Here is a 56,151-nt window from a genome sequence, read left to right on the forward strand (position 1 = left end):
GCGGCGCTGGAGAAGATCACGAACGCGGCCGAGCAGGGCGCCGGGCCGGGCCTGGAGGGCAACCTCCTGGGCCTGGCGGTCGACGCCGCGCGGGCCAAGGCGACCGTCGGGGAGATCTCGGACGCGCTGGAGAAGGTCTACGGGCGCCACCAGGCCGTCATCCGTACGATCTCCGGCGTGTACCGCGACACGGCTGCCGAGGGCGAGGGCGGGTCCGCCGTCACCCAGGTGCTGGCCGAGACCGAGGAGTTCGCCGAGGCCGAGGGCCGCCGCCCGCGCATCCTCGTGGCCAAGATGGGCCAGGACGGCCACGACCGCGGCCAGAAGGTGATCGTCTCGGCCTTCGCCGACATGGGCTTCGACGTCGACGTCGGGCCGCTGTTCTCCACCCCCGAGGAGGTCGCGCAGCAGGCCGTCGACAACGACGTGCACATCGTCGGCGTCTCCTCGCTCGCCGCCGGCCACCTCGCGCTGCTCCCCGCGCTGCGGCAGGCGCTGGCGGACCAGGGGCGTGAGGACATCATGGTCGTCATCGGCGGCGTCATCCCGCCCGACGACGTGCCCACGCTCAAGCAGATGGGCGCGGCCGAGGTGTTCCTGCCGGGCACGGTGATCGCCGAGTCCGCGCTGTCGCTGCTCGCCGGCCTGCGCGAGCAGCTCGGGCACTGATGCCGGGCTCGCCCGACCTGCCGGACCTCGACGAGCGCTCGGCCACCCGCGTGGCGGCGCTCGTCGAGGGCGTCCGGGCCGGTCGCCGTGCCCAGGTCGCGCAGGCCATCACGCTGGTCGAGTCGAGCCGACCGCAGCACCGGGCGATGGCCCGCGCGCTGCTCACCGGCATCGCCGACCTGGCCGCCGGGCCCGGCGTCGTGCGCGTCGGCGTCTCCGGGGTGCCCGGCGTCGGCAAGTCCACGTTCATCGAGGGCCTCGGGGTGCGGCTGACGCAGGCCGGCCACCGCGTCGGGGTGCTGGCCGTGGACCCCTCGTCCGTGCGCACCGGCGGCTCCGTGCTCGGTGACAAGACACGGATGGGCCGCCTCTCCTCCGAGCCGGCCGCGTTCATCCGCCCCTCCCCGTCGGCGGGCACGCTGGGCGGCGTCGCGCGCGCCACGGTGCAGGCGATGACCGTGCTGGAGGCCGCCGGCTTCGATGTGGTGCTCGTGGAGACCGTCGGCGTGGGCCAGAGCGAGGTGACGGTGGCCGGGATGGTCGACACGTTCCTCTTCCTCACCCTGGCCCGCACCGGCGACCAGCTCCAGGGGATCAAGAAGGGCATCCTCGAGATCGCCGACGTCATCGCGGTCAACAAGGCCGACGGCGACCGGGCGGTCGAGGCCCGCGCCGCCGCCCGCGACCTGGCCGGCGCGCTGCGCATGGTGCGCGGTCACGACGAGTGGGCGCCTCCGGTGGTCACCTGCTCCGGGCTGCACGGGGACGGCGTCGAGGACCTCTGGCAGCGGGTGCAGGCGCACCGCGAGCACCTCGGCGAGGCCGGCCTGGGTGCCAAGCGCGCCGAGCAGCAGCTGGACTTCACCTGGGCCCTGGTGCGCGACGAGCTGGACCAGCGCCTGCGGCTCTCGCCCGGCGTCCGGGCGGTGCGGGACGAGGTGCGCGCCGCCGTCCTCGCCGGAGAGCTGCCCGCGACCGTGGCCGCCGACCGGCTGCTGGCGGCCTTCGACGCGGCCCCGACCGGGACGTCTTAACTTTCTCCGGCCCGTGCGGTTTGGGGTGGTGACAAGTGGGGCACGACACGGGGGACCCCGACCCGCCCCGGGTCACCACCTACTCGGAGGGCCACTCCATGAGCAACGGTTCCATCTCCGTCGTCCACGGCGACATCGAGACCCAGGCCAAGCACCTGGCCAGCATCAAGAACGAGCTCGAGTCGATCCTCGACAAGGCCAAGCGCCAGGTCGACAACCTGCGGGAGTCCGGTGGCTTCGCCTCCGCCGCGGGTGACTCCTTCAACATCACCTACTCCGAGTGGAACGACGCCAGCGTGAAGAGCGTCGGCCTGCTCGAGGAGATGTCCACCTACCTCACCAAGGCCTCCACCGCGTTCGCGGACATCGACTCCGCCTACACCCTGAAGTGACCCCCGCGTCGGGGGGGGGGGGGGGGGGGCGCCGCCCCCCCCCCCCCCCGGGCGGGGGGGGCGACGAACGCCAAGGGACCCCACAGCCACTCCCCCTACACCCTGACTTGACCCCGGGTTCGGCGGCCCGGGACCCGTGCCCGGGCCGCCGACGTGCTCCGGAGGAGCGAGCATGATCGACCTGGCCGACCCCGAGGCCATCGAGGCCGTCGCCGCCCGGCTCGACGCGCGCGCCGAGGAGGTGCGCGAGGGGCGCCGCGGCTTCGACGCGAAGGTCGCAGGCGTGGCCTGGTCCTCCGACGGCGCCGACGACTACCGCGGCCGGTGCGAGGAGATGTCCCGCGCGATCCAGCGCAACGTGACCGACCTCGAGCAGGCTGCCGACGACCTCCGGGCGCACGCCGAGGCGGTGCGTCGCCGCCTCGCGTGGATGGAGGACATGGTGGACCAGCTGAGACGGCAGGCGGAGGCGGCCTGGGAGGCGGGCCGGGACACGGTCGAGGAGGGCGTGGACGCCGCCCGGGACCTCACCGAGGCCACGTTCGAGTGGGGCGAGGACCAGGTGGAGAGCGCCTGGAAGAAGGTGCTCTCGTGGTGACCGTCGCCGTGGGACCGTCCGACCGGCGGGCCGCGAGCCGGCACGTCGAGCTGGGGCTCGCGGGCCTGGTGGCCCTGTCCCGGGCCTGTGCGGACGCAAGCCTGCCACCCCTCCCGGACCTCGGCGCCGCGCTCGAGCGCGACCCCGACCTCTCCCTGGTCGACCTCGCCCCCGAGCTCGAGGCGGCCCGTACGGCCCTCGTCGCCCGCGACGTCCTGGACGTGGACGCTGCCCCCACCGACGCGCTGCGCACCCAGGCGGCTGGCTTCGCCGCCGCGAGGACCCGGCTCTCGGTCTCCCTGGCGGGCGGCGGTCACCACCTGCGGCTGAGCACCTGGGCCGCCGACGGCGTGGGCGGGATGCTCGTGCGCTCCGGCGAGCGCTGCGCCCTGCGGGCCTTCGACGCCCGCTCGTGGGGCGAGGAGCTCCTCGCGGTCCTCCCACGGCACTCGGCGGACACCGGTCGCTGGCCGGGCACCGAGGACGACACCCCTGCACCTCGCGCAGGCGCCGAGCGGTCCGAGCGGCTGGTCGTCCCGCTGCGGCTGCTGACCTCCGTCGCCGGTGACGAGACCTTCGTCGAGACCCTCGATCCCGCGGTCGAGGCCGCGGCGCGCGCACTGGCGGCCGAGCTCACGGGCGCCGCGACGGTGGAGGCGGAGCGCGCCACCCGCTGGCGCGAGGGCGTCGTCGCCGTCCTGCACGCCCGCGCCCCGGTGCTGCCGCCGCGGACGCAGGGCAGCGTGCACGTCGCGGCGGCCGACCTGGTCTGGTTCCTCGTCGAGGACGGGTGGTGGTCGGCCCGTCGTTCCCGGCACGCGGGCGAGCCGGTCGTCGTGCTCGAGCCCGCCGACCGACGGGGCCTGGTCTCCGCGCTCGCCGCGCTCGTGATCGAGGCGCGCAGGTGAGCGGCGACGGCGACGGCCTGAGCGTGGTCGGCGGGTCCGGCGGCATCACCGCGGACCTGGAGGACATGACCAGCACCGGTGACCTGCTGGCCGGGCTCGGCCGGGACGTCGACGGCCTGGCCGTCTCGACCCACTCCTTCCTCGCCGAGGCGGAGGTGCTGCGCGGGGCGCTGCTCTCGCCGTCCACCTTCGCGACCTTCGAGACCACGCTGCTGGCCGCCCTCGACGGTCCGGGTGGCCTCGCGGCCAACGCCCTGGACGTGGTCGCGGCCGGCGTCCACCTGCGCACCGTGGCCGGCGCCTACCGCGCCAAGGACGAGGCGCTGGCCCGGCTCGGTCAGGAGTGGGACGAGGCCCTGGGCACGTGGATGGCGATGGCCCCCGGCCCCTGGCTGCTGCTCGGCGGGTACGCCGTCGACACCGGCGTGCTCGAGGACCCCGAGGAGCGGCTGGCGCAGCACCCGTGGCTGCTGGAGCAGCTGGTGGCGTCCTCGCCGTCCCTGATCGAGTTCTACCTGGTCGACGCCGAGCACCCGCTGACCCTCGAGGACGCCGCGGGCCTCCTGGCGGCCATGTACGACCAGAGCGGGACCTCCACCCGGCAGGACGACGGCCGGCCGACCGAGGTGCCCGAGGACCTGGTCGGGGCGCTGCACCGGCTGGCACAGGTCAAGGCGACGGAAGGGCCCGACACCTTCCAGGTCGAGCAGCAGGGCCGCGGGGAGGACGCGACCTACACCGTCTACCTGCCCGGCACCGACACCTTCGACGGTCCGCTCGACGGGCCGGACGCCCCCGACGTCCTGCGGGAGAGCGACGTCGTGCAGAACATGGGCACCAACCTGGCGGCCGTGGCAGGTGACGACAACGCCTACGTGCGCGGTGTCCTCGACGCGCTGGCGGACCTCGACGTGCCGCCGGGCGCGCCCGTGACCGTCGTCGGCCACAGCCAGGGCGGGATCGTCGCCGCCCGCGTGGCCGAGGCCGCCACCCGCGAGGGCACCGACACCCCGTTCAACGTCACCCAGGTCGTGACGGCCGGGTCGCCCGTGGACCACATCGACCTGCCCGACCAGGTGCGCATGCTGTCGCTGGTCAACGACCGCGACATCGTCCCGGTGCTCGACGGCGAGGGGCCCGTGGACCGGGTCAACCACACCTCGATCGTCGGCAGCATCGACGGGACCGGCGTCGAGGGCAACCACCTCGTCGAGGACGCGTACGTCCCGCTCGCCCAGCAGGTGCAGGCATCCGACGACCCCCGCGTGCGGGAGGCGCTGGAGGACCTGGCCGAGCCGTTCGGCGGCGGCGCCTCACTGACCTACACCTACGCGATGGAGAGGGACGAGCCGTGAGCCGACCCACCACCAGCAGGATGGGGGGCCGGGCCCTCGGGTCGGTGCTCGGCGCCACCGTGCTCGCCGCGCTCGGCGCCGGCTGCAACGGCGACGTCAGCACGACCGAGCAGCAGGGGCTGGGGACGCAGGTGCAGGCCGTGGCCGACCAGGTCGCCTCCGGCCTGCCGGGCGGCACCGTCGTCGAGGCCGTGTACGAGGACGGCGCGACCAGCCCCGCCGTCGTGCGGGTGCGCCTGGCCTGCGACGGCTGCGAGCGCCGCGCGGCGGCCGACGACCTCGCCCGCGCCCTGTGGGAGTCCACGGTCACGCCCGTGCGCTCCCTCGTCGTCAGCGTCGAGGAGGCCGACGGCGGACGCCGGGTCGAGCACGTGTGGTCCACGGTCACCCCCGAGGACAGGGCCGACCTCGTCGAGCGCTACGGCGAGCGGGACACCCCGATCGGGACGACGCCCGCGCCGTCCTGACGGTCCGGGGCGGTCAGCCCCGCGGCACCTGCACGGGGACGACGTCCCCGTCGCCGTCCAGGAGCAGGCCCCGTCCCGGGGTGAGGCGAGCCTGGAGCGAGGTGCGGGGCACCCGGAGCCCGAACAGGTCGCCGTGCCCGGTCTCCCGAGGGGAGAGCAGCAGGCCCTTGCGACCCTTGCGGGCCTCCACCAGCCAGCCGGAGAACCCCGCGCCGATCTCGTGCCCACCGGCGACGACCACCCGGAAGTCGCGCTCCCGGCTCTGCCGCACGACGGCCTGCAGCATCCCCGCCAGCGGCCCCTCGCGCAGGGTCTCGGCGTCGTCCACGAGCAGCACGGAGCCGTCGGGCAGGCCCCGCAGGTGCCCGATGACGTCCTCGGGCGCCGCGCCCGCGGCGACGACGGCGTCCTCGCCGAGCAGCGCGGTGAGCTCGTTGGCCGTCGGGGTGAGCGCCCAGGCGCGGCGACCCGTGCGGCGGGCGTGCTCGGCGGCCAGGCACAGCGCCGTGGTGCGTCCGCTGCGGGGCTGCCCCACCACCAGGGCGGGGGAGGTGACGGCCTCGACGCCGAGCAGCGCGAGCCGGTCGCCGCCCACGGCGAGCGCGACGTGGCCCGGCGGCAGTGCGGGGGCGTTGCCGGTGTCGCCGAGGACGTCCCCGAGGGCCAGCTGCGCGGGCAGCGCCGCCAGGCCCACCGGGCGCTGGTGGGCCGGAGCCGGGGGCAGGTCGGCCTCCGCCGTGCTCAGCGCGGCGCCCAGCGTGCGCACCGCCTCGCTCTGGGCGGCGCCGGAGGCGTCCTGGGTGAGCACGGCCACCTGTGCCTCGGTGCCGTGCTCGGCCCAGAACCCGCGGCCCTCGCCGATCTCGTCCGGCAGGTCCTTCACCTTCAGCCCGCCCTGCCCGTAGTCGCCCCGGTCGGGCAGGCGCAGCAGCAGCTTCTGCTCGATGGTGGTGGAGATGCGGCCCGTGAGCAGCGACCGGTCGCCGGTGAGCACCAGCTGCACGCCCACGCTCGCGCCCTCGCGCAGCAGCTGGAGGACCGCGTCGTTGAGCCGCCCCAGGTCGATCTCGCCGAGGTCGGCGGTGAAGCCCTCCCACCGGTCCAGCAGCAGGACGAGGTAGGGCAGCCGGTCCTCCGGCGCGGCCGCCCGTCGCTGCTCGTCGACGTCGGCGAAGCCCGAGCGGCCCAGCAGGTCCTGGCGGGCCCGCACCTCCTCGACCAGCCGGTCCAGCAGGCGGCCCGCGCGCTCGGTCTCGGTCCGCTGCACCACCGCGCCCGTGTGCGGCAGGGCGGTCAACGGGAGCAGGGCGCCGTTGCCGCAGTCGAGGCCGTAGAGGTGGACGTCGCGGGAGGAGCCGGCCCGGGCCAGGCCGGTGGCGATCGTGCGCAGCGCCGTGGAGCGACCCGAGCGCGGGCCGCCCACGACGGCGAGGTGACCGCTGCCGCCCAGCGTGAACGAGCGCGCGGCCTGCTGCTGCGTGGCCGGGTGGTCCTCGAGCAGCCACGGGGTGCCGAGCCCGGTGGACCTGTCGGCCCCCGTGGCGGCGGGGGCAGCGGCGGCGGCCAGGTCGTCGGCGGCCAGGTCGTCGGCGGCCAGGTCGTCGGCCAGGACCAGCCCGGGCAGCGCCGGGAGCCACGGTGCGTGCGGGGCCGCGATCTCGCGCAGCGCCCCGGCGCCGCGCGCCGCGTCGACCAGCACGGACAGGTCGGTCTCGCCCTCGTCGGTGCTCGGCCCGCCGGCGGCCGGGCGCTGGGGCGCGGTGTCGCCCACGCGGCGCCAGTCCACGGACCAGGCGGTGGGCTCGACCCCGGCGCGCGCGGCGTCCGCGGCCGCGTCCGGGCGCGCACCGCCGACCCGGCCGGCCTGGAAGGGCAGCAGCGAGGAGTGCCCCAGCCGGGCGTAGCCCCGGCCGGGCTGGTCGGCGCCGATGGTGGCGGCGTCCGAGGCGTCGATGACGTCGCGGGACTCCGCCTCGTCCGTCATCCGCAACGAGATCCGCAGGTTGGTGTTGGCGCGGATGTCGTTGGAGACCACGCCGGTGGGCCGCTGGGTGGCGAGCACCAGGTGGATGCCGAGCGAGCGGCCGCGCTGGGCGATGGTGACCAGGCCGTCGACGAAGTCGGGCAGCTCGGACTTCAGCGAGGCGAACTCGTCGATGACGATCGCCAGCCGCGGCAGCACGGGCAGGGAGGGGTCGCGGGCCTGGAGCGCCCAGTAGTCCTCGAGGTCCTTGGCGCCCGGGCCGGCCAGCAGGTGCTCGCGGCGCCGCAGCTCGGCACCGAGCGAGGTCAGGGCCCGCCCGACCAGGTGCGTGTCGAGGTCGGTGACCATGCCGACCGTGTGCGGCAGGCGCGCGCAGTCCTTGAAGGCCGAGCCGCCCTTGTAGTCGACCAGCACGAAGGTCATCTGCTCGGGGCTGTTGGCCAGCGCCAGGGAGGCGACCAGGGTCTGCAGCAGCTCGGACTTGCCCGAACCGGTCGTACCCGCCACCAGGGCGTGCGGGCCGTCGGTGCGCAGGTCGAGCCGGAACGGGCCGTCGAAGCCCGCGCCCAGCACCACCTCGGTGCGGGCGTGCGGGCCCCAGCCGGCGGCCACCGCGCGGTCGGTGGGCTCCGGCATCCCGACCAGCTCCAGCAGGCGGGCGGACGACGGCAGGGTCGACGCGGCCTGGTCGGGGGTCGTGTCGCGCACCGGCGCCAGCGCCCGGCCCACGCGCTCGGCCCAGGCGGGCTCGACGAGGTCGGGCCGGATGCGCGAGACGGCGCCGGCGGTCGTGCGGCGCAGCTCCAGCGCCCCGTCCAGCACCTCCAGCACCGCGCCGCACTCCTCGGGGAGCGAGCGCTCGTCCTCGTCGAGGCAGAGCGTGTGCACCCCGACGGCGGGGCCCTCGCGCAGCAGCGTCACGACACCCGGCAGCGAGCGCAGGGCACGGGCGCCGTCCAGCACCACCAGCACGTCCGGGCCCGGCGGGACGCCGCCCTGGGCCCGCCGCGCGACGCTGCCGGGGGAGTCGTCGCCCCGCCGGTCCTCGACGAGCTGCACCAGCTCGGCCACCCGCCGCCCGACCGAGGACTGGTCGGTGCCCAGCAGCGCGGCCACGGGCTCGCCCTCGGCGCGGCAGTGGGGCAGCCAACGGGTCCAGCCCCACTGGGGCTCCCGCTCCGCTCCGGTGAGCACGACGACCCGCAGGTCCCGTGGGGTGTGCAGCACGGCGGCCTGCCCCACGAGCCACCGGGCCAGGGCGTCGGCCTCGGCGGGGTCGCCGCACACGCCGACCACCGGCACCTGGCGCAGCGAGACCCCCACCGGTGCGTCGCCCAGCACGTCGGGCTCGCGTTCCTCCTCGTGGTCGCTGCGCGAGCGGTCGCGCACCTCGATCGTGGACGGCAGGTCAGCCACCCCCAGACGCAGCAGCAGGGCGTCGTCGTCCTCGCGCCGCCGGCGCCACAGCAGCCGGCCGGGGCCGGCCGCGGCCAGCAGGACGGCGGCCGGGTCGGGCAGGTCCTCGCGGCGGTCGTCGCGCTCGCGGCGCACCTGGGTCGCCAGGCGCCCGAGCACCGAGGACAGGTCCCGCCGGAACGCGACCACGGCCTCACGGTGGTCGCGGACCGACCCACGCCGCTGGGCCACCCAGTTGAACAGCGCCATCACCGGCGAGAGCGCGGCGAGGACGAGGTAGCGGGGGCTGCCGAACAGCAGCGCCATCGGCGCGGCCATCACCGCGGGCGCCAGCACCATCTGCCAGGGAAGCGAGACCCGGCGTGGCGGTCGCGGTGCCGCGGGCAGCACGAACGAGCGCTCGCGGACGGGGCGGCGCAGCCGCGGCGGTCGGTTGAAGTCGGTGCCCAGCCGGTCGGGGGAGGGCGTCGCGTCCGCGTCGGGCTGCCAGACCGGGTGCCACTGGAGCACGGTGCCGCCCAGGCGCAGGTCGGCGCCCGCCGGCCAGGGCAGCGGGTCCTCGGGGCGCGGCTCGCGCACCGCCGCGGCGCGGGCCCGCTCGCGCAGCGCGTCTCGGCGACGACGCTCGCGGCGGGAGAGCGCCGAGTCCGGCAGCGCCTCCAGCACGGCGGGGGAGAGGCCCTGGTCGTCGCCGACCTCGGCGTCCCCCTCCTCCGGGTCCTGCCCGTCGGGGCGCACGTCGGGGCGCACGTCGGGCTCGTCGCTGCCGTCGTCCTCGGCGGCGGCGAGCGGCGCCCCGTCGAGCCGCGCCCCGGCGCGCAGCGCGGGGTCGCAGGTGAGCACGCTCAGGGTCGCGTCGGGCGAGACCCGGACGGTGAGGGCGTCCGGCGGCAGCAGCAGGTCGGGCAGGGACATGCCCTCCGCGCCGTTGCCGACGGCGTGGTCGCCCAGCCCGAGCCGGTGCACCCGCCCGGCGCCGGGGCCGGCCACCACCCGCAGCTCGACGACGCCGCGGGGGAGGAGGACGTCCCAGCCGTCCGTCTCGTGCAGGGCGAGTACGGAGCCGGGGCGCACCCCGGCGGTGCGCAGGGTGTCCTCGGCCCCGGCCCTGGCGCCGTCGACCCAGAGGCTGGCGCGCCGGGCGAACTCGGGGTGCACCTCGCTGCCGGTGGCCCGCAGCAGCACCGGCAGCACGTCGGCGACGGCGGTGTCCGGCTCGGCGTCGAGCAGCACGTCGCGGCGGGTGCGGGTGCTGCCGTCGACGACGCTGACGCTGAGTCTCACGGGGGCTCCTGATCGTGCTGCTGGTGCTGCTGCTGGTGGTGCTGCTGGGGTGCCGGGGGCCCACAGCCTGTCTGGTCCACCCTGTCGCGTGCTGCGCGTCGGGGCGGGCCCGGGGTGCGCCGTGCGCTCCCGGCTGGTCCGTTCGTGCAGGTCACGCGTGTGCGTGGGCCGTGACCTGCACCCTTCCCCGTCCGGGCCCGGGACGAACGTGCACCCGCCCGCCGGCAGGTCGTGGCCGGGCGGACGTGTAAAGCCTCCCGGGACGGGAACAACGGCACCCGTGAGCGTCGACACCTCCCCCTCCTCCACCGCCGGCCCCACCCGGACCCGGCGCGCCCGCGCAGGCTCCGATCGGCCGCCGCGCCGCCCGGACGGCCGCCCGGCCCTCGAGGCGCCGCGCCAGCGCCGACCCGCGCTGGCCGCCCTCGCCCTGCTCCTGGTCGTGGGTGGCGCCCTCGTCGCCGGTCTCGTCGCGGTGCGGATGGACAGCCGCACCCCCGTCCTGGCCGCGGCCACCGACCTGGCGCCCGGCACGCTGCTCACGGCCGCCGACGTCACCGAGGTCTCCGTCTCCGCCGACGGGGTCGCCCTCATCCCCGCCGACCTGGCCGGCCAGGTCCTGGACGGGACCGCCTACGTCGAGGTGCCCGTCACCGCCGGCACGCTGATCGACCAGAGCATGCTCACCCGGACCCCGCCGATCGGCGAGGGCCGCGCGATCGTCTCCGTGCCGCTCTCCGCGGCCATCACCCCCGGCGCTGCGCTGCGCAGCGGCGACCTGGTGCAGGTGGTGCGCACCAGCGGCGCCGCGCAGGGTGGGGCCGCCGGTCCCGTCCCCCTCACCGAGGGCCTGGTCGTGGAGATCACCGGTGGGGGCTCCGAGGACGACCTCACCGCCGCCGCGACGGCCTCGGTGACCCTCGTGGTGCCGGAGTCGGTGGCCGCGGAGGTCGTCGACGCCGCCGGCTCGGACCGGGCGGGCCTGGTGCTCCTGGACCGCGGCCAGTCCACGGACGTGGACCTGCGGGTGCTGGAGGGGGACGGCTCGTGAGCCTGATCGCCCTCGCCTCCGCCAAGGGCTCGCCCGGCGTCACGGTCACCGCGGTGGCCCTCGCCCAGGCCTGGCCCGACCCGGTCGTGCTCGCCGACGTCGACCCGGCCGCCGGCGACGTCGCGTGGCGCCTGGCCGACGCCACCGGCGAGCCGGCCGACCCCGAGCGTGGCCTGCTCTCGCTCGGCGCGGCCGCCCGCCGCGGCGCCGCCGAGACCACCCTGGGCGACCACCTCCAGGACCTGGCACCCGGCTTCCCCGCCCTCGTCGGGGTCCCGGGCCCCGAGCAGCTCGGCGGCATCGGCGCGGTGTGGACCCAGCTGTCATCCCTGCTGCGCGAGCACACCGAGGCCCACGGCGGCGACGTGCTGGTCGACGCCGGCCGGGTCGTGCCCGGCTCACCGGCGATGCCGCTGCTGGCCGCCGCCGACGCCGTCGTCCTGGTCGTCCGGCCTGACCTCGAGGGGGTCGCGCACCTGCGCACCCGGCTGCACGCCCTGCGGGCGGCCCTGCGGCTGGACGAGCCGGGCGCCTCGCCGGTCGGGGTGCTGGTCGTCTCCGGCTACCGCGACACCGGGGTGCTCGACGACCTCCAGCGGGTCCTGGACATGGACGGCCTGCCCGCCCGCGTCCTCGGCCTCGTCGCCCACGACCCCAAGGGGGTGCGGGTGCTCCACGCCGGACGCTCCGGCGACCCCCGCCGCACCCTGCTCGGCCGGTCGGTGCGCGGGCTCCTGGAGCCCGTGCGCGACCTGGCCGGCGCACGCACCCCGGAGGTGGTCTGAGATGGACCAGCAGCTGGTCAGGCGGCTCCGTGAGGAGGTCGCCGAGGTCCTGGCCCGGCAGCGTCGTGAGGACGCCGCCTCCCACGTGGCCCCCATGTCGGCCGAGGACGAGCGGCAGTTCGCCCGCGCGGTCGTCAGCCGCGTCCTGGACTCCTACGCCCGCGAGGAGGTGCGCGCGGGACGCACCCCACCCTCCTCCGAGGACGAGGCGCAGCTGGCAGAGGGCGTGCACGCGGCGCTCTTCGGCGTCGGGCGGCTCCAGCCCCTGCTGGACGACCCCGACATCGAGAACATCGACATCAACGGCTGCGACGACGTCTTCATCGGCTACGCCGACGGGCGCGAGGTCCGGGGCGACCCGGTGGCGGAGTCCGACGACGAGCTCGTCGAGCTGGTGCAGACCCTCGGCGCCTACTCGGGCCTCACCAGCCGCCCGTTCGACACGGCCAACCCCCAGCTCGACATCCGGCTGCCCGACGGCTCGCGGCTCTCGGCCGTCATGGGTGTGTGCCGGCGTCCGTCCCTCTCGATCCGCCGGGCCCGGCTCTCCCGCGTCGGCCTGGACACCCTCGTCGGCTACGGCACCATGTCGCCGGAGCTGGCGGCGTTCCTCTCCGCGGCCGTGCGGGCCCGCAAGAACGTGATGATCGCCGGCGCCACCAACGCCGGCAAGACCACGATGCTGCGGGCCCTGGCCAACGAGATCGAGCCGGCCGAGCGGCTCATCACCGTCGAGCGCGCCCTCGAGCTGGGCCTGGGGGAGTTCTCCGACCTGCACCCGAACGTCGTCGCGTTCGAGGAGCGGCTGCCGAACTCCGAGGGCACCGGCGCCATCGCCATGTCGGAGCTGGTGCGCCGCTCCCTGCGCATGAACCCCAGCCGGGTGATCGTGGGCGAGGTGCTCGGCGACGAGATCGTCACCATGCTCAACGCCATGAGCCAGGGCAACGACGGCTCGCTGTCGACCATCCACGCCAACTCCTCGGCCGAGGTGTTCAACCGCATCTGCACCTACGCCATCCAGAGCCAGGAGCGCCTGCCGTCGGAGGCGACGATGATGCTCATCGGCGGCGCCATCGACTTCGTCGTGTTCGTGCAACGCGTCAACGACTTCTCCTCCGGCGGCCGGCTGCGCCGCATGGTGACCTCGGTGCGCGAGGTCAACGGCGTGGACGGTCGGGTGCTCTCCAGCGAGGTCTTCGCCCAGGGCGCGGACGGGGTGGCCGTGCCGGCCGCGGCCCTGTCCTGCCTCGAGGACCTCGAGGCCGTCGGCTACGTGCCCGGCGCCGCACCGACCTGGCTGGAGCCCGCCTCGTGAGCGGCGCGCTGGGGCCCGAGGTCGCGCTCGTCGTGCTCCTGGGCGGGGTCGCGGCGGCCGGGCTGGTGCTGCTGGTCGTCGCGCTCGTCCCGCGACCCGTGAGCGAGACGGCCCGTGAGCCGTCCCGGTTGCTCCCCGCCGTCCGCTCCCTCGGCGCGCGGCTGCCCGTGGCCATCGGCGTCGGGCTGCTCGTGCTGCTGCTGACCCGCTGGGTCGTCGCGGCCGTGGCCGCCGGGGCGCTCGTGGTGCTGTGGCGGCGCGTGGCCGGCCGCGAGGGCAGCCTCGGCGTCGAGAAGGTGGAGGCCCTGGCGGCCTGGACCGAGTCGCTGCGCGACACCGTGGCCGGGGCGGTCGGCCTGGAGCAGGCCATCCCCTCGACCGTGCACGCCGCCTCGCCGGTGATCCGCGACGACCTCCAGACGCTCGCGGACCGGCTGCGCGTCCGCGTCCCCCTGCCCGAGGCGCTCCAGCGCCTCGCCGACGACCTCGACGACGCCACCGCCGACCTGGTGGTCGGCGCCCTCATGCTCAACGCCCGGCTGCGCGGGCCCGGCCTGCGCGACGTGCTCGGCTCCCTGGCCGACTCCGCCCGCGCCGACCTGGAGATGCGGCAGCGGGTCAACGCCGACCGGCGCAGCATCCAGCGCAGCGTGCAGATCATCCTGGGTGTCACCGTGCTCTTCGTCGGTGGCCTCTCGATCTTCAACCCCGGCTACGTCGAGCCGTACACGAGCCCGCTGGGCCAGCTCGTGCTGGCCGGCATCCTCGGCCTGTTCGCCGCCGGCATCACCTGGCTGCGGCGCCTGGCCCGGTTCGAGACCCCCGGCCGCTTCCTGCGCTCGCGCGTCGACCGGGCGGGGGCGAGCGCATGAGCCTCGTCCTCGGCGTCCTCGGTGGCGCCCTCGCCGGTGCCGGCCTGCTGCTCGCGGGCTGGCTGGTCGCGCAGCCCAGCACCTCCGGGCCCGTCGCGCTCGCCCGGCTCGACGCCCGCCGCCGGCGGGGCCAGCGGCACGCCGGCCTCACCGCCGACCGTCGGCACGCCGACGAGTCCCCCCGCATGCGGCGCCTCGGCTCCGGCCTCCTGGACGCCGTGGAGGCCCGTGGCGTCCGGCTGCCCGGCCGGCTGGCGCCCGCGCTGGGCATGACCGGCATGTCGATGGAGATGTTCCTGGCCCGCACCGTCGTCGGTGGGCTGCTGGGCCTGCTCCTGCCCGTCGTCGTGCTCGGGCCGGGCTCGCTCACCGGGCTGCTGCCGGTGACCGCGCCCCTGTGGCTGGTGCTCGTCGGCGGCCTCGTGGGCCTCGTCGTGCCCTACCTCGACGTCCTCCAGAAGGCGGGGGAGCGGCGCCGCGACTTCCGGCACATGGTCTCCGCCTTCCTCGACCTGGTGGCGATGAACCTCGCCGGCGGACGCGGCGTGCCCGAGGCGCTCTCCTCGGCCACCTCGGTCTCCGACGGCTGGGCGATGGTCCGCATCCGCGACACGCTCGAGGCCGCCCGGCTCCAGGGCAGCACGCCGTGGGCGGCCCTCGGGCAGCTCGGCGTCGAGGTGGACGTGGACGAGCTCCGCGACCTCGCGGCGGCCCTCGCCCTGGTCGCCGAGGACGGGGCGAAGGTGCGCGACTCGCTCAGCGCCCGCGCCGCCAGCATGCGTCGCCGCGAGCTGGCCGAGGCGGAGGGGCGGGCCGCCGCCCGCTCCCAGTCGATGCTCGTCGCCCAGGTGCTCATCGCCCTCGGCTTCCTCCTCTTCCTCATGTTCCCGGCGGTCATCCGCATCCTCTGAGGCCGCGCACGATTGGCCCGCCCCGTCCGGGGAAGGCTGACGCTCGACCCGGCCCCCGTCCCGCGCTCGTCCCACCCGTCCCACACGCTCCTCGGAAGGACCACTCCATGCTCGCCCCTCTCCACCTCCTCCTGCTCCTGCTGACCGTCCGCCTGCACGACGTGCGCGACCGGGACCGCGACGACCGCGGTGCCAGCGTCGTGGAGTGGGTCATCATCACCGCCCTCCTCGTGGGCCTGGCGGTGCTGGTCGCCGGCGTCATCACGCAGCTGGTGACCAGCCAGAGCCAGAAGATCCAGGTCGACTGAGCCCGACCGTGCCGCGCCTGCCCGTCCCGCGCACCGACGACGTCCGCCCCCGTGGCCGGCGTCGCACCGTGGCGACCCTGCCCGCGCGCAGGTGTCGCGACGAGCGCGGCACCTCGGCGGTGGAGCTGGCCTTCTACGGGCCGGTGCTGATGCTGCTGACGTTCCTCATCGTGCAGACGGCTTTGCTCTACCTGGGCAACCAGACCGCCGGCTCCGTCGCGCGCGAGGCCGCGCGGGTGGCCCGGACGACGGGCAGCGCCTCGCAGGCCGAGGCCGCCGGCCGCGCCTACGCCGAGCGCGTGGGCGGCGGCGTGTTCACGCTCTCGGACGTGCAGGTCAGCCTCGTGGCCGCCGACCGCGTCCGCGTCACCGTGAGCGGCCGCTCCCAGGAGATCGTCCCCGTCCTGGTGCCCGAGGTCTCCGAGACCGTCGAGGGTCCGATCGAGCGCTTCGTGGGCGGTGAGTGAGGTGCCGGGCACCACGTGCAGGAGTCGGCGAGCCGGCCGCCGAGTCGCCCGTCGGCGCGACGACCGCGGCACGATGGCCGTGGAGCTGGTGCTGCTGGCTCCCGCGGTCGTCGCGATCCTGCTGCTCGTCGTGGCCTTCGGCCGCTACGTCGCCGTGCGCGGCGACATCGAGGCGACCGCTCGCGACGCGGCCCGCGAGGCCTCGCTCCAGGCCAGCGCGGACCAGGCCCGCGCCGCCGCCCTCGACGTCGTCGACGCCTCCCTCGAGACCTCCAGCCGCTGCGCGCCCGCCCAGGTGCTCGGCGACTGGGCGCCCGACGGCGAGGTCCGCGTGGTGCTGACCTGCCGCGTCGACTACAGCGACCTCGGCCTCGTGGGCCTGCCCGGCAGCCTGTCGGTCGACGCCGACAGCGCCGTGCCGCTCGACCCGTACCGGAGCTACCGATGAGCGCACCCACCCGAGCCCTCCGCGGGGCCCCCGACCGCGACGACCGGGGCACCGCCACCGTCTTCGTCATCGGCCTCGCGCTCGCGCTCATGGCCGTCGCGGGCCTCGTCCTGGACGGGGGCCTGGCCCTCAACGCCCGGATGAAGGTCGCCGACGACGCCGAGCAGGCCGCCCGCGCCGGCGCCCAGCAGATCGACCTGGCGACGCTGCGGTCGAGCTCCGGCGTCCTGCGCATCGACGGCGGCCTCGCCCGCGCCCGGGCCCAGGAGTACCTCGTGGGGCGCGGCTACACCGTCGGCAGCGTGGACGTGGCGGGCGACTCCGTCACCGTCAGCGCCACCGAGACCGTGCCGACCCGGGTGCTCAGCCTGCTCGGCATCGACTCTCTCACGGTCTCCGCGACCGCCACCGCCGAGGCGGTCACCCGGTGACGCCCGCACCCTTCCCCGCGCCCTTCCCGGCACCTGCCGCCCCGGCCACCCCGCCCACCGACCCGAGCGAGTGATCGAGTGAACCCCCCAGCGACCACCAGCGCGCACGACGAGCAGACCCCCGAGCAGGAGCTGCGCCGCGGCCCCGAGCGGTTTGCCGCCCCGCCGCCCCCGCCGCAGCGACCCGGCGCCCTGCGCACGGTCGGGGCCGGGCTCGCGCTGCTGGTGCTCGTCGTCGGCGTCCCGCTGGGGCTGCTGGCCCTCACCGGGCCGCCGCCGGTGCCCACCTCGCTGCCCGACCGGGCCACGCTCACGCAGCCGCTCTCCACCGGCCTCGTGCTGGGCGTCCTGGCCGTCGTCGTCTGGCTGGCCTGGCTCCAGTTCACCGTCTGCGTGGTGGTCGAGGGGGTCAGCCTCCTGCGGGAGGGCGGGCTGCCGCGCCCCGTGCCGTTCTCGGGCCGCTCCCAGGCCCTGGCGCGCGCGCTCGTCGGGACGCTGCTGGTCGGCTCCACCCTGCTCGGCTCGACCGGCGCCGCCCAGGCGGCGACCGCCGTCGCACCGACCGGCCCCGCCGGGCCGGCCGCCGTGCAGGTCGTCGGCGCCTCCTCGGAGGATCGACAGGCCATGCAGGACCGGGCGCAGGACGGGGCGCAGGACGGGTCACGCGCCACCGACGTCGTCGAGGGCGTGACCCTCGAGCGCGACGCCGCCCCGCGGATGCAGCACGTGCCGGGGGTGCCTTCGGACATGACGGACGTGATCGGCAAGAAGGTCGTGGTCGTCGCGCCGCCCGACGGGCACTACCACGACAACCTCTGGGACATCGCCGAGCGGCACCTGGGTGACGGGCGCCGCTGGAAGGAGATCTTCGACCTCAACCAGGGCCGGGTGCAGCCGGACGGCGAGCAGCTGGTGCTGGGCCGGCTCATCCAGCCCGGCTGGGTGCTGGTGGTGCCGAACGACGCGACCGGTGCCGAGCGTGTGCACGCCGCCGCGCCGGCCTCGCGGGGCACGGGCGGCCCCGCGTCCGGCGACCGGTCCACGACCGGCGGTGCGGACGTGTCCGCCACCGACGGGGCCGGCACCGGTGTGGACGGCGGGGTGAGGACGGGCGCTGACAGCGGCGCCGTGACCGCCTCGACCGGCCCCTCGGGCGCCCTGCTGGCGGGCGGCCTGCTCGCCGCGTCCCTGATGACGGCGCTGGCAGCGCGGCGTCGACGGGGAGCCGGCACCGAGCCCGACGACGACGCCCTCGAGGCCGAGGTCGCCCTGCGGGCCGGCGCCGACCACGACCGGGTCACGCGCCTCGACCTCGCGCTGCGCTCGCTCAGCGCCGCCTGCCGCGCCGAGCGGGTCGCGCTGCCGCCGGTCTTCGCCGCCACCGTCGACGACGAGGCGGTGGAGCTGCGGGTCGCGCCGGCCACCACCGCCGCCCCGGCCGGCTGGTCCGTCCACGACGAGGGCCGCCGGTGGCGGCACGAGGGCGCCGTCGACACCGAGCCGGCAGCCCTGGGCCACGCCCCCTACCCGGGGCTGGTGTGCCTGGGCCGCGACGACCGCGACGCCGACGTCCTCGTGGACCTGGAGTCCGTGGGCGGCCCGCTCTCCCTCGACGGCGACCCCGGCGTGGCGCGCGAGGTGCTGACGGCCCTGGCCGCCCAGCTCGCGACCGCGCCCTGGGCCGACGAGCAGCAGGTGCTCGGCCGCGACCTCGTGCCGGCCCTGGGCGGGGCGGCCGGTGACCGGCTGCGGCTGCTCCCCGACGAGCAGGCGGTCGCCGACCTGCTGGACACCTGGGACCGGGATCGCCCCGCCCGCCCCGCCGCCGACGTGCTCGCAGGGCGGCTCGGGCGCCACCGCGGCTCCGCGCCGCAGTACCTCGTGCTCGGCGGGCGCACCGAGCCCGCGCTGGCCGAGCGCCTCGCGCCGGTGGCCGCCGCCGATGCCCGCGGCGTGGCGGTGCTGGGCCTCGCGCCGCTGGCCGGCGCACGCTGGCAGGCCTCCGTGGACGCGGCGGGGTGGCTGAGCCTGCCCCTGCTCGACCTGGAGGTCGACGCGGTGCGCGTCACCGACGAGACCGCCGGCCAGCTGGCCGCCCTCTTCGCCGCCGCCACCGCCCCCGCGCCCGTCGGCGCGGCCGCGCCCGCACGGGTGAGCGTGGACGAGCCGCCCCACCCGGCCGACGACGCGCACCTGCACGCCGCCGCGGTGCGGGTGGCCGTGCTCGGTCCGCTCGAGGTCGGCGCACAGGGCGGCATCGACCCCTCGCGCCTCGAGCTCGCCCAGGAGCTGGTGGTCCTGCTCGCGCTCGCCGACCAGCCGGTGCACCCCTCCGTCGTGGCGGCCTCCGTCTGGCCGCGCGGCGTGACGCCCGAGGTCCGCGACGCCACCGTGGCCCGCACCCGCGACTGGCTCGGCGAGGACGCCGACGGCAACCCGCTCCTGCGGCAGACCTCCGACGGCCGGCTCACGCTCTCGCCGGACGTGGCCGTCGACTGGGTCGCGCTGCGCACCCTGGTGCTGCGCGCCCGGGCCGCGTCCGCGGCCGACGAGCCCGAGCTGCTGCGGCGCGCGCTGCGGCTGGTCCGTGGCCCGCTGCTGGCCCGCCGCCCCGCCCGCCGCTACTCGTGGCTGCCGCGCACCCGGATGGAGCGGGCCGCCGCCGCGGTCGTGGCCGACGCCGCGCTCCGGGTGGCCGCGCTCACCACCGACCACGACCCGGCGGGTGTGGCCGCGGGCTGCCGCGCCGCGCTCCGGCTCGCCCCGCACGACCAGGCCGTGTGGCGGGCCCTGCTCCTGGCCGAGCACCGCGGGCCCGAGGGACCGCAGGCCGCCGACGTCGTCGACGAGCTGGTCCGCGTGCTCGAGCTCGGTGGCGTGCCGATGGACGCCGAGACCGAGGCGCTCGTCGTCGACCTGCTGCCCCAGCGGCCCGAGGGCGCCGAGGGCGCCTGACCCCTGTGCCTGACCCCTGTGCCTGACCCCTGTGCCTGACCCCTGTGCCTGACCTGGCTCAGCCGCGAGCGGCGGACTGGACCTGGTCGGCCAGGGTGAGCACCGTGTCGATGAGCTGCTGGTCGGAGCCGTCGTCGAGGTAGGCGTTGACGACGTCCCGCGCGTCACGCAGGTCCTCCGACCTCGTCCGCCAGTCCTCCCAGTCCTCGGGCAGGCCCGTGTCGGCGACCGTCGTCCAGAAGGCCAGGCGCTCGGAGGCACCGGTCACGCCCGCCGAGGCGGTGTCCTCGGTCCCCGCCAGGGCCGGGCTCAGGGCGCCGGCCAGCGCGACATACTCCTCGGTCGGCAGCGCGGCCGCCTGCGTCGCCCACGCCTGCTCCGCCTCGCTCTGCGCGACCGAGTCGGCGGCGGGGAGGTCGCCGTCGGCCACGGGGGAGAGGAGCGCGACCCGCCCCTCGGCGTCCAGGTCCTCGGCGGCGCACGTCCAGGTGCCGGGCAGCCGGAGCGCGTCCGGGCTGCCGTCGACGACCGCCGAGGCGTCCACGCCGGCGTCCTGGAGGCAGGCGGTGAACGCCTCGTCCTGGGCGGGTTCCTCGGCCGAGCAGCCCACCAGCGACGCGGTCGCCAGCGCACCGGTCACCAGGCCCGCGGCCAGCGCGCGCCGGGGTCGGTCCGCCCGGCGATGCGTCCCGGGCCTCACGGGGTCGACCCCGACGTCGTGTCCCACGAGCCCTCGATGGCGTCGCGCAGGGCGATGATGTCGGCGACGTCCTGCTCGGAGGAGTAGGCGTCCAGGTAGCCGTTGACGAGGTCGCGCGGGTCCCGGGTGTCGGGGTTGCGCGCGACCCACTCCTCGAAGTCGGAGGGGTCGTCGGCGTGGTAGCTGGCCCAGATGGTGAACGCGATGCGCTCGGCCTCACCACGGTCGTCGGAGGCGTTCTCGGAGGCGGCGTCCAGGGCGCGCAGGCGCGAGGCCTCCTTGTCGATCTCCTCCAGGAACCCCAGGGTGAACGTGGCCGCTGCCCCCGTGACCGGGTTGGTGCCGGCGCCCACGGAGACCGAGCTCTTGAGCAGCGACTCGAGCACCCCGCCCCACTCGAAGTCCTCCCCGGCGATGTCGCGCAGGCGCAGGACGATGCCGGCGTTCTCCGCCGCCTGGCGCGGAGCGTCCTGGTCGGCGGCGTTCTGCGCGATGAGCCGGCCCATCAGCTCCTCGACGTCCACGCCCGAGTCCTCGACCAGGCGCCGCAGCTGGGTGGGCCCGGCCTCGGCCATCTGCGTGCCCGAGTCGGCGGCCGTCACGAGCGCCGCCATCAGCTCGGTGTCGTCCACGATGGCGCCCAGGTCCACGTGCAGGTCGTCGCTCCAGGGGTAGGGCACGGCCTGGTCGCGCGCGTCGAGCGCGGCGAGCAGGCCGGTGAAGTCGTAGGCGCGGTCCTCGCGGCGCGCGTCGTGGAAGTGGTCGACCATCGCGTCGACGCCGTCGCGCCACAGGTCGGTGAGGCGGGCGTAGTCCTCCTGCCGGGTGCCGGGGGAGGTGTTCATGAACGGGGAGTGCATCAGCTGCATGAGCTCGGTCGCGGTCTCGTCCCCGACGTGCTCCATGACGTCGGCCAGGGCCTCCCCGTCGGCGCGGTCGAGCCACTGGTCGAGCGGTGAGGTGTCGTCGTAGGCGTAGGCCAGCGCGATCGGGAACAGCCCGGGGCGGGTGCCGTCGTAGTAGCCGTCGAGGCCACCACCGTCCAGCGTGGCGCTGTGGGTCGCCGCGGCCACCGCGTTCATCCGGGCGTCCGCCGCGTCGCTGCTGGTGAGCAGGGCCCAGATCCGTCGTCCGGCGGGGTCCTCGTGCACCATCGCGTCGACCAGGGCCGCGAAGTCCGCGTCGTCCTGCGCGCTGATGCCGCCGGCCACGACGTCGCCGAACCCCTCCAGCTCGGTGCGCACGTCCTCGTAGGTGTACTCGGAGAAGCCGAGGTCCTCGTCGATCAGTCGGTAGACCTCCTCGATGCCGTCGGCGCCGAGGGCGTCCACCAGGACCTCGGCCCAGCCGGGGTCGTCGGCGTGCGCGGCGATGGTGGCGAGGGCGTCGCGGACGGCGTCGGGGTCCGACCCGTAGGTGTCCTGCCGCAGCGCGTCCTGGAGCGCCGCGACCGCCTCGTCCACCTCTCGTCGGTCGACCGACCGCTCCCACGCCTCGGTGCTGGCCGCGCCCAGGACGAGGCGGTCGTCGAGGGGCCCCAGGTCGACGGTCGGCCCCTGGCCGGAGGTCCACTGCCGGACGGCCTCGTCGGGGACGTCGACGGGGGACGCCTCCGCCAGGGCGTCGCCCAGCGCGCGGGTCTGCTGGCCCAACCACTGGCGCAGGTACCCGAAGGAGGTCTCCAGGTCGTGCTGCGTGCGGCGGCGCTCGTCCCCGGCCGTGTCGACGGCCGCGGTCCGACGCCGGTCCACCTGGTCGTACTCGAAGCGGTTCGGCCGCTCCTCGGCCGCGTCGAGGTCGGCGCGGCCCTGCGTGCGTGCCCGGTCGGCCGCGGCGACGGCGTCGACGTAGGTCTGCTCGGAGTCCTCCCAGCGGCGGTTGAGCCCCGGCAGCTGCGCGAGCGCGTCGTCGTAGTCCTTCGCGAGGGAGCGCAGGGCCCCGGGCACGCCGTCCAGCCCGTCGCCCATCGTGGCCAGGACGCCGCCGAGCGCCGACATCTCGGCCTTCAGGTCGGTCGCGGCCGTGCCCGTCCAGCCACCCCCGATGTCGTCGGGCGCCGTGGCGCTGCGCCGCCCGGTGCGGGCCACGTCCTCGCGCAGGTCGCCGACGGACGTGGCCACGCGCCGCAGACCGTCGGGGTCGACGTCGAGGGTGAAGTGCTTGTCGCTCACGAGCCGGACTCCGGCGAGAGGGAGAACCCGTCGGCGAGGTCCTGGTCGAGCCTGGTCACGTCGATGACCTCCACGTTGATGTTGCCCGCGACCACGCCGGCCGAGGTCGCCGTCAGGTCCAGCGCCGCCCGCCAGCCGATCTGGTACTTCTCGGCGCCGTCGGCGACGGCACCGGAGAACTCCCCGCAGGCACGCTGGACGGCGCCGCAGTGGCCGACCACGCCCGGCTGGGCGTTCTGCAGGGTCTGGCGCAGGGTGCGGAACCGCTCGACCAGCGGCGTCACCGCCGCCGGGTCCAGGTACAGGTCGTCGGCCACGTCCACCTCCGGGGTCTGCCCGCGCCGCCGGGTCGGCGGGGCTCACGTGCGGCCTGCCCCCGCCGGGCCGCCGTCAAACCTCTCCTGCGCCCCGGGTTCGCCCGTCCCGCGCCCGGCCGCGCCCGCAGGCAGCGACCACAGTCACCGACCACAGGCACCGACCAGGGGTCGACCGTGCCGGTGGCCACGGCCGGGCCCCGCCTAGGATGAGACCGCCATGCCGAGTCTTCCCGCCCTGCCGTCCCCGACCGCTGCGATCCTCACCGAGGTCGTCGACCAGCGGACGACGGACCTGGTGGCGCTGCGCCGCGAGCTGCACGCGCACCCGGAGGTCTCCTGGGCCGAGGAGCAGACCACCGAGCGGCTCGTGGCCGCGGTGACCTCCCTGGGCTGGCGCACGCAGCGCCTGGCCCGGTCCGGCTTCGTGGCCGACCTCGGGGACGCCGGGCCGCTCGTCGCGCTGCGCACGGACATCGACGCGCTGCCGGTGCAGGAGGTCTCCGACGTCCCCTTCGCCAGCACCGTGCCCGGCGTCGCCCACGCCTGCGGGCACGACGTGCACATGACGGCGGTCGTCGGGGCCGCGGCCGCACTGACCGAGGTGCACCGCGCCGGCCTGCTGCCGGGGCGGGTGCGGCTGGTCTTCCAGCCGGCCGAGGAGGTCATGCCCGGGGGCGCCCTCGAGGTGCTCTCGGAGAGGCACCTCGACGAGGTCGAGCGGATCTTCGCGCTGCACTGCGACCCGGTGGTCGAGGTGGGTCGGGTCGCGCTGCGCTCGGGCGCGCTGACCAGCGCGGCCGACAAGATCGAGATCCGGCTGGAGGGCACCGGCGGTCACACCTCCCGCCCGCACCTCACCGGGGACCTGACCTTCGCGCTGGCCAAGCTCGTCACCGAGCTGCCGGCCGTGCTCTCGCGGCGGCTGGACCCGCGCGCGGGGGTCTCGGTGGTGTGGGGCGTGGTCCGCTCCGGCTCCGCGGTCAACGTCATCCCGCGCGACGGCCTGCTCGCCGGCACCATCCGCATCCTCGACCGCGAGACCTGGCACTCCTGCGAGGACATGGTCCGCGAGCTCGTCCCGCAGATCGTGCGGCCCTACGGCGTCACCGCCCACCTGGACTACCAGCGGGGCGTGGCGCCCGTGGTCAACGACCCCGCCGCCCACGCCGCGCTCGCCGCGACCGCCGCCGCCCTGCTCGGCCCCGGCCACGCGGACCAGGCCGTGCAGAGCCTCGGCGGCGAGGACTTCGGCTGGTACACCGACACGGTGCCCGGAGCGATGTTCCGGCTCGGCACGCGGACCCCCGGAGGCCGGGTCTACGACCTGCACCAGGGCGACCTCGTCGTCGACGAGGCCGCCATCGGCGTGGGCGCGCGGATGCTCGCGGGCGCAGCGCTGACCTCGCTGACCTCGCTCGCGGCGCCCGGTGGGGCAACGGGTGTTTAGTCCTTCCTGACGCGGGCATGGTGGCTGCGTCACCTCACTCCTCGGGAAGGACGACCTGTGCGACGCCACTCCCAGCGGCGCCCCCGCGCGCGCGTCGCGGCACCGGCCCTGGTGCTCGCCGCGCTCCTGGCCACCGCGGGCTGCGCGGACGACGGCGGGGCCACCGAGCAGATCGAGCTCGACGCATCCCCCAGCACGGCCGCGCCCGAGGAGCCGGACGCCTCGGCCGGCGCCGACGCCGGCGCGACGGACGGCTCGACGGACGGCGCGGACCGGACCGTGCCGCGTGACCCCCGCGACGGTGAGCTGATCGCCGGGCGGGAGCCGCGGCGCCTCGACGCCGAGCAGCGCGCCGTCCTCGACGTGCACCTGGCGTACTGGGACGAGCGGCTGCGGTCGTTCCGCACCCAGCGCGTCGACCAGGACCGCGTCTACGAGCTGGCCACGGGTGCGGCCGCCGAGTTCGTCGTCTCCTACAGCCGCGAGCTGGCCCGCCAGGGTCACGACCAGGTGGGCGGGGCGATCCTGGGCGTGCGCCGGGTCAGCGTCACCGGCGACCGGGCCCGCGTCCTGACCTGCTTCCGCAACAGCGCGGTCGACGTGGACGCGCGCACGCGCAAGCCGGTCGAGCCCGCCGTCGCGTTCGCCCAGACCACCGACCTCCTGGTCCGCGAGGGCCCGGACTGGCGCGTCACCTCCACCACCCTGACGAGCAACGACCCCTGCGAGTACCGATGAGCACCCACGGCCCCGTGCGCAGCCCTGTCACCCGCCCCGCCACCCGCCGCGCGCCGCGCCGCGCCACCGGCCTGGCCGCCGCGTCGGTCCTGGCCGGTGTGGGTCTCGCCCTCGTGAGCACGCCGCCGGCGTCCGCGGACCCCTACGGCGGCGGCAGCGCCCCCGGGGAGGGCTCCTACGCCGCCGAGGTGAGCGTCCGCGTCACCGGTGACGTCGACCCCGGCCTGCGCGCCACCGTGGCCGGCCCGCCGCCGCTGTGCTGGTGGGAGCGGCTCTCGTGGGGCGACGGCTCCGGTGACCCGCAGGTCGTCGCCGACGCGCTGGACGCGATGGTGGCCGAGACCCCCACGCTGCTCCAGTCGAGCACCAACCTCGGCTTCTCCCTGTCGTTCGCCAACCGCGACCCGCGCGGGGCCGTGAAGGACGCGGTGGAGCGGGACGAGGCGAACCCCGACCAGGACCTCACCTGGTACAACCTGCGCTACGCGGAGGGCCCCTCCAGCGTCGCCGACACCGAGGCCCTGATCGATGCCGGTTGCGGCCTCGGCGCCAACGAGATCCCGCCGCAGCTGGGCGGCGGCCGGGTGCCCGTCAGCTACGCGGTCTTCCCCCAGGGGCAGGAGCCGGAGCCGGTCGTGGACCCCGAGCAGCTCGCCGCCTACGCGTACCGGGTGATGCGCCTGGTCGAGCCCGCGCTGGACTGGAACCCCCGGGCGCGCAGCGTCGGGGGAGCCACCCTGGTCAACCTGCCCACGTGGCTGTGGACCTCGGACTCCGACGCGGTCGCCGAGCGCGAGGTCATCGCCAGCGCCGCGAGGGTCTCCGCCACCGTGCGGGCCGAGACGGACGGCGTCCTGGTGACCTCGCCGGCGGGCACGGTGCGCTGCGACGCGCGGGAGGCCGCCACGTCCTACTCCCCGTCCACGGACGAGGCGGACGCCTGCACCCTGGCGTTCACCCGCGCCTCGTGGGGCTACGCCGACGGCTTCCCCGTGGAGGCCTCGACGGTGTGGGACGCCCGCTGGACCTCCTCCACCGGCGAGTCCGGCACGCTGGAGCAGCGGACGCAGGGCGCGGTCACCGACATCCCGGTCGCCGAGAGCCAGACCGTGGTCACCGGGGCGCGCTGAGCAGACGCCCACCACGAGCACCCGGCCACACCCGGCCGACAGCACGAGGGCCGGTCCTCCCCGCGGGGAGGACCGGCCCTCGTGCTGCGTGGGACGGCCGTGCGGCCGCCCGAGGAGTGCTAGCCGAGCTTGTACGGCTGCCCGGACGCCGCGGGCGGCCGGGAGTGCCCGACCAGGCCGGCGACGGCGAACAGCGTCACCACGTAGGGCAGCATCAGCATGAACTGGCTGGGCACCGGCGAGCCGATGACCGACAGGGTGCCCTGGAGCTGGGAGGCGAAGCCGAACAGCAGGGCGGCCAGCGTGGCCCGGATGGGGTCCCACTTGCCGAAGATGACCGCCGCCAGGGCGATGTAGCCCGCGCCGCCGGTCATCTCGCGGTTGAACTGCGAGACGGCCACCAGCGTGTACGAGGCGCCGCCCAGGCCGGCGATGGCGCCCGCGAGCAGCACGGTGCGGAACCGGGTGCGGTTCACCTTGATGCCCACGGTGTCGGCGGCCTTCGGGTGCTCGCCGACGGCCCGCAGCCGCAGGCCCCACCGGGTGCGCCACAGCGCGAAGGTCACCAGTGCCACGGCCACGTAGAGCGCGTAGACGAGCAGGGTCTGCCGGAACAGCACCGGACCGATGAGCGGGATGTCGCCCAGGATCGGGATGTCGATGGCGCGGAACCGCGGCGGCGAGTTCAGCGTGGCCGCGTTGGGCGCGAGCACCTGGCTGAACATGAAGCTCGTGACCCCGATGACCAGCACGTTGAGCACGACGCCGACGATCACCTGCTCGACGAAGTAGCGGACCGCGAAGACGGCGAGCAGCACCGCGACGAGCATGCCCGCGAACGCGGCACCCGCCGAGGCGACGATCGCGCCGGTGAAGTCACCGGCGCTCTCGCCCAGCGCGGAGACCAGCGGGGGAGCGGCCAGGGAGCCGACGATCGCCGCGGCGAACGCGCCGAAGAGCAGCTGCCCCTCGATGGCGATGTTCACGACGCCCGCCCGCTCGCCGAGCACGCCGCCCAGGGCGCCGAAGACGAGCGGGACGGCCAGGGCCAGCGAGCCGGACAGCAGGCCGACCATGGGGATGGTGCCGTCCGCGGCGGCCCAGGCCAGGAACGCCAGGAGACCGACCACGGCGTACAGCGCCGTCTCCCACATCGGGGTGCGGTGCCCGGTGAGCTGCCGGCGCCAGGAGTCGACGGAGACCAGGGCCATCACGACGATCCCGATCCACGCGGTCAGCTCCGCGGGGACGACCACGTCGGGCAGCTGGAAGAGGTCCTTGCCGGTGGCCAGGCGGAACGTGGTGTCGCCGTCCTGGGCGCCCAGGGCCACGGCCAGCGCGAGGGCCACCGTGATCACCGTGAGGATCACCGGGACCTTGCGCGGGACGATCTCGACCCGGTCCGGCGACGCGACCGGCGCGGAGGCGGGGGCGGTGGTGCTCATGCGGCCTCCTTCGTGGGCAGGCGGAAGACGGCCCGCACGAGGGGCGGGGCCGCGAGGAACAGGACGATGAGGGACTGCACGACCAGCACGATGTCGACCGGGATGCCCTCCGAGGCCTGCATCAGGAAGCCGCCGGACTTGAAGGCGCCGAAGAGCAGGCCCGCGAAGAAGATGCCGATCGGCCGCGAGCGCCCGAGGAGGGCCACGGTGATGGCGTCGAAGCCGATCCCGGAGTCCAGGTCGAGGGCGACGCCACTGGTGACGGTGCCCAGCACCTGGTTCACGCCGGCCAGGCCCACGAGGGCACCGGCGATCAGCATCGCGGCCACGTAGGTGCGGCCGACGTCGATGCCGGCGGTGCGGGCGGCGTGCGGGTTCTCGCCCACCGCGCGGAACCGGTAGCCCAGCGCCGAGCGGTTCAGCAGCCACCAGCAGAAGGCGACGGCGGCGACGGCGAGCAGGAAGCCGGCGTGCAGGTTGAAGCGGTCCCCGAGCAGGTCGGGGAGGATCGCGGTGTCCTGCGCGGGCGCCGACTTCGGGTTCGACGAGCCGGGCTGCTGGAGCAGGCCCTGCCGCGAGAGCGCGAAGAACAGCAGGTAGTAGCCGACGTAGTTGAGCATGATCGTGACGATCACCTCGTGCGCGCCGGTGCGGGCCTTGAGCAGGCCCGCGAGCCCGGCCCACAGGGCACCGGCCAGGGCGCCCACGATGATCGCCAGCGGCAGGTGGATCCAGATGGTCAGCGAGGAGAGCGACTCCGAGAGCGCGATCCAGCCGGCGGCGCCGCCGGCCAGCAGCATCTGGCCCTGGCCACCGATGTTGAACATGCCGGCCCGGAAGGCCAGGCCGACGCCGAGGCCCGCGAGGATCAGCGGTGCCGCGTACTTCAGGGTCTCGGTCAGGGGTCGGATGCCGGAGAGGAAGTCGTCCGCGTTGGTGTTGTAGACCGACCCGCGGAACAGCGCCGAGTACGCCCCCTCGATCGCGTTCCAGGACGCGGCGAAGAAGTCGCTGGGGCGCGCACCGATGTAGCCGAAGGTCGTGCGGACCTCCTCGTCGGTGAACAGGATCATCAGCGAGCCGACCAGGACGGCCAGGATGATCGCGCCCACCGCGACCAGCGCGTTGCCCTGGGTGATGGAGCGCAGCACGGTGTGCCAGTAGTTGTGCTGCTCCGGCGGCGTCGGCTGCTCGCTCTCCGGGGGAGGGGAGGCCTGGGCGGTGGCGGCGTTGTCGTCGCTCATCAGGCCACCCCCGCCGGACGCTCACCGGTCATCATCAGCCCGAGCACGTCGCGCGGGGTGTCCGCGGGGACGATGCCGACGATCTGACCTCGGTACACGACCATGATCCTGTCTGCGAGGGCCACGACCTCGTCGAGCTCGGTCGAGACGACCACGACGGGTACGCCGGCGTCTCGCGTGGCGATGATCTGCTTGTGGATGAACTCGATCGAGCCGACGTCCACGCCGCGGGTGGGCTGCGCGGCCACGAGGAGCCGCAGGTCCTTCGACAGCTCGCGGGCCACGACGACCTTCTGCTGGTTGCCGCCCGAGAGGTTGCCCGCCTGCGTGGTGATGCCGGGGGCGCGGACGTCGTACTCCTCGAGCTTGGCCTGGGCGAAGGCGTCCAGGTCGGCCCGGCGCACGGTGCCGGCGCTCACGAACGGGCCGGAGAAGCTGCGGTCGAGCATGAGGTTCTCGGCGATGGTGAAGGAGCTGACCAGGCCGTCGACCTGGCGGTCCTCGGGCACGAAGCCCACGCCGGAGTCGAGCACCTGGCGGACGTTGCGGCCGACGAGCTCCTTGCCGTCCAGCGTGATGGAGCCGGCGACGTGCTCCTGGAGGCCCATGAGCGCCTCGGTGAGCTCGGTCTGCCCGTTGCCCTGCACGCCGGCCACGCACAGCACCTCGCCGGCGCGCACGGTGAAGGTCATGCCGTTGACGTGGGCGAGGCCGGTGTCGTCGCGGACCACGAGGTCGGAGACCACGAGCGCGTCGTCCCCGAGGGTCGGGGCGTCCTTCTGGACGGTCAGCTCGACGGCGCGACCCACCATGAGCGAGGCCAGCTCGGTGTTGCTGGCGGTCGGCTCGGCCTCGCCGACGACCTTGCCGAGGCGGATGACCGTGATCCGGTCCGCCACCTCGCGCACCTCGCGGAGCTTGTGGGTGATGAAGACGATCCCGACCCCGGAGGACTTGAGCTGGCGCATGATGCCCATCAGCTCGTCGGTCTCCTGCGGGGTGAGCACCGCGGTCGGCTCGTCGAAGACGAGGACCTTCGCGTCGCGGGAGAGCGCCTTGATGATCTCGACGCGCTGCTGGACGCCGACGGGGAGGTCCTCGACGACGGCGTCGGGGTCGACGTGGAAGCCGAACCGTGCCGAGATCTCGCGGACCTTCTCGCGGGCGGCCTCCAGGTCGAGCTTCCCGGCGAAGCCGGTCTGCTCGTTGCCCAGCACGACGTTCTCCGCGACGGTGAAGACCGGCACCAGCATGAAGTGCTGGTGGACCATGCCGATGCCCGAGGCGATCGCGTCGCCGGGGCCGGCGAAGCTCTGCACCTCCCCGTCCAGGACGATCTCGCCCTCGTCGGCCTGGTAGAGGCCGTAGAGGACGTTCATCAGCGTCGACTTGCCGGCGCCGTTCTCGCCGAGGAGGCAGTGCACCTCCCCGGGCTCGACGGTCAGGGAGATGTGGTCGTTGGCGACGAGCGCTCCGAAGCGCTTGGTGATGTTGCGCAGTGCCAGCTGCATGCTCGCGATCCTAGGGAACGAGGCGGGAGCGCACGAGACCAGCACGCGCCCGAGGGGGGCCGACCACGTGGTCGACCCCCCTCGGTGCCGTGGCCTCGGGCGTGCCCGGGGCGGACGGGCTCAGTTCAGGTAGGACGTGACGGGGATGGACCCGTCGATGATGCCGGCGGTGATGTCGTCCAGCTCGCCCTGGAGGGAGTCGGAGACCTCGCCCTCGTAGTCGTGGAAGGACGCGATGCCGACACCGTCGTTGTCGAGCGTGCCGACGTAGGCCTCGGCGTCGAAGTCCTCGTCCGCGACGGACATGACGGCCTCGTAGGTCGAGAGCTTCATGTTCTTCAGGATCGAGGTGAAGACGACGTCCTGGCTGTTCGGGTCGGACTCGTACAGGTCGGCGTCCGTGCCGATCATGACGGCGTCGGAGCCGGAGTCGGCGATCGCGGTGAGCGCGCCCTGGTAGATCGGACCACCGACGGGGAGGATGACGTCCGCGCCCTGGTCGAGGATCTGCTGGGCGGTGTTGGTGGCCTTCTGGTTGGCGGAGAAGCCGCCGGTGAAGCTGCCGGTCGAGCCGTCCCAGCCGACGACCTGGACGTCGGCGCCCTTCTGCTCGTTGTAGTACTGCACGCCCTGGTAGTAGCCGTCCATGAAGATGGTCACGGTCGGGTACTCGGCGCCACCGTAGGTGCCGACGGTGCCGGTCTTGGAGAAGTCGGCGGCGGCGTAGCCGGCCAGGAACGCGGCCTGGGCGGTGTCGTAGAGGAGCGGCTTGATGTTGTCCGCGTCCTTGGTGCCGTCGAAGTCGTTGTCGGCCTGGTCGTCGATGAGGACGTAGGGCAGGTCCGGGTTCGCCGTGGCGGACTCGACGGTCGCGGCGGAGAGCGCGAAGCCGACGGAGACGATGACGTCGCAGCCCTCGGCCACGAGGCTCTCCATGTTGGGGGCGTAGTCCGACTCCGAGTTGGACTCGACGGCCTTGAAGTCGGCACCGAGCTCGTCGGCGGCCTGCTGGACGCCCTCGTAGGAGAGCTGGTTGAACGACTTGTCGTCGAAGCCGCCCGCGTCGGAGACGATGCAGGGGAGGAAGTCCGAGGTGGTCTCGCCACTGTCGGAGCTGGTCGTCTCGTCGGGAGCCTCGCCGCAGGACGTGAGCGCCAGGCTGGCCGCGACGGCCAGGGAGAGGCCGAGACCGGCCTTCCGCATCTTCTTCACTTCGATTCCTCCATCAGGATGTGTGGGTGGCCCCGCGTCCGGCTGGGGGCAACGGTGGGACGTTAACGGAAACTTCAGGTTCGACCCCCGTTTGTCGCGGCTCGGGACCGGATGGTTATCGAGTTGCGATGTTTGAAACGAAAGATCCATCGCTCCGGGCCGGTCTACTGCGGCGTACGTCCCGTCCAGCGGAGCCGGACGTCACGCTCCCCGCTGTGACCGCTGCAACGAGCGTTGCAGCCCGCCGGCCCGCCACCCGGCCGGGTGACGGGGCGGGGGACGCGGGTCACGGCTCGGTCACGGCGGGCGCCGGACCGGCACCGGACCAGTGCAGGCCGACGCCGCGACCCGGGGCAGGATGGACCCATGGACGCCGCCGAGCCGACCCCCGCCACCGCCCAGCCCGACCCGCTGGCCGCCGAGGCCACCGCCGCGGACGGCTTCGACTGGTCGGCGCTCCAGGAGGCCGCCACCGCCGCGATGCGGCACGCCTACGCCCCCTACTCCGGCTACGCGGTCGGCGCCGCGGCCGTCGTCGAGGACGGCCGGCTCGTGACCGGGTGCAACGTGGAGAACGCCGCCTACGGCGTCGGCCTGTGCGCCGAGTGCGGACTGGTCAGCCAGCTGCACCTGACCGGGGGCGGTCGCCTCACGCACTTCGTCTGCGTCGGGGGCGAGGGCCAGGTGATCATGCCGTGCGGCCGCTGCCGCCAGCTGCTGTTCGAGAACGGCGGCCCCGAGCTGCGCCTGCTCACCGTGGCCGGCCTGCGGTCCATGAGCGAGGTGCTGCCGGATGCCTTCGGCCCCCACGACCTCGCTTGACCTGAGCGACCCCGCGTTCCTGGCCGACCCCTACCCGGCCCTGGCCCGGGAGCGGGCCCGCCACCCGGTGGCCTGGCACGAGCCGTCGCAGGCGTGGCTGACCTTCACCCACGCCACGGTCGGGCAGGTCCAGCGCGACCGCCGCCTGGGTCGGCACTGGGTCGACCGCGAGCCCCGGGACGCGCTCGAGCCGTTCAACCTGCTGCACCGGCACCAGATGATGGAGCACGAGCCGCCCACGCACACCCGGCTGCGGCGCCCGGTCGCCTCCGCCTTCTCCCGCGGTCACGTCGAGCGGCTGCGCCCCCGGGTGCGCGAGATCGCCGCCGGGCTGCTGGAGGAGGCCGGCCCCGACCGGTTCGACCTGGTCACCGCGTACGCCGAGCCCCTGCCGGTGCTCGTCATCGCCGAGCTGCTGGGCGTGCCGAGGGCGCACGTCGGCGACCTGCGGCGGTGGTCGCAGGCGATCGTCCGCATGTACGAGGTCGACCCCGGCCCCGCGGTGGTGGACGCGGCGGTGTCGGCGTCGGTGGACTTCGCCGCGCTCGTGCGCGACCTGGCCGCGCACCGGCGCCGGCGCCCGGCTGCCGACCTGGTCAGCGACCTGGTGGCCACCGAGCTCTCGCAGGACGAGGTGGTGGCCGCCGTCGTCCTGCTGCTCAACGCCGGGCACGAGGCCTCGGTCAACGTGCTCGGCAACGGCCTCGTCGCTGCGCTGGACCCGACAACGCTGGACTCGACGGCGCCGGACCCGACGGCGCCGGACCCGAAGGCGCCGACCTCGCACGAGCGCACCCTCGAGCAGGCGCTGGCCGGGGCGCCGGTCGCACGCGCCGTCGAGGAGCTGCTCCGGGTGGACGCGGCGCTGCAGCTGTTCGTGCGGACCGCGAGCGAGCCGGTCCGGCTGGGGGAGGGGCCGGGCTCCGTCGTGGTCGGGCGGGGCGAGCGGGTCTGCGCGCTGCCCGGCGCCGCCAACCGCGACCCGGCGGTGTTCGCCGACCCCGACACGTTCGTGCCCGGCCGCGACCCCAACCCGCACCTCTCCTTCGGCGTCGGCGTGCACTTCTGCCTCGGCGCCCCGCTGGCCCGCGCCGAGCTCGCCGAGGCGCTGGCCGTGCTGCGCGAGCGGCGACCCGGCCTGCACCTGGCCGGAGAGCGCGTGCGGCGGGGCACGTTCGTGCTGCGCGGGCACACCCGGGTGCCGGTCGCGGGCTGAGCCGACCGGCGTGACCCCCGGCCACCGGACCGGTGCCGTTGGACCCCTGGGGAGGGGCCGGTCCGGCGGGCACACTGGCTGCCGTGCCCGACTGGCCGGTGGTCCCGCTCTTCTGCTTCCTCGTCGTCGTCGCGTTCGCGCGCGGCGGGGCGACCTACGCCCTGGCCCGCGGCGCCCGCGGGGTGGCCGCCCGCGACGACGGTCGCCGGGCCTGGCTCGAGCGGCCGGCCGTCGTCCGGGCCGAGGGCACCGTGCGCCGCTTCGGCGCCCCGGCCGTGACCCTGTGCTTCCTCACCGTCGGCGTGCAGACGGCGGTCAACGCCGCTGCGGGCAGCCTGCGGATGCCCCTGCGCCGCTACCTGCCCGCCCTGGGGGTCGGCGCCGCGCTCTGGGCGAGCGTCTACCTCACCGTCGGGCTCGCGGTCCTCGAGGCCTTCTGGACGGCGGCGCCCGGCCGCGTCCTCGTCGCGGCAGCCGCCGTCGCGGCGCTGGTCGCCGTCGTGGTCGGGGTGCGTCGCTCACGCCTGGGGCGCGCCGGCCAGGACGCGGCGCGCCCGGCCGAGGAGCCCGTGGACGCCCCGGAGCCCTGCGCGCGTCGCTGAGCCCGGCGGCTGCGCCGCCCGAGCGTGGCTGTGGCAGGCTCGCCCTCCCGGGCGGCGGTCCCGCCCGTCTCGCCTCGCGAGCCCCACAGGACCTGACCAGGAGGACCAGCAGTGCACGACGCGGTGGAGGTGATCGTCGCCAAGCGCGACGGCGCCGCTCTGTCCGACAGCCAGATCGACTGGGTCATCGACGCCTACACGCGCGGCCAGGTGGCCCACGAGCAGATGTCGTCGCTGGCCATGGCCATCCTGCTCAACGGCATGGACCGCCGCGAGATCGCCCGCTGGACGGCCGCGATGATCGCCTCGGGCGAGCGGATGGACTTCGGCGCGCTCTCGCGCCCCACCGCCGACAAGCACTCCACCGGCGGCGTCGGGGACAAGATCACCCTCCCGCTCGCCCCGCTCGTGGCCGCCTGCGGCGTCGCCGTGCCCCAGCTCTCGGGCCGCGGCCTCGGCCACACGGGCGGCACCCTGGACAAACTGGAGTCGATCCCCGGCTGGCGCGCCGGCCTCTCCAACGCCGAGATGATGGCCCAGCTCGAGGACGTCGGCGCCGTGGTGTGCGCCGCCGGCTCCGGCCTGGCCCCGGCCGACAAGAAGCTCTACGCCCTGCGCGACGTCACCGGCACCGTCGAGGCGATCCCGCTGATCGCCTCCTCGATCATGAGCAAGAAGATCGCCGAGGGCACCGGTGCGCTCGTGCTCGACGTGAAGGTCGGCACGGGCGCGTTCATGAAGGACCTCGACAAGGCCCGCGAGCTGGCCCGCACCATGGTCGAGCTCGGCACCGACGCGGGCGTGCGCACCACCGCGCTGCTCACCGACATGTCCGTGCCGCTCGGCCTCACCGCCGGCAACGCCATCGAGGTGCAGGAGTCCGTCGAGGTGCTCGCCGGCGGTGGCCCCGCCGACGTGGTCGAGCTGACCCTCGCCCTGGCCCGCGAGATGCTCACGGGCGCCGGCGTCACCGACGTCGACCCCGCCGACAAGCTCGCCGACGGCTCGGCCATGGACGCCTGGCGCCGGATGATCTCCGCCCAGGGCGGCGACCCGGACGCGACCCTCCCGGTGGCGCAGGAGTCGCACGTGGTGACCGCGCCGAGCGACGGCGTGCTGGCCCGCCTCGACGCGATGGCCGTCGGCCTGGCCGCCTGGCGCCTCGGCGCCGGTCGCGCCCGCCAGGAGGACCCGGTGCAGGCCGGTGCCGGCGTGCGCTGGCACGCCCGCCCCGGTGACGTGGTCACCGCGGGCCAGCCGCTGTTCACGCTGCTCACCGACACCCCCGAGCGCTTCGACCGGGCCCTGGCCTCGCTCGAGGGCGGCTGGGAGGTCGCGGCCCCGGGCACCGAGGTCACCCCCGGCCCGCTGCTGATCGACCGGATCGCGTGAGCACGGCGCGGCCCCGCGTCCTGCTGGCCACCTGCGCGCTGCTGCCGCAGGGCGAGCCCGGCGGGGACGCCCTCGTCGCGGCCCTCGCCGCCCGCGGCGTCGACGCCGCCTGGGCCGTGTGGGACGACCCGTCGGTGGACTGGGCGGGCGCGGACCTCGTCGCCGTGCGCGCCACCTGGGACTACCACCTGCGGCCCGAGGCGTTCCTGACGTGGTCCCGGGCGGTCGAGGACGCGACGGTGCTGCTCAACGGCGCCGACGCGATGACCTGGAGCAGCGACAAGGAGTACCTCCTGCGCCTGTCCGCCGAGGTGTGGACGGTGCCGAGCGTGCCCGTCGAGGTCGAGGACGTCGTCGGCGGGCTGCGTCCGGCGTTCGAGCGCTGGGGCACCCTGGTGGTCAAGCCGCGCGTGGGGGCCAGCGGGCAGGGGCTCGTGGTCGCCACCGGGCTCGAGGACCCGCGCCTGCTCGGGCTGACGCCCGGCCCCTGGCTGGCCCAGCCGCTGGTGGCGTCCGTGCGCACGCGGGGTGAGTCCTCGGTGGTGCTCGTCGCCGGCCGCCCCGTCGCCCAGGTCGACAAGCGGCCCGGCTCCGCCGGGGACGGCGGCGACGTGCGGGTGCACGAGGAGTACGGCGGCACCAGCGTCGCCGTGCCGGTCGACCCCGACGCCGGCGCGCTGGCCCGCGCGGCCGTCGAGGCCACGCAGAAGCTGCTCGGCCGGGAGGAGACGCTCGACTACGCCCGCGTCGACCTGCTGGAGATGGACGGGATGCTCGTGGTCAGCGAGGTCGAGCTGGTCGAGCCCGGGCTCTACCTCGACGTGGTGCCCGCCGTCGCGGACGCGTTCGCCGAGCACCTGGTGACCCGCCTGGCCCGCTGAGCGGGCCTACGCTCCGGGGCATGGACGACCTGCCGGAGTACGCCCGCGTCAACCGGGACAGCTGGGACGACCGGGCCGCCGCGCACGCGGCCTCGCCCGACTACGCGCTCGACCGGCTGCTCGCCGACCCGACCGCGGTCTCGGACGTGGTGGCGTTCGACCGTGCGCGCCTCGGCGACCTCACGGGCCTGCGTGGCGTGCACCTCCAGTGCCACATCGGCACCGACACCCTCTCCCTGCACCGGCTGGGCGCGCGGATGACGGGGCTGGACCTCTCGGGCGCCTCGCTGGCCCAGGCCCGCGACCTGGCGGCCCGCGCCGGGGCGGAGATCGAGTACGTGGAGTCCGAGGTCCACGCGGCGGGCGCCGTGCTCGAGCCAGCGTCCTTCGACCTCGTCTACACCGGCATCGGGGCGCTGTGCTGGCTGCCCGACGTGGCCGCCTGGGCGCGGGTCGTCGCCGGGCTGCTCGCTCCCGGCGGGCGGCTGTTCCTGCGCGAGGGGCACCCGATGCTGTGGGCGCTGGACGACGAGCGCGCCGACGACCTGCTGGTCGCGCGGTACCCGTACTTCGAGACCGCCGAGCCGCTGGTCTTCTCCGACGCCGGCACCTACGTCGAGACCGACCACGTCTTCACCGCGAGCACGACCCACGAGTGGAACCACGGTCTCGGCGAGATCGTCCAGGGCCTGCTCGACGCGGGGCTCACGCTGACCTCGCTGGCCGAGCACGACTCCGTGCCCTGGAACGCGCTGCCCGGCGCCATGGAGCCGGTCGGCGGGGGCGAGTTCGCGCTGCGCGAGGGACGCGACCGCCTGGCCGCGTCCTACACCCTCACGGCCGTCAAGCGCTGAGCCTCAGGCCGGCTGGGCGACCAGCAGCACGAGGGTCTCGGCCACGCAGGCGGGCCGCGGGTGGTCCTCGATCTCGACCGTGTGCACCAGGGTGGCGCGCACACCGGCGCCGGTGTCCTCGGCCGCGGCCATCCGCACGTGGGTGCGCACGCGTCGGCCGACCGGCAGCGGCGCCGGGAAGCGCACCTTGTCCAGGCCGTAGTTGAGCACCGCGCCCGGGGTGTCGAACCGGTAGACGCCCGCCCCGAGCGCCGGCAGCAGCGACAGGGTGAGGAAGCCGTGGGCGATGGTGCCGCCGAAGGTGGAGGTGGCCGCGCGGGCCAGGTCCACGTGGATCCACTGGTGGTCGCCGGTGGCGTCGGCGAACGCGTCCACGCGCGCCTGGTCGACGGTGAGCCAGTCGGAGGTGCCCAGCTCGGTGCCCGCGGCCGCGAGCACCTCCTCGACGGTGGTGAAGACGATCACGGGGAGCTCCTGGGCCGCGGCGGTGCGGACTCATCCGGGGGAGTGGTCAGGTGGTTGGATGACGCTCATGAGCGTCACCCCCGCGCAACCTACCCCCGCCGCCACCCCTGGTCCCACCACCGCCTCCCTGCCCACCCGTGAGCAGGTGCGGCGCGCGCCCAAGGTCGTCCTGCACGACCACCTGGACGGCGGCCTGCGACCGCGCACGGTGCTGGAGCTGGCCGGCGAGGTCGGCCACGCGCTGCCCGCCGACACCGCGGACGACCTGGCGACCTGGTTCGCCGAGGCGGCGGACTCCGGCTCGCTGGAGCGCTACCTGGAGACCTTCGCGCACACCGTCGGCGTCATGCAGACCGCCGCGGCGCTGACCCGCGTGGCGCGCGAGTGCGTCGAGGACCTGGTGGCCGACGGCGTCGTCTACGCCGAGCTGCGGTGGGCCCCCGAGCAGCACACCGAGGCCGGGCTGAGCCTGGACGAGACCGTCGAGGCCGTCCAGCAGGGCATCGACGAGGGCTGCGCGGCCGCCGGCGGCCGCATCGTGGTGCGCCAGCTGCTGACCGCGATGCGGCACGCCGCGCGCTCCAGCGAGATCGCCGACCTGGCCATCGCCTGGCGCGACCGGGGCGTGGCGGGCTTCGACATCGCCGGCGCCGAGGCCGGGTTCCCTCCCACCCGGCACCTGGACGCCTTCGAGAAGGTCAAGCGCGCCAACGGGCACATCACCATCCACGCCGGCGAGGCGTTCGGCCTGCCCTCCATCTGGGAGGCGCTGCAGTGGTGCGGCGCGGACCGGCTCGGCCACGGCGTCCGCATCGTCGACGACATCACCGTCGCCGAGGACGGCACCGTCCACCTCGGCCCGCTGGCCTCCTACGTGCGGGACAAGCGCGTCCCGCTGGAGCTGGCCCCGGCCTCCAACGTGCAGACCGGGGCCGCGGCCTCGATCGCCGAGCACCCCATCGGCCTGCTCACCGACCTGCGCTTCCGCGTCACCGTCAACACCGACAACCGGCTGATGAGCCGCACCTCGATGACCGACGAGATGGCCGACCTGGTGGAGGCGTTCGGCTTCGACCTCGACCGTCTCCAGTGGTTCACCGTCAACGCGATGAAGTCGGCGTTCCTGCCCTTCGACGAGCGCCTGGCGATCATCGAGGACGTCATCAAGCCCGGCTACGCCGCGCTGCGCGCCGAGGGCTGAGAGACCCCCTCGAGGGCCCAGGGCCGGTAGGGTCGAGCGGAAGGGTGGGGAGCGGCATGGGTCTGTCCGGCGTCGACGTCGTCGTGCTCGTGGCTGCGGTGCTCATGCTCGGCGCGGCCGCCCGGCTGGCGGTGCGTGCGGGACGTCAGCGCGCGGAGGCCGCCGACTTCGAGAGCCGTGCGGTGCCCGCCGAGGGCGAGGTGCTCCAGACCCGGGCCAAGGACGTCTCGCTGGCGGGGGAGCCGACCACCGTCTACTTCCACCTCGTCCAGTGGAGGCTGCCCGACGGCGGCCTCGTGCGGGCCGAGACGCTGAGCGGCACCACCCCGCCCGTGCCGCGGGTGGGGGAGCGGGTGGCGCTGCGCTACGACCGCCTCCGCACCGACCAGGTGGTGCTCGCCGCGGCCGACCCGCGCCTGGGTGCGGGCGGCACCGCCTGGGCCCTGGCCCGGCTGCTCGCCGCCGTCGGGCTGGCCGTGCCGCTGGCGTGGCTGGTCGTCCGGGTCGTCGTCGCCACCCTCTGAGGGGCGGGGCCCTCGTCCCGGGTCAGGGCTGGTCAGGGCTGGTCAGGGCTGGTCAGGGTTGCTCAGGGCCGGTCGGCGCCCGGCAGGACCGGGAACCACACCCGGGTCCAGCGCCCGCCCGGCAACCGACCCTCGCGCACCTGGGCCGGTGCGACGGCGCCCAGCTGACCACGAGCGGGGTCGTAGACGGCCCAGCCGCCGCGGTCAGCGGCGCCCACCACCAGCACCACGTGCCGCGGCAGCCACCGGTCACCGACGTAGACGGGCACCGCGACCCCGCGGCGGGCGTGGGCCAGCACGTCCTCGACGACCGCCCCGGCGCGCACCGACCGCACCCCCGCCCACCACGACCAGCGACCGCCCGGGTCGCGGCCCAGCGCCGCGGCGAGGTCCCAGGGCGCCAGGCCCAGCACGCGCGGCCAGCGCCGGCCCTCGGCCCGGTGGGTGGCGAGGACGACGGCCGCGAAGTCGTGCTCCAGCGCCGTCGGGGCCTCCTCCCGGGCGCACCACCGCGCCACGACCAGGGACGACGGCCCGCAGCTGTACCGGTCGGGCTGCCGCAGCCGGGCCCACTCCGGCCAGTCGGCCGGGGAGCGACGCGGAGGCCCCGGGGGCGTCATGGGACCCGTGCGTCCCGCAGCGCCGCGACCTCGGTGAGGACCTCGTCGGGCGTGCGGGGCACGCAGCCCTTGCCCACCGCGTCGGCGACCACGCCGCGCTGGCCCCGGGCCAGCACGACGCCGCGGCGCAGCAGCACCAGCGGGGGCTTGCGGTGCTCGCGCAGGTCCCGCGTGAGGCGCAGCCAGAAGGTGCGCAGCACCGAGCGGCGCACGCAGTAGGCGGCCGCGAGGAGTCCCGAGGCCCGGGCTCCGGCCACGACGTCCGCGGCGAAGATGCCCTCGGCCACGAACAGCGGGGACCCGGCCAGGTCGACCACGTGGGTGCCGGTCCGGCCGTTCGCGGCGATCTCGTAGACCGGCACCTCGGCGCGTCCGTCGCGGCACAGCGCGCCCATGGCCGCCAGCGCGTCACCGGGGTGCCAGGAGTCGGGATGGTCCCAGTCCACCAGCCCCGCGTTCGCGCCGTGGGTGATGAGGGGCAGCGTTGGGTCGTCGCCGTCCTTGTAGAAGTCGTCGAGCCGCAGCACCGGCAGGCCGAGCCGCTCGGCGAGCCGGGACTTGCCCGACCCCGACGGCCCGGCCAGCACGATCACCTGGGCGCGCACGGTCCCCCTCCTCGTAGGCGGGGTGGCTCAGTAGCCGGCCGCGCCGGAGCCGTCGCCGGCCAGCAGCGCGCGGGAGCCGGAGACGCCGAGGCGGGTGGCGCCGGCGGCCATCATGGCGCGGGCCTGCTCGAGGGTCCGGACGCCGCCGGAGGCCTTGACCTCGAGCGCGTCGCCCACGGTCTGCTTCATCAGGCGCACGGCGTGCTCGGTCGCACCGCCGGCGAGGTGGAAGCCCGTGGAGGTCTTCACGAAGTCGGCGCCGGCGGCCGCGGACGCGCGGCACACGCCGACGACCTGCTCGTCGTCCAGCGCGGCGGACTCGATGATCACCTTCAGCACGGTCGGCGCGGGCGCGGCGGCGCGGACGGCGGCCACGTCGGCCTGCACGTCCTCGAACCGGCCCTCGCGGGCGGCGCCCACGTCGATGACCATGTCGATCTCGTCCGCGCCCAGGCGCACCGACTCGGCGGCCTCGGCGGCCTTGACCGCGGAGGTGTGCTTGCCGGAGGGGAAGCCGCAGACCACGGCGACCTTCAGGCCGGCCGGCACGTCGAGGGGCAGCATGGAGGGGGAGACGCAGACCGAGTAGGTGCCCAGCTCGGCGGCCTCGGCGACGAGGGCGGCCACGTCGGCGCGGGTGGCCTCGGGCTTGAGCAGCGTGTGGTCGATCGCGCGGGCGACCTGCGCCGGGGTCGGGGCGTCGGCGGGCTGGCTGGTGCTGGGGGTCTGCTCGGTGCTCACGGTCGGCCAGCATAGGCGGGACGGGGCGCAGGAGCCGCCTCGGCGGTCGGGGCCCCGGCCGGGCCGCCGACGAGGCGGGCCCCACCCGCCGACCACGTAGCCTGGGTCCCCATGAGCACGCCCCCCTCGAGCGCCGGCACCTCCGGCGAGCACGCCGTCGAGCGGTTCGCCCCGACCTCGGGTCGGGTGACCGGGACGATCGGCATCGCGATCTGCCTGCTGCTGGTCGTGCTCGCCGTGCTCGGGGCCGGGGTCTCCGCGCCCGTCGCCGGCATCGCCGCCGTCCTGGGCGTGCTCGCGTGGGCCACGATGCTCAAGCCCCGCCTGCGGATCGTCGGCGACCGGCTCGTGCTCGTGAACTCCTTCGAGACCGTGACCGTGCCCCTGGCCGGCATCACCAGCGTGCTGGTGCAGCAGGTGCTGGTCGTCGTGGTGGGCGGACGCAAGTTCACCTCCCCGGCCGCCGGCCGCTCGTGGCGCCAGGCCGCCAAGAAGCCGCGCAGCACCCGCGACCTGGCCATGTCCCCGGTGCCCGGCGAGGGGCTCCAGACCGACGCGAAGGTCGTCTACGCCGACTTCGTCGAGCAGCGGATCGGCGAGCGGGCCAACGAGGAGCGCGGCAACCGCGGCATCGCCCGCCGCTCGCCCGAGCAGGAGGCCCTGCTGGCCGAGGTGACGCGGACGCCGGCGTGGCTCGAGATCGGCCTGCTGGCCGTCACCGTCGTGGTCAGCGTCGTGGCGTTCCTGGTCTGAGCCCGGGTCCGAGCCCGTCCGAGCCCGGGCTCAGAGGCCGAGGGCCAGGGAGAGGTCCCCGCGCAGGGCGTCCAGGCGGGTGGCCGCGGCGACCCGGGCCGCCTCCACCGCGTCCGCCGCGTCGCCGCCCACGTCACCGAGGTCGGTGACCGGCACGACGACCTCGAGGTAGGCCTTGAGCTTGGGCTCGGTGCCGCTGGGGCGGACGACGACGCGCGCCCCGCCCTCCAGCTGGTACCGCAGGCCCTCGGTCGGCGGCAGGTCGGCCGAGCCCTCCGCGAGGTCGTCGGCGGCCTGGACCGCCAGCCCGCCGAGGCTGGTCGGCGGGGTGGCCCGCAGCCGCGCCATGGCGTCGGTGATGAGCGCGACGTCGGCGACCCGCACGGAGAGCTGGTCGGTGGCGTGCAGCCCGTGGTCGCGCGCGAGGTCGTCGAGCACGTCGGTCAGCGTGCGCCCCTCCGCCTTGGTGGCCGCGGCCAGCTCGCACAGCAGCAGCAGGGCGGTGACCCCGTCCTTGTCCTTGACGTTCTCGGGGTCGCAGCAGTAGCCCAGCGCCTCCTCGTAGCCGAACGCGAGACCGTCGACGCGGCCGATCCACTTGAACCCGGTGAGGGTCTCGGCGTAGGGCAGGCCAGCCGCGCGGGCCATCCGCCCGAGCAGCGAGGACGACACGATCGAGGTGGCCAGCGTGCCCCGCGCGCCGCGGGTCAGCAGGTGGTGGGCCAGCAGCGCGCCGACCTCGTCGCCACGCAGCATCCGCCACCCGGTCGGGGTGGGCACCGCGGCCGCGCACCGGTCCGCGTCCGGGTCGTTGGCGACCACGAGGTCAGCGTCCGTGCGGGCGGCCAGCGCGAGCGCGAGGTCCATCGCGCCGGGCTCCTCGGGGTTCGGGAAGGCCACGGTGGGGAAGTCGGGGTCGGGCTCCTCCTGCTCGGCCACGACGTGGGCCGGGGCGAACCCGGCCTGCTCGAGCACCTGGGCGACCGGGGCGGCGCCGACGCCGTGCAGCGGGGTGTAGACCAGCGCCAGGTCCCGAGGGCCGTCGGCGACGAGGCCGGCCGCGGTGTCGAGGTAGCGGTCGACCACGGCCTCGTCCAGCGTCCGCCAGGCATCCGAGCGCGGCACGTCGCCGAGGTCACCGACGGCCGCGATCTCGGCGGCGATGCCGGCGTCCGCGGGCGGGACGATCTGGGAGCCGTCCCCGAGGTAGACCTTGTAGCCGTTGTCCTGCGGCGGGTTGTGGCTCGCGGTCACCATCACGCCGGCCACGCACCCCAGGTCGCGGATCGTGAAGGGGACGAGCGGGGTGGGCAGCGGCCGCGGCAGCAGCAGCGCCCGCAGGCCGGCGGCCTGCACGATCTCGCAGGTGTCGCGGGCGAACACGTCGGAGTTGTGCCGGGCGTCGTAGCCGACGACCACGGTGTCCTTCTCGCTCGCGCCCTGCGCACGCAGGTAGGCGGCCAGGCCCGCCGCGGCCCGCCCCACCACGACCCGGTTCATCCGGTTCGGGCCGGCACCCAGAGCCCCGCGAAGGCCGGCCGTCCCGAACTCCAGGGTGCCGTCGAAGCGGTCTGCGAGGTCCGCCTCGGCCGCGGCGTCGCCGCCCTCGACGGCGGCCACGACGCCCTCCAGCTCGGCGCGGGTCGCCGGGTCGGGGTCCTGGGCCAGCCACGCCCGGGCGGCGTCGAGGAGGGCGGGCAGGTCGCGGGCGGCGGGGTCGGCGGTGCTCACGGGTCCGACGCTAGCGCTCCCGGGCCCGGGAGGAGGAGCCGACGAGGTCGCTCTCCGACGTCGGCGTGGACGCCGGGCTGCTCAGGCGTCGATGCTGCTCATGTCGCCGTAGCGGGCGCCGGCGACGGCACCGCGGGGCACGGCCTGCTCGATCTCGGCCAGCACCGCCTCGTCCAGGCTGACGGCGGCGGCGCCGACGTTCTCCTCCAGGTAGCGCACGCGCTTGGTGCCGGGGATGGGCGCCACGTCCTCGCCCTGCGCGAGCACCCAGGCCAGGGCGAGCTGGCCGGGGGTGCAGCCCTGGCGCGCGGCGATCGCCGCGAGGGCGTCGACGAGCGCCTGGTTGGTGACGAGGTTCTCGCCGTTGAGCCGCGGGAAGTACGCGCTGGAGCGGGAGTCGCCCTCGGCGGGGGCGTAGGCGCCGGTGAGGATGCCGCGCCCGAGCGGGGAGTAGGGCACCAGGCCGATGCCGAGCTCGCGCAGCACGGGGAGGATGTCGTCCTCCAGGTCTCGGGTGAACAGGGAGTACTCGGTCTGCAGCGCGGTGATCGGGTGGGTGGCGTGGGCGCGCCGGATCGTCTCGGCCGAGGCCTCGGAGAGACCCAGGTGCCGCACCTTGCCGGCGGCCACGAGCTCGGCCATGGCGCCCACGGTCTCCTCGATCGGGACGGTGGGGTCGACGCGGTGCTGGTAGTAGAGGTCCAGGTGGTCGACGCCGAGGCGCGCCAGGGACGCGTCGCAGGCGGCGCGGACGTACTCGGGGCGACCGTTGATGCCGAGCCGGGTGCCGTCCTCGGCGCGCTCGTTGCCGAACTTGGTGGCCAGGACGACCTCGTCGCGGCGCCCGGCGATGGCGCGACCGACCAGGCGCTCGTTGGTGAAGGGGCCGTACATGTCGGCGGTGTCGAGGAAGGTGACGCCGAGGTCGAGCGCGCGACCGATCGTGGCGATGCCCCCGGCCTCGTCCGGGGTGCCGTAGAACTCGCTCATCCCCATGCAGCCGAGCCCGAGGGAGGAGACGGTGAGGGCGGCGTCGGCGGTGCCCAGCGTGCGGGTGGTGGTGATCGTCTGCGTCATGGGCACCACCGAACCCCTTGGAGCGCGCTCCAGGTCAAGACCGGGTGGGTGAGAGGTCGGCGACCCCGGCCAGCCGGTCCTCGTAGATGCCGATCTTGGCGTCGATGGCGCCCAGGTGCTCCGTGACCTCGGCGAGCTGGGCGAGCACGACCTGCCGGTGCTCGCGCAGCAGCGCCAGGCGGGCGTGCTCGTTGCCGTCGCCGGCGCGCACGAGGTCGGCGTAGCGCCGCACGTCGCGCACGGGCATGCCGGTGGCCCGCAGCCTCGTGACCAGCGCGATCCACCGCAGGTCCTCGGGCTGGTAGCGCCGCTGCCCCGTCGCGGTGCGCGGCACCGGCCGCAGCATCAGCCCGTCCTTCTCGTAGTAGCGCAGGGTGTCCGCGGTCAGCCCGCTGCGGGTCGCGGCCTCCGCGATCGGGAGCCCGGTGGGCCCGGTGGCGGGAACGGCGTGGGAGGCGGTGACGGGGACGGGCACGTGTCCAGTCTGCGACCTGGAGCATGCTCCAGGTCAAGCCTGCGCCGCGCGGGTGGTGCCGCGTCCACACCTGGCGGGCGAGGCCGGGTCAGGCGGTCGGGGCGGGGGTCAGCCCCAGCTCCTCGTCCAGCTCGGCGAAGAGGGCCTGGTTGAGGCGGAACGCCTCCTGCACCTCGGCCACCACGCGCTCCACCTGGTGGGCGGAGAGCCCCAGCGCGTCCAGTCGGGCGCGGTAGGCGTCCTTGTACGGCTTCGGCTTCGGCACGGCGGCGAAGTCGTAGAAGGCCACCCCGTCGCCGGCCAGGTCGTAGTGGCGGCGGAGCACGCGGCCGATCGCCTGCCCGCCGGAGAGGTCGCCCAGGTAGCGGGTGTAGTGGTGGGCGGCGTAGGCGCCGCCCCAGGAGGCCGAGGCCTCGATCGCGGCGACGTAGGCGTCGGTGGCGGGGGAGGAGGGGGCGTCGTGCCCCGTCCCCGGTGCCCAGCCGCCCGGTGCCCAGTGGGCGAGGTCGGCGTCGAGGGCGGGCAGGCGCTCGAGGTCGGGGTCGTGGACGGCGGACGCAGCCGCGTCCCCGGACGCGGCGAGCATCCGCCCGACCCGCTCCAGCGCCTCGTAGACCCGGCGTAGCCGGACCAGGTAGGCGACGTAGCCGGCGGGAGCGATGCCGCCGTCGAGCAGCGTCGCCATGAACGCGGAGGACTCGGCCGCCTCGTGCTCGGCGCGCGAGCCCTCGCGCATGGCGGTGGAGAGCCGGGTCATCCGGTGGGGTCGGCGAGGAACGCCGGCTCGGGGTCGGGCACCGGGGCGGTGAGCATCGCCACCGACATGCCCACCAGGTTGGCCACGAAGCCGTCCTCGTCGAGCTGCGGGCGGTGGTGCGGTCCGGCCTCGCCCCGCTCGGCGCGGTCCAGCGCGCGGGACCGGTCACCGATCGCGCGCAGCGCGAAGCCGCTGAACAGGCTGAGCCGCTCCCGCAGCAGCGCCTCGGACATCGGCGGCATCCGCTGGGCGATGAGCTCGAAGACGGCGTAGCCGCCGCTGTGCTCGACCGCGGTGCGCAGGTCCGGCTCCTCGTCCAGGACCTCCTCGGCCACCAGCTCGCCGAGGATCACCGGGTAGCAGCGTCCTCGCCACCCCGTGCCGGCCAGCTCGACCATGGGCCGCACCGCGGGCTCGACCGCGGAGGCCAGGTCGGTCACCGGCCGCGAGCGGGCCACCTCGAGCAGCCGCAGCTCGCGCTCGGCGAGGAAGTCGGCGTGCTGCTCGAGCACGGCCGCGAGCAGCTTCTCGCGGGAGCCGAAGTGGTAGTGGACGGCGCCGCGGTTGCGCTGCCCCGCCTGCCGGGTGATGTCGAGCAGCGAGGCGTTGAAGGCCCCGTGCTCGGCGAAGGCGCGGGTCGCGGCCTCGACCAGCTTGGCGCGCGTCGCACGGCCCAGCTCACGCGGGTCGGTGCGGGCGGGGTCGGTGCGGGCGGGATCGGTGCCAGGGGTCGTGCCGGGGGTGTTGCTGGTGTCGTGCGTCTCGGGCGTCTGCTCGGAGGACAACGTCTCGGACCTCTCAGGAGTGGTCGTACCGGTTCTCGGGGAGCAGTCGGGCGAGGGGGAGGCGGGGTGGTGACCGCCGGGGCTGCTTCGTGGTGGGGCGCGCCGGGCCGGGGGTGGCGGCGCGCCGGCGCTCAGAGCGCGGGGACGACGCGGGCCAGCAGGTCCCCCATCCGCTCGGCGGCCTCGCGGCCGGCCTCGAGCACCTCGGCGTGGTCCAGCGGCTCGCCGGTGATGCCGGCGGCCAGGTTGGTGACGAGGCTGAGCCCGAGCACCTCCATGCCGGCCTCGCGGGCGGCGATGGCCTCGAGCGTGGTGCTCATGCCGACCAGCGTGCCGCCGATGGCGCGGACCATGCCGATCTCGGCGGGGGTCTCGTAGTGGGGGCCGGGGAACTGCACGTACACGCCCTCGTCGAGGGTCGGGTCCAGCTCGCGGCACAGCGTGCGCAGCCGGGAGGAGTACAGGTCGGTGAGGTCGACGAAGTTCGCGCCCACGATCGGCGAGCGGCCGGTGAGGTTGATGTGGTCGGAGATCAGCACCGGGGTGCCGGGGGACCAGGTCTCCTTGAGGCCGCCGCAGCCGTTGGTCAGCACGATGGTGCTGCAGCCGGCGGCCGCGGCCGTGCGCACGCCGTGCACGACGGCGTCCACGCCCTTGCCCTCGTAGTAGTGGGTGCGGGAGCCGAAGAGGAGCAGCCGCTTCTCGCCCAGCTGCAGGGAGCGCACTGTGCCGCTGTGGCCGGCCACCGCGGCGGCCGAGAAGCCCGGCAGCTCGGTGACGGGGACCTCGACGTCGGCCTCGCCCAGGGAGGCCGCGGCCGGCAGCCAGCCGGAGCCCAGCACGAGCGCGACGTCGTGCTTCTCGACGCCGGTGATCTCGGCGAGCCGGGCGGCGGCCTGCTCGGCGAGGGCGGAGGGGGAAGTCTGCGCGGAGGCTGGCACGGAGGACGGCGCGGAGGACTGCTCGGAGGTCACGGGAGGACCCTACGTGCTGGGCCGTCGCCCCGCGTGTCGCCCCGGCGTCCTCTGGGATCTCGCAGGGATCTCGCAGGGATCTCGCAGGGAAGCCCGTCAGAGGCCCGTGGACCGGCAGGGGCGCGTGCGCAGGGCCGTGACGTAGTCGCTGGGCGCGTCGGCGGCCTCGGCCGCGTCGGCCAGCACGCCGAGGTTGAGCGCCGAGGGCAGCCCGCCCTCGTAGGCGTCCAGCACGTAGGCCCAGGCGACCCGCTCGCCGCTCATCGTCGAGATCCGCACCTTGGTCTTGCGGTACAGGCCGGAGGAGGCCATCTCGACCTCGTCGAGCACCCGCTCGTCCTCGCGGGTCACGTCGTAGAGCGCGACGAAGACCTGCTCGAAGGGGTCCTGGACGATCGTCGGGAGCGCCCCGTCCCAGCCGTGCTCCTCGCCGCCGAACGTCAGGCGCCACCCGTTGAGCCACCCCGTGGTGTCCAGCGGGGAGTGCGGGCAGCGCTCGCTCATGCGGGCGGGGTCCATGTTGCTGCCGTAGGCGGCGTACAGCGTCACGGGACCGAAGGTTAACGCCTCCGGCCCGGCGACTAGGGTGGCCCCGTGACCCACTTCGATGTTCTGGTTCTTGGTGCCGGCCCCGGGGGCTACGTCGCTGCGATCCGCGCGGCTCAGCTCGGGAAGTCCGTCGCCGTGGTCGAGGAGAAGTACTGGGGCGGTGTCTGCCTCAACGTCGGCTGCATCCCCTCCAAGGCGCTGCTGAAGAACGCCGAGCTCTCCCACCTGCTGACGCACGACAAGGCCAAGTACGGCATCGAGGGCGACGCCTCGATGTCCTTCGGTCCCACGCACGCCCGCTCGCGCAAGGTCAGCGAGGGCATCGTCAAGGGCGTCCACTACCTCATGAAGAAGAACAAGATCACCGAGATCGACGGACGGGGCACCCTGACCGGCCCCACGTCGCTCGACGTGAAGGCCGCCGACGGCTCGGTGACCTCCTACACCTGCACCGACCTGATCGTCGCCGCCGGTGCGCAGGTGCGGATGCTCCCGGGCATCGAGAAGTCCGCCAACGTGGTGACCTACGAGGAGCAGATCCTCGACTCCGAGCTGCCCTCCTCGATCATCATCGGCGGCTCCGGCGCGATCGGCGTCGAGTTCGCCTACGTGATGAAGAACTTCGGCGTGGACGTCACCATCGTCGAGTTCGCCGACCGGATGGTCCCGGCCGAGGACGCGGACGTGTCCAAGGAGCTGGCCAAGCACTACAAGAAGCTCGGCGTGAAGGTCCTGACCTCCACCAAGTGCGAGAAGGTCGAGGACACCGGCTCCGGCGTCCGCGTGACCGTCAGCCCCGCCGCGGGCGGCGACTCGCAGGTGCTCGAGGCCGACAAGATGCTCGCCGCGTTCGGCTTCGCGCCGCGCGTGGAGGGCTACGGCCTGGAGAGCACGGGCGTGGCCCTCACCGACCGCGGCGCCATCGCCATCGACGAGTACGGCCGCACCAACGTCGAGCACGTCTACGCGATCGGTGACGTCACCGGCAAGATGATGCTCGCCCACGTGGCCGAGGCCATGGGCATCGTGGCTGCCGAGGTCATCGCCGGCGAGGAGACCATGCCGGTGGAGTTCGACTTCATCCCGCGCGCCACCTACTGCCAGCCGCAGATCGGCTCCTTCGGCTATTCCGAGCAGCAGGCCAAGGACAAGGGCTACGACGTCAAGACCGCCACCTTCCCGTTCTCCGCGAACGGCAAGGCCCAGGGCCTCGGCGAGGCCGTCGGCTTCGTCAAGATCGTCGCCGACGCCGAGCACAACGAGATCCTCGGCGCCCACATGATCGGCCCCGACGTGACAGAGCAGCTCCCCGCGCTCACCCTGGCCCAGAAGTGGGACCTCACCGCGGACGAGATCGCCCGCAACGTCTTCGCGCACCCGACCCTGTCGGAGGCCGTGAAGGAGGCCGTCCACGGCATCGCCGGTCACATGATCAACCTGTGACCCGCTGACGTCGCCCGGCCCGGACGACGGGGCACGCCCCGTCGTCCGGCCCGCGGCACGACAGCAGCACCTGCACCACCACCCGCACCACCCGCACCACCCCAGCCCGGCAGCACCCCGGCAGCAGCACAGCGAGGAGCCCCGCATGAACCGGACCGGCGAGCGCGTCGTCATCGTCGGAGGCGGCCCCGGCGGCTACGAGGCCGCGCACGTGGCCGCGCAGCTCGGCGCCGAGGTCACCGTCGTGGACCGCGACGGCCTGGGCGGCTCCGCCGTCCTCACCGACTGCGTCCCCTCCAAGACCCTCATCGCGACCGCCGGCCTGATGACCGACGTCCGGGCCGCCCGTGAGCTCGGCATCACCTTCACCGGCGGCGACGGCACCCTCGCCGTCGACCTCGGCCGGGTCAACCGCCGGGTGCTCGACCTCGCCGCCGAGCAGTCCCGCGACATCGAGGCCCGCCTGCGCCGCGACGGCGTGCAGATCGTCGCCGGCACCGGTCGCCTCGACGGCCCCGGCCGCGTCGTGGCCACCGCCGCCGACGGCACCGAGACCGTGCACGAGGCCGACGCCGTCCTGGTCTCCACCGGCGCGCACCCGCGCACGCTGCCCAGCGCCCAGCCCGACGGGGAGCGCATCCTCACCTGGGAGCAGGTCTACGACCTCACCGAGCTGCCCGAGAAGCTCATCGTCGTCGGCTCCGGCGTCACCGGCGCCGAGTTCGCCAGCGCCTACCTGGCCCTCGGCGTGCCCGTCACCCTGGTCTCCTCGCGCGACCGGGTGCTGCCGGGCGAGGACGCGGACGCCTCCCGCGTCCTGGAGGAGGTCTCCCAGCGTCACGGCATGGAGGTCATGAGCAGGTCGCGCATGGCCTCGGTGACCCGGGACGGCGACGTGGTGACCGTCGAGCTCACCGACGGCCGCACCGTGCAGGGCTCGCACTGCATCCTGGCGCTCGGCTCGATCCCCAACACCGCCGGGCTCGGCCTCGAGGAGGCCGGCGTGAGCCTCGACGACGGCGGCTTCGTGCAGGTCGACCGGGTCTCGCGCACCACCGCCCGCGGCGTCTACGCCGCCGGCGACTGCACCGGGGTGTTCATGCTCGCCTCGGTGGCGGCCATGCAGGGCCGCATCGCCATGTGGCACTTCCTCGGCGACGCCGTGCAGCCGCTGGACCTGAAGACGGTCTCCTCCAACGTCTTCACCGCGCCCGAGATCGCCACGGTCGGCTGGTCCCAGCAGGCGGTGGACGCCGGCGAGATCCAGGCCGAGACCGTGATGCTGCCGCTCTCGGGCAACCCGCGGGCCAAGATGCAGGGCGTGCACGACGGCTTCGTGAAGCTGTTCTGCCGCCCCGGCACCGGCATCGTGGTCGGCGGTGTCGTGGTCGGCCCGCGCGCCTCGGAGCTCATCCACCCCGTCTCCCTGGCGGTGGCGGAGTCCATGACCGCCGACCAGCTCGCGCAGGCGTTCACCGTCTACCCGTCGATGTCCGGCTCGGTGGCCGAGGCTGCCCGCCGCCTGCACCGGGTCTGAGCGCCGGGTCTGAGCGCTGGCCCCGGACAGGTCCCGGGGACGTTCCGCGCGGGTCAGCGCGAGCGCGTGCTGTTCGGCAGCTGCTGGATCGTCTGGTCCATGACCGCGTGGGTGCGGGTGTCGACGTCGACGGCGTCCAGCGCGCTCGCCCAACCGCTGCTCGTGCCCGCGGCGGGGGAGCCGGTGGCCACCTGGAACCACGGGACGTAGCCGGCGCCACCGACGTGCACGAGGCGGACGTCGGGCGCCAGGTCCTCGTCGAGGCGGTGGGCGTCGGCCAGGCAGACGTCCACCTCGCGCGGCGTGCCGCCCTCGGGCGCCCAGCTCACCGAGCGGCTCGCCGGGCCGTGGCGGGGGTCGAAGAAGCAGGAGCCGCGACGCGCCGGCAGCGGTTCACCGGCGGCGGCCGCCACGGCCGCGGCGTGCGCCCAGCGGGCGTCGTCGAGCAGGGCCGGCGCGGAGTCGAGCAGCACCACGTGCTCAGGCACGTGCGGGTCGACCGCCCCGTCGAGGGCGGCGACGGCGCGGTCGTAGCCCTCCAGCGCCCGGCGGGTCAGGTCGCCCCGCGCGCGGAGGTCGTCCTCGTGCTCGCCCTCGGCCCGCTCCAGCGGCGGCAGCGCGCCCAGCAGGGACGCGAGCGCCGTGACGTCCTCGGTCAGCAGCCGCCGGGTGAGACGGAAGGCTCCGGCGCGGCGCAGGGCCTCCTGCTCGCGAGCGCGACGGCGGGAGGGGAGCAGGCGGTCCAGCAGCGACATGCGGTCTCCGGGGTCGGGATGGCCCCACTGTGCCACACCGGTCAGGACCGCCCGGACGGCTCCTCGAGCGAGGAGGGCGCGGCGGGCGGCTCGGTGTCGAGCTGCTCGACCACCGGGGGAGCACAGCCGTCGGCCGTCGTCCGCGGGAGCTGGTACCACGGGACCCAGCCCTCGCCGGTGTGCACCAGCCGCAGGTCGGGCTCGGTGCCCTGGGAGATGCGCGTGGCGTCGGCGGCGCAGGTGCTCACCTCGTGGCAGGCGCCGCCGGGCGGGGCCCAGCGCACCGTGGTGGAGGCAGGCCCGTGCTGGGCGTTGAAGAAGCAGGGGGCGTGGTCCTCGGGGCGCCGGCGGCCGGCGGCCTCGGCCCGCGCGGCGGCCAGCGCCCAGCGCGCCTCGTCCAGGAGGTGGCCGGCGCGCTCGAGGGCCTCGCGGTGCTCGGGGTCGTGGTGGTCGGTGGCGCCGTGCACCAGGGCGGCGGCCAGGGCGTGGTCGCTCACCGCCTGGCCGTGCAGGTCCCGGCAGGCGCCGCGCATCCGCTCGGGCGCGTCCTGCAGCTGACGCTCGAGGACGCAGAGGTCCTCGTGGTACGCGCGTCGGGTCACACGGAACGCCTCTGCCACGCGCGCACCCTTGCGCGCGCGGCCCCAGCCCCGGGGGAGGAGCTTGCTCACTGCGGACATGTCTCCAGCCTCTCCCACGGGCCCCCGTCGAAACCAGTTGGCGCGTCGTCCACAAGACGTGAGGACGCGTGAAGATCCGGTGACGACCCGTGCAGCTATCCGATCGGCGGACGTCGGCGTCCGATGAGCGATCAGTGCACGATCCGGGGGACACCCGGAGAGCGTCGGAGCGGGATGCCCGGCGCCTCGGGAGGGCGCGTGAGAGCCGTGGCCAGGGTGAAGGATGTGACGTCCGGGGTGCAGGGGTTGGCCGGAGCAGGCATCCTCGTGTCTCATCGACCTGTCGGGCTCGCCCCCACGAGCACCCGCCGATCTGTGGAGAACCATGTCTCGGAAGTCCCCCCGCCCCGTCCGCACCAGGCTCAACTCACGCCCGGGCTCACGACCGGCCCCGCGACCCGGTGCCCCGCGGCTGCGCGCCGCCGCTGCCGGCCTCGCCGCCTGCCTGGTCGTCGGCCTCGCCCCCGGCTCGCTCCCGGCGGCGTCGGCCGCCGACCCCGGCTCCGGCACGAGCGCCGAAGGCGTCCCGGCCGGCGTCGCCGCCGGCCGCGGTGACGGCCGCGCCACCGTGAAGCTGCGCCTCCAGGGGCGCGGCTACGGGCACGGGCGTGGCCTGTCCCAGTGGGGCGCCCAGGGCGCCGCCGTGCAGGGCGAGTCGTGGCGCTCGATCGTCCGCTTCTACTACCCGCGCACCAAGCTGGGCAGCATCGGCGGCAAGGTCTCGGTGTGGATCAGCGGCGACTCCGACCGCAACACCGTCGTCCGCACCGTCCGCGGCCTCACCGCCCGCTCGCTGAGCAGCGGCCGCACCATCGCGCTCACCGGCAAGCGGCCGAACGCCGTCGCCTGGCGCCTGCGCTGGGCCAAGGGTGGCAGCACCGAGGTGGCCTACCGCCTGCGCGGCGGGCAGTGGACCCGGCTCCGGCTGCTCCCCGGCGAGGTCGAGCTGAGCGCCAGGAAGCCGATCCCGCTGGTCACGCCCGGCGGCACGACCCGGTACCGGGGCACCCTGCGCAGCACCGCCGAGAACGAGGGCGGACGCCGACGCGTCACCGTGAACGTCCTCCCGCTGGAGAAGTACCTGCGCGGCGTCGTGCCGTCCGAGGTCTACACCTCGTGGGACGCGGACGCGATCCGCGCCCAGGCCGTCGCCGCCCGCACCTACGCCGCCTTCGAGCGGTCCGAGCCCCTCTCGCGGGCCTACCAGATCTGCGACACCACGCAGTGCCAGGTCTACGGGGGCGCCGACGCCGAGCACCCGGCCACCGACGCCGCCATCAAGGCCACCGGCAAGGTGGCCGTCGTCCGCGGTGGTGAGCCCATCTTCGCCCAGTTCAGCGCGAGCAACGGGGGCTGGACCCAGGGCAGCAGCCTGCCCTACCAGGTGGACCAGCGGGACCCGTGGGACCGCTGGTCCGGCAACCCGTACAACTCCTGGGAGGTCAGCTTCACCGGCCCCGAGCTGCGCTCGGCGTTCCCGGGGATCGGCGCCATCAAGCGGGTCAAGATCCTCGCGCGCGACGGCAACGGCGCCTGGGGCGGGCGGGTCACGTCCGTCCGGGTCGTCGGGGGCACCGGCTCGCGCACCATGACCGGCGACGACTTCCGCTACCTCCTCGGCATGCGCTCCACCTGGTTCCGGAAGATCTGAGGCACCCGTGACGTCGCGTGCTGCTCGACCCGTCGGGCGGGGCCTCTGGCCGACCGCGCTGCTGGCGCTCCTGCTGGGTCTGGCGGTGCTCCCGGCCGCCCCCGCCGGCGCCGCCACCGGTCGCGGCTCGTGGGACGTGAGCGGAACGACGACGCTGCGCCTGGTCGGCCACGGCTTCGGGCACGGCCACGGGCTCTCGCAGTACGGCGCCGAGGGGGCGGCCCGCGCCGGCCTCACCGCCGCCGAGATCATCGCCTTCTACTACCCGGGCACCGACGTCGGGAGGGCTCGCGGGCGCCTCCGCGTCCTGCTCACCGCCGACGCCGACGACCGGCTGGTGGTGCTGCCCACGCCGCGGCTCGCGGCCCGCGACCTGACCACCGGTGAGCGCACCCCGTTGCTGGCCCTCGGCGCCGGGCTGGGCAGCGAGGGGCAGGACGCCGACCGGTACCGCCTGCGGCCGCTGCGCAACGGCGGCACCGAGGTCGCGGCGCACGTGCACCGCGAGGGCTGGACCCGCCTGCTCACCACCACCGGGGACGCCCAGGTCGGTGCCGGGCGCCTGCCCGTCACGCTGGTCGCCGGCGGCGCCGAGCGCGCCTACCGCGGCGTCCTGCGCTCGGCCACCGTGACGCCGGGGGAGCGCACCCGGGACACCGTCAACGTGGTCACCCTCGAGGACTACCTGCGCGGCGTGGTGCCGCGCGAGGTCCCGGCCTCGTGGACCCCGGCGGCGGTGCAGGCCCAGGCGATCGCCGCGCGCACCTACGCCGCCTACGAGCGGGACCATCCCCGCGCGAGCCACTACGACCTGTGCGACACCACGTCCTGCCAGGTCTACGGCGGAGTCACCGACGAGCACCCCGCCTCCGACGCGGCGGTCGAGGCGACCGCCGGCACCGTCGTCGAGGCCGACGGCGCCCCGGCCTTCACCCAGTTCTCCGCCAGCTCCGGCGGGTGGACGTCGGCCGGGTCGGCGCCCTACCTCGTGGCCCAGGAGGACCCCTGGGACGACTGGTCGGGCAACACCGTGCACGAGTGGTCCACCGACGTCACCGTCGCGCGCCTGGAGGCACTGTGGCCGGTGGTCGGCGACCTCCAGCAGGTGCGGGTCCTCGACCGGGACGGCAACGGGCAGTGGAAGGGCCGGGTCCGCAGCCTCCGGCTCGTGGGCGACGCCGGCGCGGTGACGATGAGCGGAGACGCGTTCCGCAGCGCCCTGGGCCTGCGGTCGACCTGGTTCACCTTCCGGCTCCGCGGCTGAGGAGGAACGGCACCTGCCCCGTGCGGGGCCTGGTGCCAGGCTGGGGGCATGGCCGACGACCTCTTCGAGCTCGAGCAGACCCAGCGGATGACCCGGGAGGAGGCGGCCGCGCGGCTGCGCGAGCTGGCCGACTCGCTGGAGCGGCACAACTCGGTGCGCGTGACCCGAGCCGGGGTCACCGTCACCGTGGCCGTGCCCGACGTCGTCGACGTCTGCTTCGAGGTCGAGG

At 75.3% G+C, this 56,151-nt stretch carries 55 protein-coding genes (2 of these 55 running past the window's edge); 34 read left to right on the forward strand and 21 right to left on the reverse strand.

Annotation, left to right across the window (positions count from 1 at the left end):
- From scpA to M8330_RS13285, 7 genes are all read left to right on the forward strand, one after another.
- Positions 1–669: the final stretch of a methylmalonyl-CoA mutase gene (gene scpA, locus M8330_RS13255; RefSeq protein WP_372490219.1), read on the forward strand. 1,491 nt of this gene lie to the left of the window's left edge; only the last 669 of its 2,160 coding nucleotides appear in the window; the start codon falls outside the window, past its left edge; the stop codon is at positions 667–669.
- The gene (gene meaB, locus M8330_RS13260; RefSeq protein WP_250827718.1) at positions 669–1,703 is read left to right on the forward strand and encodes a methylmalonyl Co-A mutase-associated GTPase MeaB; all 1,035 of its coding nucleotides are present in this window, start codon (positions 669–671) and stop codon (positions 1,701–1,703) included. Before scpA ends, meaB begins: the two co-directional genes overlap by 1 nt.
- A 98-nt stretch (positions 1,704–1,801) precedes the next feature.
- Positions 1,802–2,095 carry a WXG100 family type VII secretion target gene (locus M8330_RS13265; RefSeq protein WP_250827719.1) on the forward strand — a complete coding sequence of 98 codons (294 nt, stop codon included), beginning with the start codon at positions 1,802–1,804 and terminating at the stop codon, positions 2,093–2,095.
- A 172-nt stretch (positions 2,096–2,267) separates the two neighbouring features.
- Positions 2,268–2,693 (forward strand): WXG100 family type VII secretion target, encoded by a 426-nt coding sequence (locus tag M8330_RS13270; RefSeq protein ID WP_250827720.1) that lies wholly within the window; start codon positions 2,268–2,270, stop codon positions 2,691–2,693.
- Entirely contained in the window at positions 2,690–3,601 is a 912-nt protein-coding gene (locus tag M8330_RS13275; RefSeq protein WP_250827721.1) for a hypothetical protein, read from the forward strand. Before M8330_RS13270 ends, M8330_RS13275 begins: the two co-directional genes overlap by 4 nt.
- Positions 3,598–4,956, forward strand: a complete 1,359-nt coding sequence (locus tag M8330_RS13280; RefSeq protein ID WP_250827722.1) for an alpha/beta hydrolase family protein — start codon at positions 3,598–3,600, stop codon at positions 4,954–4,956. The genes M8330_RS13275 and M8330_RS13280 overlap by 4 nt, the downstream gene beginning before the upstream one ends.
- The gene (locus tag M8330_RS13285) at positions 4,953–5,423 is read left to right on the forward strand and encodes a hypothetical protein (RefSeq protein ID WP_250827723.1); all 471 of its coding nucleotides are present in this window, start codon (positions 4,953–4,955) and stop codon (positions 5,421–5,423) included. The genes M8330_RS13280 and M8330_RS13285 overlap by 4 nt, the downstream gene beginning before the upstream one ends.
- 13 nt (positions 5,424–5,436) lie before the next feature.
- On the opposite strand, the gene M8330_RS22495 is transcribed toward M8330_RS13285, so the two are convergent.
- The gene (locus tag M8330_RS22495; protein ID WP_250827724.1) at positions 5,437–10,107 is read right to left on the reverse strand and encodes an FtsK/SpoIIIE domain-containing protein; all 4,671 of its coding nucleotides are present in this window, start codon (positions 10,105–10,107) and stop codon (positions 5,437–5,439) included.
- Between the two features lie 280 nt (positions 10,108–10,387).
- Between M8330_RS22495 and M8330_RS13295 the strand changes: the two genes are divergently transcribed.
- The 10 genes from M8330_RS13295 (at position 10,388) to M8330_RS13340 (ending at position 19,653) form a co-directional block, all read left to right on the forward strand.
- Positions 10,388–11,158, forward strand: a complete 771-nt coding sequence (locus M8330_RS13295; RefSeq protein ID WP_250827725.1) for an SAF domain-containing protein — start codon at positions 10,388–10,390, stop codon at positions 11,156–11,158.
- Positions 11,155–11,943 carry a hypothetical protein gene (locus M8330_RS13300; RefSeq protein WP_250827726.1) on the forward strand — a complete coding sequence of 263 codons (789 nt, stop codon included), beginning with the start codon at positions 11,155–11,157 and terminating at the stop codon, positions 11,941–11,943. Before M8330_RS13295 ends, M8330_RS13300 begins: the two co-directional genes overlap by 4 nt.
- Before the next feature lies 1 nt (position 11,944).
- On the forward strand, positions 11,945–13,261 hold the full coding sequence (locus M8330_RS13305) for a TadA family conjugal transfer-associated ATPase (RefSeq protein WP_250827727.1): 1,317 nt from the start codon (positions 11,945–11,947) through the stop codon (positions 13,259–13,261).
- A complete protein-coding gene (locus M8330_RS13310) occupies positions 13,258–14,133 on the forward strand; it encodes a type II secretion system F family protein (protein WP_250827728.1) in 876 nt (291 codons plus the stop codon). Before M8330_RS13305 ends, M8330_RS13310 begins: the two co-directional genes overlap by 4 nt.
- Positions 14,130–15,044 carry a type II secretion system F family protein gene (locus M8330_RS13315; protein ID WP_250827729.1) on the forward strand — a complete coding sequence of 305 codons (915 nt, stop codon included), beginning with the start codon at positions 14,130–14,132 and terminating at the stop codon, positions 15,042–15,044. The genes M8330_RS13310 and M8330_RS13315 overlap by 4 nt, the downstream gene beginning before the upstream one ends.
- 107 nt (positions 15,045–15,151) lie before the next feature.
- Positions 15,152–15,352, forward strand: a complete 201-nt coding sequence (locus tag M8330_RS13320; RefSeq protein ID WP_250827730.1) for a hypothetical protein — start codon at positions 15,152–15,154, stop codon at positions 15,350–15,352.
- Positions 15,353–15,360: 8 nt separating this feature from the next.
- Positions 15,361–15,819 (forward strand): TadE/TadG family type IV pilus assembly protein, encoded by a 459-nt coding sequence (locus M8330_RS13325; RefSeq protein WP_250827731.1) that lies wholly within the window; start codon positions 15,361–15,363, stop codon positions 15,817–15,819.
- A gap of 73 nt (positions 15,820–15,892) precedes the next feature.
- Positions 15,893–16,267, forward strand: coding sequence for a TadE family protein (locus tag M8330_RS13330; protein WP_250827732.1), 375 nt, complete (start codon positions 15,893–15,895; stop codon positions 16,265–16,267).
- Positions 16,264–16,698, forward strand: coding sequence for a TadE/TadG family type IV pilus assembly protein (locus M8330_RS13335; RefSeq protein WP_250827733.1), 435 nt, complete (start codon positions 16,264–16,266; stop codon positions 16,696–16,698). Before M8330_RS13330 ends, M8330_RS13335 begins: the two co-directional genes overlap by 4 nt.
- Positions 16,699–16,776: 78 nt before the next feature.
- The gene (locus M8330_RS13340) at positions 16,777–19,653 is read left to right on the forward strand and encodes a hypothetical protein (RefSeq protein ID WP_250827734.1); all 2,877 of its coding nucleotides are present in this window, start codon (positions 16,777–16,779) and stop codon (positions 19,651–19,653) included.
- A 58-nt stretch (positions 19,654–19,711) separates the two neighbouring features.
- On the opposite strand, the gene M8330_RS13345 is transcribed toward M8330_RS13340, so the two are convergent.
- From M8330_RS13345 to M8330_RS13355, 3 genes are read right to left on the reverse strand one after another with little or no spacing between them, the layout of a single operon-like run.
- On the reverse strand, positions 19,712–20,353 hold the full coding sequence (locus tag M8330_RS13345; RefSeq protein WP_250827735.1) for a hypothetical protein: 642 nt from the start codon (positions 20,351–20,353) through the stop codon (positions 19,712–19,714).
- Positions 20,350–22,524 carry a hypothetical protein gene (locus tag M8330_RS13350; RefSeq protein ID WP_250827736.1) on the reverse strand — a complete coding sequence of 725 codons (2,175 nt, stop codon included), beginning with the start codon at positions 22,522–22,524 and terminating at the stop codon, positions 20,350–20,352. The genes M8330_RS13345 and M8330_RS13350 overlap by 4 nt, the downstream gene beginning before the upstream one ends.
- Entirely contained in the window at positions 22,521–22,841 is a 321-nt protein-coding gene (locus tag M8330_RS13355) for a hypothetical protein (protein WP_250827737.1), read from the reverse strand. Before M8330_RS13355 ends, M8330_RS13350 begins: the two co-directional genes overlap by 4 nt.
- 217 nt (positions 22,842–23,058) lie before the next feature.
- Between M8330_RS13355 and M8330_RS13360 the strand changes: the two genes are divergently transcribed.
- Genes M8330_RS13360 through M8330_RS13370 form a run of 3 tightly spaced genes read left to right on the forward strand, consistent with a single transcriptional unit; the run spans position 23,059 to position 26,156 of the window.
- A complete protein-coding gene (locus M8330_RS13360; protein WP_250827738.1) occupies positions 23,059–24,288 on the forward strand; it encodes an amidohydrolase in 1,230 nt (409 codons plus the stop codon).
- Between the two features lie 57 nt (positions 24,289–24,345).
- On the forward strand, positions 24,346–25,026 hold the full coding sequence (locus M8330_RS13365; protein WP_250827739.1) for a hypothetical protein: 681 nt from the start codon (positions 24,346–24,348) through the stop codon (positions 25,024–25,026).
- The gene (locus M8330_RS13370) at positions 25,023–26,156 is read left to right on the forward strand and encodes a hypothetical protein (protein WP_250827740.1); all 1,134 of its coding nucleotides are present in this window, start codon (positions 25,023–25,025) and stop codon (positions 26,154–26,156) included. The genes M8330_RS13365 and M8330_RS13370 overlap by 4 nt, the downstream gene beginning before the upstream one ends.
- Positions 26,157–26,275: 119 nt before the next feature.
- On the opposite strand, the gene M8330_RS13375 is transcribed toward M8330_RS13370, so the two are convergent.
- The 4 genes from M8330_RS13375 to M8330_RS13390 form a co-directional block, all read right to left on the reverse strand.
- Positions 26,276–27,601, reverse strand: a complete 1,326-nt coding sequence (locus M8330_RS13375; RefSeq protein WP_250053317.1) for an ABC transporter permease — start codon at positions 27,599–27,601, stop codon at positions 26,276–26,278.
- The gene (locus M8330_RS13380) at positions 27,598–28,845 is read right to left on the reverse strand and encodes an ABC transporter permease (protein WP_250827741.1); all 1,248 of its coding nucleotides are present in this window, start codon (positions 28,843–28,845) and stop codon (positions 27,598–27,600) included. The genes M8330_RS13375 and M8330_RS13380 overlap by 4 nt, the downstream gene beginning before the upstream one ends.
- Complete coding sequence (locus M8330_RS13385) at positions 28,845–30,356, reverse strand: ABC transporter ATP-binding protein (protein WP_250053321.1); 1,512 nt, start codon at positions 30,354–30,356, stop codon at positions 28,845–28,847. Before M8330_RS13385 ends, M8330_RS13380 begins: the two co-directional genes overlap by 1 nt.
- A 120-nt stretch (positions 30,357–30,476) precedes the next feature.
- Positions 30,477–31,559 carry a BMP family lipoprotein gene (locus M8330_RS13390; protein ID WP_250053365.1) on the reverse strand — a complete coding sequence of 361 codons (1,083 nt, stop codon included), beginning with the start codon at positions 31,557–31,559 and terminating at the stop codon, positions 30,477–30,479.
- A 375-nt stretch (positions 31,560–31,934) separates the two neighbouring features.
- Here M8330_RS13390 and M8330_RS13395 point away from each other — a divergent pair, with 375 nt between their 5' ends.
- From M8330_RS13395 to M8330_RS13420, 6 genes are all read left to right on the forward strand, one after another.
- The gene (locus M8330_RS13395; protein ID WP_284704687.1) at positions 31,935–32,390 is read left to right on the forward strand and encodes a cytidine deaminase; all 456 of its coding nucleotides are present in this window, start codon (positions 31,935–31,937) and stop codon (positions 32,388–32,390) included.
- Positions 32,362–33,606: a cytochrome P450 gene (locus M8330_RS13400; RefSeq protein WP_250827742.1), complete on the forward strand. Its 1,245-nt coding sequence runs from the start codon at positions 32,362–32,364 to the stop codon at positions 33,604–33,606. Before M8330_RS13395 ends, M8330_RS13400 begins: the two co-directional genes overlap by 29 nt.
- A gap of 83 nt (positions 33,607–33,689) precedes the next feature.
- Positions 33,690–34,208 carry a DedA family protein gene (locus M8330_RS13405; RefSeq protein ID WP_250827743.1) on the forward strand — a complete coding sequence of 173 codons (519 nt, stop codon included), beginning with the start codon at positions 33,690–33,692 and terminating at the stop codon, positions 34,206–34,208.
- A gap of 111 nt (positions 34,209–34,319) precedes the next feature.
- Entirely contained in the window at positions 34,320–35,600 is a 1,281-nt protein-coding gene (locus M8330_RS13410; RefSeq protein ID WP_250827744.1) for a thymidine phosphorylase, read from the forward strand.
- Positions 35,597–36,481: an ATP-grasp domain-containing protein gene (locus tag M8330_RS13415; protein ID WP_250827745.1), complete on the forward strand. Its 885-nt coding sequence runs from the start codon at positions 35,597–35,599 to the stop codon at positions 36,479–36,481. Before M8330_RS13410 ends, M8330_RS13415 begins: the two co-directional genes overlap by 4 nt.
- 20 nt (positions 36,482–36,501) lie before the next feature.
- Positions 36,502–37,335, forward strand: a complete 834-nt coding sequence (locus tag M8330_RS13420) for a class I SAM-dependent methyltransferase (protein ID WP_250827746.1) — start codon at positions 36,502–36,504, stop codon at positions 37,333–37,335.
- Positions 37,336–37,338: 3 nt separating this feature from the next.
- Here M8330_RS13420 and M8330_RS13425 read toward each other — a convergent pair whose 3' ends face one another.
- Positions 37,339–37,800 carry a MaoC family dehydratase gene (locus M8330_RS13425; protein ID WP_250053333.1) on the reverse strand — a complete coding sequence of 154 codons (462 nt, stop codon included), beginning with the start codon at positions 37,798–37,800 and terminating at the stop codon, positions 37,339–37,341.
- A gap of 67 nt (positions 37,801–37,867) precedes the next feature.
- On the opposite strand from M8330_RS13425, the gene M8330_RS13430 reads away from it, so the two are divergent.
- Positions 37,868–39,001: an adenosine deaminase gene (locus M8330_RS13430; protein ID WP_250827747.1), complete on the forward strand. Its 1,134-nt coding sequence runs from the start codon at positions 37,868–37,870 to the stop codon at positions 38,999–39,001.
- Positions 39,002–39,057: 56 nt separating this feature from the next.
- The gene (locus M8330_RS13435; protein ID WP_250827748.1) at positions 39,058–39,525 is read left to right on the forward strand and encodes a DUF3592 domain-containing protein; all 468 of its coding nucleotides are present in this window, start codon (positions 39,058–39,060) and stop codon (positions 39,523–39,525) included.
- A gap of 62 nt (positions 39,526–39,587) precedes the next feature.
- Here the strand turns inward: M8330_RS13435 and M8330_RS13440 are convergent, their stop codons facing one another.
- Genes M8330_RS13440 through deoC form a run of 3 tightly spaced genes read right to left on the reverse strand, consistent with a single transcriptional unit; the run spans position 39,588 to position 41,491 of the window.
- Positions 39,588–40,145, reverse strand: coding sequence for a hypothetical protein (locus M8330_RS13440; protein ID WP_250827749.1), 558 nt, complete (start codon positions 40,143–40,145; stop codon positions 39,588–39,590).
- Positions 40,142–40,750 (reverse strand): ATP-binding protein, encoded by a 609-nt coding sequence (locus M8330_RS13445; protein WP_250827750.1) that lies wholly within the window; start codon positions 40,748–40,750, stop codon positions 40,142–40,144. The genes M8330_RS13440 and M8330_RS13445 overlap by 4 nt, the downstream gene beginning before the upstream one ends.
- A gap of 27 nt (positions 40,751–40,777) precedes the next feature.
- On the reverse strand, positions 40,778–41,491 hold the full coding sequence (gene deoC / locus M8330_RS13450) for a deoxyribose-phosphate aldolase (protein WP_250827751.1): 714 nt from the start codon (positions 41,489–41,491) through the stop codon (positions 40,778–40,780).
- 111 nt (positions 41,492–41,602) lie between these two features.
- Between deoC and M8330_RS13455 the strand changes: the two genes are divergently transcribed.
- Entirely contained in the window at positions 41,603–42,244 is a 642-nt protein-coding gene (locus M8330_RS13455; RefSeq protein ID WP_250827752.1) for a hypothetical protein, read from the forward strand.
- A gap of 30 nt (positions 42,245–42,274) precedes the next feature.
- On the opposite strand, the gene M8330_RS13460 is transcribed toward M8330_RS13455, so the two are convergent.
- From M8330_RS13460 to M8330_RS13490, 7 genes are all read right to left on the reverse strand, one after another.
- Positions 42,275–43,975 (reverse strand): phospho-sugar mutase, encoded by a 1,701-nt coding sequence (locus M8330_RS13460; protein ID WP_250827753.1) that lies wholly within the window; start codon positions 43,973–43,975, stop codon positions 42,275–42,277.
- Between the two features lie 81 nt (positions 43,976–44,056).
- Positions 44,057–45,052 (reverse strand): aldo/keto reductase, encoded by a 996-nt coding sequence (locus M8330_RS13465; protein WP_250827754.1) that lies wholly within the window; start codon positions 45,050–45,052, stop codon positions 44,057–44,059.
- Positions 45,053–45,086: 34 nt separating this feature from the next.
- The gene (locus M8330_RS13470) at positions 45,087–45,527 is read right to left on the reverse strand and encodes a MerR family transcriptional regulator (protein ID WP_250827755.1); all 441 of its coding nucleotides are present in this window, start codon (positions 45,525–45,527) and stop codon (positions 45,087–45,089) included.
- 88 nt (positions 45,528–45,615) lie between these two features.
- On the reverse strand, positions 45,616–46,284 hold the full coding sequence (locus M8330_RS13475) for a biliverdin-producing heme oxygenase (RefSeq protein ID WP_250827756.1): 669 nt from the start codon (positions 46,282–46,284) through the stop codon (positions 45,616–45,618).
- Complete coding sequence (locus M8330_RS13480) at positions 46,281–47,069, reverse strand: TetR/AcrR family transcriptional regulator (RefSeq protein WP_250827757.1); 789 nt, start codon at positions 47,067–47,069, stop codon at positions 46,281–46,283. The genes M8330_RS13475 and M8330_RS13480 overlap by 4 nt, the downstream gene beginning before the upstream one ends.
- 131 nt (positions 47,070–47,200) lie before the next feature.
- Positions 47,201–48,010 carry a purine-nucleoside phosphorylase gene (locus M8330_RS13485; RefSeq protein WP_250827779.1) on the reverse strand — a complete coding sequence of 270 codons (810 nt, stop codon included), beginning with the start codon at positions 48,008–48,010 and terminating at the stop codon, positions 47,201–47,203.
- Between the two features lie 129 nt (positions 48,011–48,139).
- Positions 48,140–48,592: a gamma-glutamylcyclotransferase family protein gene (locus M8330_RS13490; protein WP_250053351.1), complete on the reverse strand. Its 453-nt coding sequence runs from the start codon at positions 48,590–48,592 to the stop codon at positions 48,140–48,142.
- A gap of 45 nt (positions 48,593–48,637) precedes the next feature.
- Here M8330_RS13490 and lpdA point away from each other — a divergent pair, with 45 nt between their 5' ends.
- Both lpdA and M8330_RS13500 read left to right on the forward strand, forming a co-directional pair.
- Entirely contained in the window at positions 48,638–50,035 is a 1,398-nt protein-coding gene (lpdA, locus tag M8330_RS13495; RefSeq protein ID WP_250053353.1) for a dihydrolipoyl dehydrogenase, read from the forward strand.
- A gap of 145 nt (positions 50,036–50,180) precedes the next feature.
- Positions 50,181–51,572 (forward strand): NAD(P)H-quinone dehydrogenase, encoded by a 1,392-nt coding sequence (locus M8330_RS13500; protein WP_250053372.1) that lies wholly within the window; start codon positions 50,181–50,183, stop codon positions 51,570–51,572.
- 53 nt (positions 51,573–51,625) lie between these two features.
- Here M8330_RS13500 and M8330_RS13505 read toward each other — a convergent pair whose 3' ends face one another.
- Both M8330_RS13505 and M8330_RS13510 read right to left on the reverse strand, forming a co-directional pair.
- The gene (locus M8330_RS13505) at positions 51,626–52,327 is read right to left on the reverse strand and encodes a hypothetical protein (protein WP_250827758.1); all 702 of its coding nucleotides are present in this window, start codon (positions 52,325–52,327) and stop codon (positions 51,626–51,628) included.
- A gap of 41 nt (positions 52,328–52,368) precedes the next feature.
- Positions 52,369–53,007 carry a hypothetical protein gene (locus M8330_RS13510; RefSeq protein WP_250053377.1) on the reverse strand — a complete coding sequence of 213 codons (639 nt, stop codon included), beginning with the start codon at positions 53,005–53,007 and terminating at the stop codon, positions 52,369–52,371.
- Between the two features lie 325 nt (positions 53,008–53,332).
- Here M8330_RS13510 and M8330_RS13515 point away from each other — a divergent pair, with 325 nt between their 5' ends.
- The 3 genes in view from M8330_RS13515 to M8330_RS13525 are tightly spaced (at most 48 nt apart) and all read left to right on the forward strand, a layout consistent with a single transcriptional unit that may run on beyond the window.
- Positions 53,333–54,658: a SpoIID/LytB domain-containing protein gene (locus M8330_RS13515; RefSeq protein ID WP_250827759.1), complete on the forward strand. Its 1,326-nt coding sequence runs from the start codon at positions 53,333–53,335 to the stop codon at positions 54,656–54,658.
- Positions 54,659–54,665: 7 nt separating this feature from the next.
- Entirely contained in the window at positions 54,666–55,922 is a 1,257-nt protein-coding gene (locus M8330_RS13520; RefSeq protein WP_250827760.1) for a SpoIID/LytB domain-containing protein, read from the forward strand.
- Between the two features lie 48 nt (positions 55,923–55,970).
- On the forward strand, positions 55,971–56,151 hold the 5' portion of the coding sequence (locus tag M8330_RS13525) for an amphi-Trp domain-containing protein (RefSeq protein WP_250053382.1). The gene runs 41 nt beyond the window's last position; the window shows 181 of its 222 coding nt (coding positions 1–181); its start codon is at positions 55,971–55,973; its stop codon lies beyond the right edge, outside the window.

The sequence above is a fragment of the Nocardioides bruguierae genome, assembly GCF_023656415.1.
GTDB lineage: Bacteria > Actinomycetota > Actinomycetes > Propionibacteriales > Nocardioidaceae > Nocardioides > Nocardioides bruguierae.

Excerpts from the sequence above, each read along its gene's own strand:
- M8330_RS13430 (WP_250827747.1), top strand. The coding sequence starts at position 37,868 with ATGAGCGTCACCCCCGCGCAACCTACCCCCGCCGCCACCCCTGGTCCC.
- M8330_RS13515 (WP_250827759.1), top strand. The coding sequence starts at position 53,333 with ATGTCTCGGAAGTCCCCCCGCCCCGTCCGCACCAGGCTCAACTCACGC.
- M8330_RS13500 (WP_250053372.1), top strand. The coding sequence starts at position 50,181 with ATGAACCGGACCGGCGAGCGCGTCGTCATCGTCGGAGGCGGCCCCGGC.
- M8330_RS13395 (WP_284704687.1), top strand. The coding sequence starts at position 31,935 with ATGGACGCCGCCGAGCCGACCCCCGCCACCGCCCAGCCCGACCCGCTG.
- M8330_RS13465 (WP_250827754.1), bottom strand. The coding sequence starts at position 45,052 with ATGACGCAGACGATCACCACCACCCGCACGCTGGGCACCGCCGACGCC.
- M8330_RS13270 (WP_250827720.1), top strand. The coding sequence starts at position 2,268 with ATGATCGACCTGGCCGACCCCGAGGCCATCGAGGCCGTCGCCGCCCGG.
- M8330_RS13510 (WP_250053377.1), bottom strand. The coding sequence starts at position 53,007 with ATGTCCGCAGTGAGCAAGCTCCTCCCCCGGGGCTGGGGCCGCGCGCGC.
- M8330_RS13330 (WP_250827732.1), top strand. The coding sequence starts at position 15,893 with ATGGCCGTGGAGCTGGTGCTGCTGGCTCCCGCGGTCGTCGCGATCCTG.
- M8330_RS13315 (WP_250827729.1), top strand. The coding sequence starts at position 14,130 with ATGAGCCTCGTCCTCGGCGTCCTCGGTGGCGCCCTCGCCGGTGCCGGC.
- M8330_RS13505 (WP_250827758.1), bottom strand. The coding sequence starts at position 52,327 with ATGTCGCTGCTGGACCGCCTGCTCCCCTCCCGCCGTCGCGCTCGCGAG.
- M8330_RS13375 (WP_250053317.1), bottom strand. The coding sequence starts at position 27,601 with ATGAGCACCACCGCCCCCGCCTCCGCGCCGGTCGCGTCGCCGGACCGG.
- M8330_RS13390 (WP_250053365.1), bottom strand. The coding sequence starts at position 31,559 with ATGCGGAAGGCCGGTCTCGGCCTCTCCCTGGCCGTCGCGGCCAGCCTG.
- M8330_RS13435 (WP_250827748.1), top strand. The coding sequence starts at position 39,058 with ATGGGTCTGTCCGGCGTCGACGTCGTCGTGCTCGTGGCTGCGGTGCTC.
- M8330_RS13420 (WP_250827746.1), top strand. The coding sequence starts at position 36,502 with ATGGACGACCTGCCGGAGTACGCCCGCGTCAACCGGGACAGCTGGGAC.
- M8330_RS13305 (WP_250827727.1), top strand. The coding sequence starts at position 11,945 with ATGGACCAGCAGCTGGTCAGGCGGCTCCGTGAGGAGGTCGCCGAGGTC.
- M8330_RS13265 (WP_250827719.1), top strand. The coding sequence starts at position 1,802 with ATGAGCAACGGTTCCATCTCCGTCGTCCACGGCGACATCGAGACCCAG.
- M8330_RS13475 (WP_250827756.1), bottom strand. The coding sequence starts at position 46,284 with ATGACCCGGCTCTCCACCGCCATGCGCGAGGGCTCGCGCGCCGAGCAC.
- M8330_RS13360 (WP_250827738.1), top strand. The coding sequence starts at position 23,059 with ATGCCGAGTCTTCCCGCCCTGCCGTCCCCGACCGCTGCGATCCTCACC.
- M8330_RS13380 (WP_250827741.1), bottom strand. The coding sequence starts at position 28,845 with ATGAGCGACGACAACGCCGCCACCGCCCAGGCCTCCCCTCCCCCGGAG.
- M8330_RS13335 (WP_250827733.1), top strand. The coding sequence starts at position 16,264 with ATGAGCGCACCCACCCGAGCCCTCCGCGGGGCCCCCGACCGCGACGAC.
- M8330_RS13320 (WP_250827730.1), top strand. The coding sequence starts at position 15,152 with ATGCTCGCCCCTCTCCACCTCCTCCTGCTCCTGCTGACCGTCCGCCTG.
- M8330_RS13370 (WP_250827740.1), top strand. The coding sequence starts at position 25,023 with ATGAGCACCCACGGCCCCGTGCGCAGCCCTGTCACCCGCCCCGCCACC.
- M8330_RS13440 (WP_250827749.1), bottom strand. The coding sequence starts at position 40,145 with ATGACGCCCCCGGGGCCTCCGCGTCGCTCCCCGGCCGACTGGCCGGAG.
- M8330_RS13385 (WP_250053321.1), bottom strand. The coding sequence starts at position 30,356 with ATGCAGCTGGCACTGCGCAACATCACCAAGCGCTTCGGAGCGCTCGTC.
- meaB (WP_250827718.1), top strand. The coding sequence starts at position 669 with ATGCCGGGCTCGCCCGACCTGCCGGACCTCGACGAGCGCTCGGCCACC.
- M8330_RS13400 (WP_250827742.1), top strand. The coding sequence starts at position 32,362 with ATGCCTTCGGCCCCCACGACCTCGCTTGACCTGAGCGACCCCGCGTTC.
- M8330_RS13455 (WP_250827752.1), top strand. The coding sequence starts at position 41,603 with ATGAGCACGCCCCCCTCGAGCGCCGGCACCTCCGGCGAGCACGCCGTC.